Annotated in this window: 57 protein-coding genes (2 of these 57 only partly in view); 40 read left to right on the top strand and 17 right to left on the bottom strand. The window is 71.5% G+C overall.

The features are described from left to right. A protein-coding gene (locus ACTOWY_RS15480; RefSeq protein WP_441310306.1) for a DegV family protein crosses the window boundary here: on the bottom strand, positions 1–498 show its 5' portion. It extends 348 nt beyond the left edge of the window; the window shows 498 of its 846 coding nt (coding positions 1–498); its start codon is at positions 496–498; its stop codon lies beyond the left edge, outside the window. A gap of 262 nt (positions 499–760) precedes the next feature. Here ACTOWY_RS15480 and ACTOWY_RS15475 point away from each other — a divergent pair, with 262 nt between their 5' ends. The 7 genes from ACTOWY_RS15475 (at position 761) to mnmA (ending at position 8,300) form a co-directional block, all read left to right on the top strand. Continuing rightward, a complete protein-coding gene (locus tag ACTOWY_RS15475) occupies positions 761–1,543 on the top strand; it encodes an electron transfer flavoprotein subunit beta/FixA family protein (protein ID WP_247760773.1) in 783 nt (260 codons plus the stop codon). Between the two features lie 21 nt (positions 1,544–1,564). Then, positions 1,565–2,521 (top strand): electron transfer flavoprotein subunit alpha/FixB family protein, encoded by a 957-nt coding sequence (locus ACTOWY_RS15470; protein ID WP_441310305.1) that lies wholly within the window; start codon positions 1,565–1,567, stop codon positions 2,519–2,521. Positions 2,522–2,729: 208 nt separating this feature from the next. Further along, positions 2,730–3,611, top strand: a complete 882-nt coding sequence (locus tag ACTOWY_RS15465; RefSeq protein ID WP_441310304.1) for a GNAT family N-acetyltransferase — start codon at positions 2,730–2,732, stop codon at positions 3,609–3,611. 28 nt (positions 3,612–3,639) lie between these two features. Further along, a complete protein-coding gene (locus ACTOWY_RS15460) occupies positions 3,640–4,545 on the top strand; it encodes a lysophospholipid acyltransferase family protein (protein ID WP_441310303.1) in 906 nt (301 codons plus the stop codon). A gap of 59 nt (positions 4,546–4,604) precedes the next feature. Then, the gene (locus ACTOWY_RS15455; RefSeq protein WP_441310302.1) at positions 4,605–5,978 is read left to right on the top strand and encodes an MFS transporter; all 1,374 of its coding nucleotides are present in this window, start codon (positions 4,605–4,607) and stop codon (positions 5,976–5,978) included. Then, positions 5,975–7,201: a cysteine desulfurase family protein gene (locus tag ACTOWY_RS15450; RefSeq protein ID WP_441310301.1), complete on the top strand. Its 1,227-nt coding sequence runs from the start codon at positions 5,975–5,977 to the stop codon at positions 7,199–7,201. Before ACTOWY_RS15455 ends, ACTOWY_RS15450 begins: the two co-directional genes overlap by 4 nt. A 7-nt stretch (positions 7,202–7,208) precedes the next feature. After that, positions 7,209–8,300, top strand: a complete 1,092-nt coding sequence (mnmA, locus tag ACTOWY_RS15445) for a tRNA 2-thiouridine(34) synthase MnmA (protein ID WP_441310474.1) — start codon at positions 7,209–7,211, stop codon at positions 8,298–8,300. On the opposite strand, the gene ACTOWY_RS15440 is transcribed toward mnmA, so the two are convergent. Further along, positions 8,284–8,553, bottom strand: coding sequence for a SemiSWEET family sugar transporter (locus tag ACTOWY_RS15440; RefSeq protein WP_441310300.1), 270 nt, complete (start codon positions 8,551–8,553; stop codon positions 8,284–8,286). The two genes, mnmA and ACTOWY_RS15440, sit on opposite strands and share 17 nt — an antisense overlap. 81 nt (positions 8,554–8,634) lie before the next feature. Between ACTOWY_RS15440 and ACTOWY_RS15435 the strand changes: the two genes are divergently transcribed. After that, on the top strand, positions 8,635–9,807 hold the full coding sequence (locus ACTOWY_RS15435; protein WP_441310299.1) for an ROK family protein: 1,173 nt from the start codon (positions 8,635–8,637) through the stop codon (positions 9,805–9,807). 170 nt (positions 9,808–9,977) lie between these two features. On the opposite strand, the gene ACTOWY_RS15430 is transcribed toward ACTOWY_RS15435, so the two are convergent. Continuing rightward, entirely contained in the window at positions 9,978–10,880 is a 903-nt protein-coding gene (locus ACTOWY_RS15430; protein WP_441310298.1) for a pyridoxal-phosphate dependent enzyme, read from the bottom strand. Positions 10,881–10,953: 73 nt separating this feature from the next. On the opposite strand from ACTOWY_RS15430, the gene ACTOWY_RS15425 reads away from it, so the two are divergent. The 4 genes from ACTOWY_RS15425 (at position 10,954) to ACTOWY_RS15410 (ending at position 13,188) form a co-directional block, all read left to right on the top strand. Then, positions 10,954–11,886 carry a LysR family transcriptional regulator gene (locus tag ACTOWY_RS15425; protein ID WP_441310297.1) on the top strand — a complete coding sequence of 311 codons (933 nt, stop codon included), beginning with the start codon at positions 10,954–10,956 and terminating at the stop codon, positions 11,884–11,886. Further along, complete coding sequence (locus ACTOWY_RS15420; RefSeq protein ID WP_441310296.1) at positions 11,883–12,368, top strand: hypothetical protein; 486 nt, start codon at positions 11,883–11,885, stop codon at positions 12,366–12,368. The genes ACTOWY_RS15425 and ACTOWY_RS15420 overlap by 4 nt, the downstream gene beginning before the upstream one ends. A gap of 62 nt (positions 12,369–12,430) precedes the next feature. Next, complete coding sequence (locus ACTOWY_RS15415) at positions 12,431–12,808, top strand: VOC family protein (RefSeq protein ID WP_441310295.1); 378 nt, start codon at positions 12,431–12,433, stop codon at positions 12,806–12,808. A gap of 2 nt (positions 12,809–12,810) precedes the next feature. Continuing rightward, positions 12,811–13,188, top strand: a complete 378-nt coding sequence (locus tag ACTOWY_RS15410) for a VOC family protein (RefSeq protein WP_441310294.1) — start codon at positions 12,811–12,813, stop codon at positions 13,186–13,188. Between the two features lie 49 nt (positions 13,189–13,237). Here the strand turns inward: ACTOWY_RS15410 and ACTOWY_RS15405 are convergent, their stop codons facing one another. After that, positions 13,238–14,206 (bottom strand): Fic family protein, encoded by a 969-nt coding sequence (locus tag ACTOWY_RS15405; protein WP_441310293.1) that lies wholly within the window; start codon positions 14,204–14,206, stop codon positions 13,238–13,240. A 185-nt stretch (positions 14,207–14,391) separates the two neighbouring features. Between ACTOWY_RS15405 and ACTOWY_RS15400 the strand changes: the two genes are divergently transcribed. Beyond that, complete coding sequence (locus ACTOWY_RS15400) at positions 14,392–14,808, top strand: nuclear transport factor 2 family protein (RefSeq protein WP_441310292.1); 417 nt, start codon at positions 14,392–14,394, stop codon at positions 14,806–14,808. A 203-nt stretch (positions 14,809–15,011) separates the two neighbouring features. Then, entirely contained in the window at positions 15,012–16,037 is a 1,026-nt protein-coding gene (locus tag ACTOWY_RS15395) for a methionine synthase (protein WP_441310291.1), read from the top strand. Position 16,038: 1 nt separating this feature from the next. Here the strand turns inward: ACTOWY_RS15395 and ACTOWY_RS15390 are convergent, their stop codons facing one another. Next, entirely contained in the window at positions 16,039–17,238 is a 1,200-nt protein-coding gene (locus ACTOWY_RS15390) for an alpha/beta hydrolase fold domain-containing protein (RefSeq protein WP_441310290.1), read from the bottom strand. Between the two features lie 162 nt (positions 17,239–17,400). On the opposite strand from ACTOWY_RS15390, the gene ACTOWY_RS15385 reads away from it, so the two are divergent. Then, positions 17,401–19,293: a glycoside hydrolase family 9 protein gene (locus ACTOWY_RS15385; protein ID WP_441310289.1), complete on the top strand. Its 1,893-nt coding sequence runs from the start codon at positions 17,401–17,403 to the stop codon at positions 19,291–19,293. 145 nt (positions 19,294–19,438) lie between these two features. Here the strand turns inward: ACTOWY_RS15385 and ACTOWY_RS15380 are convergent, their stop codons facing one another. After that, a complete protein-coding gene (locus tag ACTOWY_RS15380; protein WP_441310473.1) occupies positions 19,439–20,374 on the bottom strand; it encodes a YeiH family protein in 936 nt (311 codons plus the stop codon). A gap of 96 nt (positions 20,375–20,470) precedes the next feature. On the opposite strand from ACTOWY_RS15380, the gene ACTOWY_RS15375 reads away from it, so the two are divergent. From ACTOWY_RS15375 to vapC, 7 genes are read left to right on the top strand one after another with little or no spacing between them, the layout of a single operon-like run. Beyond that, on the top strand, positions 20,471–21,382 hold the full coding sequence (locus ACTOWY_RS15375; protein ID WP_441310288.1) for a LysR family transcriptional regulator: 912 nt from the start codon (positions 20,471–20,473) through the stop codon (positions 21,380–21,382). Positions 21,383–21,436: 54 nt separating this feature from the next. Next, a complete protein-coding gene (locus tag ACTOWY_RS15370) occupies positions 21,437–22,108 on the top strand; it encodes a hypothetical protein (RefSeq protein ID WP_185009291.1) in 672 nt (223 codons plus the stop codon). A gap of 41 nt (positions 22,109–22,149) precedes the next feature. Beyond that, a complete protein-coding gene (gene ligA / locus ACTOWY_RS15365; RefSeq protein ID WP_441310287.1) occupies positions 22,150–24,315 on the top strand; it encodes an NAD-dependent DNA ligase LigA in 2,166 nt (721 codons plus the stop codon). Continuing rightward, positions 24,290–24,784 carry a GNAT family N-acetyltransferase gene (locus tag ACTOWY_RS15360; protein WP_441310286.1) on the top strand — a complete coding sequence of 165 codons (495 nt, stop codon included), beginning with the start codon at positions 24,290–24,292 and terminating at the stop codon, positions 24,782–24,784. Before ligA ends, ACTOWY_RS15360 begins: the two co-directional genes overlap by 26 nt. A gap of 9 nt (positions 24,785–24,793) precedes the next feature. After that, on the top strand, positions 24,794–25,525 hold the full coding sequence (locus ACTOWY_RS15355; RefSeq protein WP_441310285.1) for a 3-keto-5-aminohexanoate cleavage protein: 732 nt from the start codon (positions 24,794–24,796) through the stop codon (positions 25,523–25,525). 24 nt (positions 25,526–25,549) lie between these two features. After that, entirely contained in the window at positions 25,550–25,774 is a 225-nt protein-coding gene (locus tag ACTOWY_RS15350) for a type II toxin-antitoxin system VapB family antitoxin (RefSeq protein ID WP_441310284.1), read from the top strand. Beyond that, positions 25,759–26,169 (top strand): type II toxin-antitoxin system VapC family toxin, encoded by a 411-nt coding sequence (gene vapC, locus ACTOWY_RS15345; protein ID WP_441310283.1) that lies wholly within the window; start codon positions 25,759–25,761, stop codon positions 26,167–26,169. The genes ACTOWY_RS15350 and vapC overlap by 16 nt, the downstream gene beginning before the upstream one ends. A 3-nt stretch (positions 26,170–26,172) precedes the next feature. Here the strand turns inward: vapC and ACTOWY_RS15340 are convergent, their stop codons facing one another. Then, a complete protein-coding gene (locus ACTOWY_RS15340; RefSeq protein WP_441310282.1) occupies positions 26,173–27,057 on the bottom strand; it encodes an Lrp/AsnC family transcriptional regulator in 885 nt (294 codons plus the stop codon). Between the two features lie 54 nt (positions 27,058–27,111). Here ACTOWY_RS15340 and ACTOWY_RS15335 point away from each other — a divergent pair, with 54 nt between their 5' ends. Next, positions 27,112–27,891, top strand: coding sequence for an NADPH:quinone reductase (locus ACTOWY_RS15335; RefSeq protein ID WP_441310281.1), 780 nt, complete (start codon positions 27,112–27,114; stop codon positions 27,889–27,891). Here ACTOWY_RS15335 and ACTOWY_RS15330 read toward each other — a convergent pair. From ACTOWY_RS15330 to ACTOWY_RS15315, 4 genes are all read right to left on the bottom strand, one after another. Next, positions 27,888–28,520: a response regulator gene (locus ACTOWY_RS15330; protein ID WP_441310280.1), complete on the bottom strand. Its 633-nt coding sequence runs from the start codon at positions 28,518–28,520 to the stop codon at positions 27,888–27,890. The genes ACTOWY_RS15335 and ACTOWY_RS15330 overlap by 4 nt on opposite strands. Then, the gene (locus ACTOWY_RS15325) at positions 28,517–29,566 is read right to left on the bottom strand and encodes a sensor histidine kinase (protein ID WP_441310279.1); all 1,050 of its coding nucleotides are present in this window, start codon (positions 29,564–29,566) and stop codon (positions 28,517–28,519) included. Before ACTOWY_RS15325 ends, ACTOWY_RS15330 begins: the two co-directional genes overlap by 4 nt. An 11-nt stretch (positions 29,567–29,577) precedes the next feature. Next, positions 29,578–30,981: an alpha/beta fold hydrolase gene (locus tag ACTOWY_RS15320; RefSeq protein ID WP_441310278.1), complete on the bottom strand. Its 1,404-nt coding sequence runs from the start codon at positions 30,979–30,981 to the stop codon at positions 29,578–29,580. Positions 30,982–31,126: 145 nt separating this feature from the next. Continuing rightward, the gene (locus ACTOWY_RS15315; RefSeq protein WP_441310277.1) at positions 31,127–31,780 is read right to left on the bottom strand and encodes an ACT domain-containing protein; all 654 of its coding nucleotides are present in this window, start codon (positions 31,778–31,780) and stop codon (positions 31,127–31,129) included. A 187-nt stretch (positions 31,781–31,967) separates the two neighbouring features. Between ACTOWY_RS15315 and gatC the strand changes: the two genes are divergently transcribed. The 4 genes from gatC to gatB are packed head-to-tail and all read left to right on the top strand — an operon-like array spanning position 31,968 to position 35,557. Further along, positions 31,968–32,264, top strand: coding sequence for an Asp-tRNA(Asn)/Glu-tRNA(Gln) amidotransferase subunit GatC (gene gatC, locus ACTOWY_RS15310; protein ID WP_185009277.1), 297 nt, complete (start codon positions 31,968–31,970; stop codon positions 32,262–32,264). A 2-nt stretch (positions 32,265–32,266) separates the two neighbouring features. Then, positions 32,267–33,790 carry an Asp-tRNA(Asn)/Glu-tRNA(Gln) amidotransferase subunit GatA gene (gene gatA, locus ACTOWY_RS15305; RefSeq protein ID WP_441310276.1) on the top strand — a complete coding sequence of 508 codons (1,524 nt, stop codon included), beginning with the start codon at positions 32,267–32,269 and terminating at the stop codon, positions 33,788–33,790. Beyond that, positions 33,787–34,056, top strand: a complete 270-nt coding sequence (locus ACTOWY_RS15300) for a hypothetical protein (RefSeq protein ID WP_185009272.1) — start codon at positions 33,787–33,789, stop codon at positions 34,054–34,056. The genes gatA and ACTOWY_RS15300 overlap by 4 nt, the downstream gene beginning before the upstream one ends. Continuing rightward, entirely contained in the window at positions 34,046–35,557 is a 1,512-nt protein-coding gene (gene gatB / locus ACTOWY_RS15295; RefSeq protein ID WP_441310275.1) for an Asp-tRNA(Asn)/Glu-tRNA(Gln) amidotransferase subunit GatB, read from the top strand. Before ACTOWY_RS15300 ends, gatB begins: the two co-directional genes overlap by 11 nt. Before the next feature lie 80 nt (positions 35,558–35,637). On the opposite strand, the gene ACTOWY_RS15290 is transcribed toward gatB, so the two are convergent. Next, positions 35,638–36,753, bottom strand: a complete 1,116-nt coding sequence (locus tag ACTOWY_RS15290; RefSeq protein ID WP_441310274.1) for a PQQ-dependent sugar dehydrogenase — start codon at positions 36,751–36,753, stop codon at positions 35,638–35,640. Between the two features lie 91 nt (positions 36,754–36,844). On the opposite strand from ACTOWY_RS15290, the gene ACTOWY_RS15285 reads away from it, so the two are divergent. Together ACTOWY_RS15285 and ACTOWY_RS15280 are read left to right on the top strand one after the other, a co-directional pair. After that, positions 36,845–37,768 carry a 2-hydroxyacid dehydrogenase gene (locus ACTOWY_RS15285; protein WP_441310273.1) on the top strand — a complete coding sequence of 308 codons (924 nt, stop codon included), beginning with the start codon at positions 36,845–36,847 and terminating at the stop codon, positions 37,766–37,768. 157 nt (positions 37,769–37,925) lie between these two features. After that, positions 37,926–38,564: a DoxX family protein gene (locus ACTOWY_RS15280; RefSeq protein ID WP_441310272.1), complete on the top strand. Its 639-nt coding sequence runs from the start codon at positions 37,926–37,928 to the stop codon at positions 38,562–38,564. Positions 38,565–38,704: 140 nt separating this feature from the next. Here the strand turns inward: ACTOWY_RS15280 and ilvD are convergent, their stop codons facing one another. Both ilvD and ACTOWY_RS15270 read right to left on the bottom strand, forming a co-directional pair. Next, positions 38,705–40,549, bottom strand: coding sequence for a dihydroxy-acid dehydratase (gene ilvD, locus ACTOWY_RS15275; RefSeq protein WP_441310271.1), 1,845 nt, complete (start codon positions 40,547–40,549; stop codon positions 38,705–38,707). Between the two features lie 22 nt (positions 40,550–40,571). Then, positions 40,572–40,961 (bottom strand): PH domain-containing protein, encoded by a 390-nt coding sequence (locus ACTOWY_RS15270; protein WP_441310270.1) that lies wholly within the window; start codon positions 40,959–40,961, stop codon positions 40,572–40,574. A 279-nt stretch (positions 40,962–41,240) separates the two neighbouring features. Here ACTOWY_RS15270 and ACTOWY_RS15265 point away from each other — a divergent pair, with 279 nt between their 5' ends. From ACTOWY_RS15265 to ACTOWY_RS15250, 4 genes are all read left to right on the top strand, one after another. Then, a complete protein-coding gene (locus ACTOWY_RS15265) occupies positions 41,241–43,067 on the top strand; it encodes an acetolactate synthase large subunit (protein WP_441310269.1) in 1,827 nt (608 codons plus the stop codon). Between the two features lie 4 nt (positions 43,068–43,071). After that, positions 43,072–43,578 carry an acetolactate synthase small subunit gene (gene ilvN / locus ACTOWY_RS15260; RefSeq protein WP_247760709.1) on the top strand — a complete coding sequence of 169 codons (507 nt, stop codon included), beginning with the start codon at positions 43,072–43,074 and terminating at the stop codon, positions 43,576–43,578. 29 nt (positions 43,579–43,607) lie between these two features. Beyond that, entirely contained in the window at positions 43,608–44,621 is a 1,014-nt protein-coding gene (gene ilvC / locus ACTOWY_RS15255) for a ketol-acid reductoisomerase (RefSeq protein ID WP_247760703.1), read from the top strand. A 244-nt stretch (positions 44,622–44,865) separates the two neighbouring features. After that, on the top strand, positions 44,866–45,219 hold the full coding sequence (locus ACTOWY_RS15250; protein WP_247760702.1) for a hypothetical protein: 354 nt from the start codon (positions 44,866–44,868) through the stop codon (positions 45,217–45,219). 729 nt (positions 45,220–45,948) lie between these two features. Here ACTOWY_RS15250 and ACTOWY_RS15245 read toward each other — a convergent pair. After that, positions 45,949–46,392, bottom strand: coding sequence for a hypothetical protein (locus ACTOWY_RS15245; protein WP_247760701.1), 444 nt, complete (start codon positions 46,390–46,392; stop codon positions 45,949–45,951). Positions 46,393–46,688: 296 nt separating this feature from the next. On the opposite strand from ACTOWY_RS15245, the gene ACTOWY_RS15240 reads away from it, so the two are divergent. From ACTOWY_RS15240 to ACTOWY_RS15215, 6 genes are all read left to right on the top strand, one after another. After that, positions 46,689–47,537 (top strand): helix-turn-helix domain-containing protein, encoded by an 849-nt coding sequence (locus tag ACTOWY_RS15240; RefSeq protein WP_185009245.1) that lies wholly within the window; start codon positions 46,689–46,691, stop codon positions 47,535–47,537. A 68-nt stretch (positions 47,538–47,605) separates the two neighbouring features. Next, a complete protein-coding gene (locus ACTOWY_RS15235; protein ID WP_247760700.1) occupies positions 47,606–47,815 on the top strand; it encodes a DUF397 domain-containing protein in 210 nt (69 codons plus the stop codon). Then, positions 47,812–48,090, top strand: a complete 279-nt coding sequence (locus tag ACTOWY_RS15230; RefSeq protein ID WP_441310268.1) for a DUF397 domain-containing protein — start codon at positions 47,812–47,814, stop codon at positions 48,088–48,090. The genes ACTOWY_RS15235 and ACTOWY_RS15230 overlap by 4 nt, the downstream gene beginning before the upstream one ends. 159 nt (positions 48,091–48,249) lie before the next feature. Next, a complete protein-coding gene (gene serA, locus ACTOWY_RS15225) occupies positions 48,250–49,848 on the top strand; it encodes a phosphoglycerate dehydrogenase (protein ID WP_441310267.1) in 1,599 nt (532 codons plus the stop codon). A 227-nt stretch (positions 49,849–50,075) separates the two neighbouring features. Then, entirely contained in the window at positions 50,076–50,681 is a 606-nt protein-coding gene (locus tag ACTOWY_RS15220; RefSeq protein ID WP_441310266.1) for a DUF6461 domain-containing protein, read from the top strand. Between the two features lie 326 nt (positions 50,682–51,007). After that, positions 51,008–52,048 carry a 3-isopropylmalate dehydrogenase gene (locus ACTOWY_RS15215; protein ID WP_185009237.1) on the top strand — a complete coding sequence of 347 codons (1,041 nt, stop codon included), beginning with the start codon at positions 51,008–51,010 and terminating at the stop codon, positions 52,046–52,048. 194 nt (positions 52,049–52,242) lie between these two features. Here ACTOWY_RS15215 and ACTOWY_RS15210 read toward each other — a convergent pair whose 3' ends face one another. Further along, the gene (locus tag ACTOWY_RS15210) at positions 52,243–53,064 is read right to left on the bottom strand and encodes a phosphoenolpyruvate hydrolase family protein (RefSeq protein ID WP_441310265.1); all 822 of its coding nucleotides are present in this window, start codon (positions 53,062–53,064) and stop codon (positions 52,243–52,245) included. Continuing rightward, entirely contained in the window at positions 53,061–54,338 is a 1,278-nt protein-coding gene (locus tag ACTOWY_RS15205) for a Tm-1-like ATP-binding domain-containing protein (protein WP_441310264.1), read from the bottom strand. Before ACTOWY_RS15205 ends, ACTOWY_RS15210 begins: the two co-directional genes overlap by 4 nt. A 162-nt stretch (positions 54,339–54,500) precedes the next feature. Between ACTOWY_RS15205 and yczR the strand changes: the two genes are divergently transcribed. After that, positions 54,501–54,715, top strand: partial view of a MocR-like transcription factor YczR gene (gene yczR, locus ACTOWY_RS15200; RefSeq protein WP_441310263.1) — the 5' end (the start) only. Its footprint extends 1,270 nt past the window's final position; the window shows 215 of its 1,485 coding nt (coding positions 1–215); its start codon is at positions 54,501–54,503; its stop codon lies off the right edge, out of view.

The following is a 54,715-nucleotide window of genomic DNA, read 5'->3' as shown; positions in this document are numbered from 1 at the left end:
CAGCCAGTCCAGGGTGTCGACGTAGATGAACTCGCTGGCGTGGTGGCAGCGGAACTGGGCGATGCCCTGGACCTGGGCCACGTTCGCGCCCGCGCCCGCCGCCTCGGCCGCGGCCAGCGCGCCGTAGCCCAGGCTCATCCCGCAGGACTGCGAGTCGATGATGTGCACCGGGATCCGGGACTGCGCGGCGGCCTCCTTGGCGGCTTCCAGGGTCTGCGAAAGCTCGCCGGAAAGATGTACGGACACCACAGCCTGCGCGCCCCGGGCGGCGGCCTCCTGGTAGGTCCAGAAGAAGGCGGCCGAGGGCGGCGGCGAGGTGCGCACCGGGATCTGGTTGCGCATGGCCTCGGCTACCTCATCCGGCGGCAGGTACGCCTCGTCGCTGGCCTTCTCGCCCACCTGCAGCTGCAGCTGGACCACGGAGATGCCCATCCGCTCGGCCAGCCCGGTCGGCAGGCAGGCCGTCGAGTCAGTGACCACTGCTACTCGCCGGTACATGGCAGGCCACGCTAGACGCCGTATTAAAGGTTTGCATCCAGGGAAGCGGTTTCAGTGCGGTATCTCGCCCCAGCGGGCACCCCGATGGTGAGCACTGTCACGAATCGGGCCTGCTGAGGCCGCCTTGCAGGCAGATTACTCGCGGGTAACATGCAGGTGGTCGAGGCCACCGTGCATTGGGGGCTTTCGACGTGGGAAGGTTCGCGAAGATCCTCCCGCACAGGTGGATGCCGTCCTTGGTCTCGGAGGTCGAAGAGGACCCATGAACATCGTCGTCCTGGTCAAGCAGGTGCCTGACACCTATTCCGAGCGCAAGCTCACCGAAGCCGACCACACGTTGGACCGTGACTCGGCCGACGCCGTGCTCGACGAGATCAACGAGCGCGCGGTCGAAGAAGCCCTCCGCATCCAGGAGGCACACGGCGGCGAGGTGACCGTGGTCGCCATGGGCCCCGAGCGCACCACCGAGGCCATCCGCAAAGCCCTGTCCATGGGCGCGGACAAGGCCATCCACCTCACCGACCCCGCACTGCACGGCTCCTGCCAGGTGACCACCGCCAAGGCGCTGGCCAAGCTGGTCAGCAGCATTGACGGCGTGGACCTGGTGATCGCGGGCAACGAGTCCAGCGACGGCCGCGGCGGCGCCGTGCCGGCCATGGTCGCCGAGGTGCTCGGCCTGCCGGTGATCACCCAGGCCAGCAAGGTCGAGCTGGATGACACCACGGTCAAGGTGCAGCGGGTCACCGACGAGGGCCTGACCTTCGTCGAGGCCACCCTGCCCGCCGTGGTCAGCGTGACCGAGAAGATCAACGAGCCGCGGTACCCGTCCTTCAAGGGCATCATGGCCGCCAAGAAGAAGCCGGTCAGCTCGCTGTCCCTGGCCGATGCCGGGATCGACGCGGGCGAGGTCGGCCTGGCCGCGGCCAGCACCAAGGTCGTCGAGGCCGCGCCGAAGCCCCCGCGCTCCGGCGGCCAGAAGATCGAGGACGACGGCACCGGCGGCACCAAGATCGTCGAGTACCTGTCCGCGCAGAAGCTCGTCTGAGCAGCAGAGGGAGGAAGACCCATGTCCGAGGTACTGGTCCTCGTCGACCACGTGGACGGCGAGATCAAGAAGTCGACCTTCGAGCTGCTGACGGCCGCGCGCTCACTCGGTGAGCCCAGCGCTGTCGTGGTCGGTTCGCCCGGCACCGCCGCCAAGCTGAAGGAGGCCCTCGCGGGCCACGGCGCGGCCAAGGTGTACGTGGCCGAGTCCGAGGAGGCGGCCACCGTGCTGATCTCCCCGAAGGTCGCGGTGCTCGCCGAGCTGGCCGGGCGGGTCAGCCCGGCCGCGGTGCTGGTCTCGGCCACCATCGACGGCAAGGAGATCGCCGGCAGGCTGGCCATCCGGATCGGTTCGGGTGTGCTCACCGACGCGGTCGACGTGGCCGCCGACGGCACCGCCACCCAGTCCGTCTTCGGTGGCGCCTACACGGTGAAGTCCCAGGTCACCTCGGGGGTGCCGATCATCTCGGTGCGTCCGGGCGCGATCGAGGCCACCCCGGCCGACGGCGCCGCGGCGGAGGAGGCCGTCACGGTCCCCGCCGCCGGTGACCGGGTCGCCCGCGTCACCGGCTCGGAGCCGGTGGTCGGCGGTGACCGCCCCGAGCTGTCCGAGGCATCCGTGGTCGTCTCCGGCGGCCGTGGCGTGGGCAGCGCGGAGAGCTTCGCCGTGGTCGAGCAGCTCGCGGACAGCCTGGGCGCCGCGGTCGGCGCTTCCCGGGCCGCCGTGGACTCCGGCTACTACCCGCACCAGTTCCAGGTCGGCCAGACCGGCAAGACGGTCGCCCCGCAGCTCTACATCGCACTGGGCATCTCCGGCGCGATCCAGCACCGCGCGGGCATGCAGACCTCGAAGACGATCGTCGCGGTCAACAAGGACACCGAGGCGCCCATCTTCGAGATCGCCGACTTCGGCATCGTCGGGGACCTGTTCAAGGTCGCCCCGCAGCTCACCGAGGAGATCGGCAAGCGCAAGGGCTGAGCACTTAGCCCGACAGGATGAAGTTGACCTCCGAGGGGGTTCCGGGGCCGGAAACGGCGTCCGGAACCCCCTCGGTCGCGTCTCGCCAGCTCACGCGGGTTTCACACTCAGGGTCTCCCCGGAGGCGGCACAGGGTCTTCACCGATTTTCCACCGACGCGTCATCGAATGGACTTTCCTCGGGCCGAATGGGCGGGTACACCGAGTGCATGACGCAGTCCAGACTGCTGGTCAGCACCGCCGCCAAGGGCGCGGACCTGTCCGATGACGCTCCGCGCTACTCCCTGCTGGTGGCCAGGGACAGCGAGGAGGTGCGCGCCGCACAGCGGTTGCGCTACCGGGTTTTCGCCGAGGAGATGGGTGCCAGCATCTCCTGTCGCACCGCTGGCGTCGACGAGGACTACTTCGACGAGTTCTGCGACCACCTGGTGGTCAGGGACGACCGGAGCCAGGAGATCGTCGGCACCTACCGGATGCTGCCGCCGGAGCGGGCCGCCGCGGCCGGGCGCCTCTACTCCGACACCGAGTTCGAGCTGAGCGCGCTCAACCCGCTGCGGGACAGCCTGGTGGAGGCGGGGCGCTCCTGTGTGCACCCGGACCACCGCACCGGGTCCGTGGTCGGGCTGGTGTGGGCGGGCATCGCCCGGTACATGCTGCTGTCCGGGCACTCCTGGCTGGCCGGTTGCGCCTCGGTGCCGCTGACCGACGGCGGGTCCTACGCGGCCAGCGTCTGGGACATCGTGCGCACCCGGCACTACGCGCCGGAGGAGTACCGGGTCACCCCGCGCAACCCGTGGGACCCCGACGGCGTGGAGCGCATCCCGCAGGCCACCCTGCCCGCGCTGCTCAAGGGCTACCTGCGGATCGGCGCCTGGGTGTGCGGACGACCGGCGCACGACCCGGAGTTCGGTGTCGCGGACATGTACGTGCTGCTGTCCATGCAGCGGGTCGACCCGCGCTACCTGAACTTCCTGCTCGGTCCGGAGTTCGCCCAGCTGCGCAACGGCCAGGGCGCGCTGCCGCCGGAACCGCGGCCCGGGGCCACGCCTTCGGGTAGTGCTCAGCCGCCAGTCAGGCGCGGTTCGCCATAGGTTCAGCCGGACTGGGCACTCTGAAGCCATGAGCGCAGGTCCAGCGGAGGCGATGCACTCCTGGATGCCGCACTCCCCGTGCGGGGCGTGGTGTCTGTCCACCGGGGACGCCTTGCCGAAGGTGTCCCCCGCCCGGCGCACGCTGCGCCTGGTGACCCTGGCCGCGGTGGTCCTGACCGGACCGCTGTGCGCCCTGACCCTGTCCGTGCTCGGCCCCCGCGGCCGGGCGGCGGTGATCCGCGGCTGGTTCCGCATGGTGCTGGGCGCGCTCGGCGTGCGGCTGCGGGTCTACCGGCCGGGCGCGCTGAGCGTGGCCGAGGAGCGGCGACGGCCGAGGGACCGCGGTGTGCTGGTGGTGGGCAACCACAGCTCCTGGCTGGACATCGTGGCGCTCAACGCGTTGCAGCCGGTGCGCATGCTGGCCAAGGCCCAGGTCAGGGACTGGCCGCTGATCGGCACGCTGGCCGCCCGTGCAGGCACCTTCTTCGTGGACCGGCCCAGGCTCTCCACCCTGCCGCGTACGGTGGCCGAAGTGGCGCAGGCGTTGCGCACCGGGTCGGCGATCGGCGTCTTCCCCGAGGGCACCACCTGGTGCGGGCAGGCCACCGGGCGCTGGCGGCACGCGGCGTTCCAGGCCGCGATCGACGCAGGCATGCCTGCCCGGCCGGTCGCGCTGCGGTTCGTCATCGGCGACCGGATGACCACCGCGGCCGGGTTCCTCGGCGAGGAGACCCTGCTGACCGCGCTGCTGCGCACGGCGGCGCTGCGCGGACTGGTCGTGGAGGCTTCCGTGCTGCCGCTGATCGCGCCGGAGGGCCACGACCGGCGCTCCATGGCCGCGGCGGCCGAGGCCGCGGTGACCGGCGCGCTGGGGCAGGATCCGGCCCGGCGGCAGGTCGAGCACGGCAGGCCCGAGGTGCCCGTGGCGGCGTGAGCAGCGCCTCGGCGAAAAGGGCTGGACCTCCACCGCACTGGAGCATGCACAGTGCTCGGGTGACCTCGACGACGAGTACCCGGCCCCCGTCCCCGCTCTGGGCGCCCGACCGCCGGGCCACCACCACCGGCCTGCTGCTGCTGATCACCCTGGCCGCCTTCGAGGCGATGGGCCTGGGCACCGCGCTGCCCACGATCATCGCCGACCTCGACGGCGCCTCGCTGTACTCCTGGCCGTTCACCGCGTTCCTGGCCGCCAGCATCATCGGCAACGTCTTCGCCGGGCGGGTCTCCGACCGGGTCGGGCCGGTGCCGGGGATCGTCGCCGGGCCCGCCCTGTTCTTCATCGGACTCGTGGTGGCCGGCACCGCGGACACGATGACCCAGCTGCTCATCGGCCGGGCCTTCCAGGGCCTGGGCGCGGGCTCGCAGATCGTCGCGCTCTACGTCATGGTCGCCATCGTCTACCCGGAGCGGGACCGGCCGGCCGTCTTCGGCGCGCTGTCCGCGGCCTGGGTGGTGCCCGCGCTGGTCGGCCCGACCATCGCCGGGGTGCTGGTGCAGTACCTGCACTGGCGCTGGGTCTTCCTCGGCCTGGCCCCGTTCGTGCTGATCGGCGCGCTGCTGCTGGGCCCGACCCTGCGTGCGCTGCGGGCCAGGGAACGCGCCGACATCCCGGCCACGCCGCGCAAGTGGCTGCCGCTGGCCGCCTTCGCCGCCGGAGTCGGCCTGCCCGCGCTGACCTGGGCCAGCCAGCACCCGGAGTGGTCCTCGCTGCTCATCGCCGCGATCGGGCTGGCGCTGCTGGCGCCCGCACTGCGCCAGCTGCTGCCCAAGGGCACCCTGCTGGCCCGGCGCGGGCTGCCGGTGACCGTGCTGCTGCGCGGCATGCTCTCCGGCTCCTTCTTCGCCGTGGAGTCCTACCTGCCACTGACCCTGACCTCGGTGCACCACTACTCGCCCGCCACCGCGGGCATCCCGCTCACCGTGGGCGCGCTGGGCTGGTCCGCGGCCTCGATGTGGCAGGGCCGCTACCCGGACATGCCCCGGCACCTGCTCATCCAGCGCGGGTTCATCCTGATCGCGATCAGCCTGGCCGCCATGGTCTTCGTCGCACCCGCCTGGGGACCGTCCTGGCTGGCCATCCCGCTGTGGCTGCTCGCGGGCTCCGGCATGGGCCTGGCCATGGCCAGCACCTCGGTCAAGGTGCTCGGCATGTCCGAACCGGGCGACCGCGGCTTCAACTCGGGCGCGTTGCAGATCTCCGACCTGCTGCTCCAGGCCACCTGCGTGGGCATCGGCGGCGTCCTGCTCAACCTCCTGGGCTCCACCACCAACCCGACCACCGCTGTGATCGTGCTCAACCTGCTGATGGCCGGGGTCGCCGCAATGGGGGCTTTCCTGTCGACCCGGTCTACCCTTGACGGGCGATGAGCACATATCTCGACCACGCGGCGACCACCCCGATGTTCCCGGGAGCGGTCGCCGCGATGAGTGAGGCGTTGTCCGGACTGGGCAACGCCTCCTCGCTGCACGCCGCGGGCCGTCGCGCGCGCAGGCTGCTGGAGGAGGCGCGCGAGGACATCGCGGCTGCCTTCGGCGCCCGGCCGTCCGAACTGCTGTTCACCGGCGGCGGCACCGAGAGCGACAACCTCGCGGTCAAGGGCATCTACTGGGCCCGCCGCCAGGCCGATCCGCGCCGCCGCCGGGTGCTCGTCTCCGCGGTCGAACACCATGCCGTGCTGGACGCCGCCGACTGGCTGGCCAGGCACGAGGGCGCCGAGATCACCTGGCTGGAAGCCGATCACGTCGGCCGGATCCGCCCGGAGACCCTCGAAGCCGCGATCGGGACCGACCCGGACAGCGTGGCGCTGGTCAGCGTGATGCTGGCCAACAACGAGGTCGGCACGGTCAACCCGATCCGCACCCTGGCCGGGATCGCGCACCGGCACGGCATCCCGCTGCACAGCGACGCGGTGCAGGCCGCCGGGGTGCTGCCGGTGGACTTCGCCGCGCTCGGCGCGGACGCGCTCACCCTCACCGGGCACAAGTTCGGCGGCCCCTACGGCATCGGCCTGCTGCTGCTGAGCCGGGACACCGCCTGCACCCCGCTGCTGCACGGCGGCGGCCAGGAGCGCGAGGTCCGCTCCGGCACCCTGGACGTGCCCGCCGTGCTCGGCCTGGCCGCCGCGGCCAGGCAGGTCGCCGCCGAACGCGAGCAGCGTGCCGCCGGACTGCTCGGACTGCGCGCCGGACTGGCCACCGCGGTGCTGGCCGCGGTGCCCGACGCGGTGCTCAACGGGGACAGCTTCGAGTCCACTGTGGACGGTATGCCGGGGCGGCTGCCCGGCAACGCGCACTTCACCTTCCCCGGCTGCGAGGGCGACAGCCTGCTGATGCTGCTGGACGCCAAGGGCATCGAATGCTCCACCGGCTCCGCCTGCACCGCGGGCGTTGCCCAGCCCAGCCACGTGCTGCTGGCCATGGGCGCGGATCCGGCCGGGGCCCGCGGCTCGCTGCGGTTCTCCCTCGGCCACACCTCGACCGCCGCCGACATCGCCGCGCTGGGCGCCGCGATCGGACCGGCGGTGGCGCGGGCCCGCAGCGCCGGACTGGCGGGCCTGCGGCGTTCGGTCCGACCCCCGGCAGGAGTCTGAGATGACAATGCGAGTGCTGGCCGCGATGAGCGGCGGGGTCGACTCGGCGGTGGCCGCCGCGCGCGCGGTCGAGGCTGGTCACGACGTGACCGGTGTGCACCTGGCGCTGTCGGCCAAGCCCGGCACGCTGCGCACCGGCTCCCGCGGCTGCTGCACCATCGAGGACTCCCACGACGCCCGCCGCGCCGCGGATGTGCTCGGCATCCCGTTCTACATCTGGGACTTCGCCGAACGCTTCACCGAGGACGTGATCGAGGACTTCGTCGCCGAGTACGCGGCAGGCCGCACGCCCAACCCCTGCCTGCGCTGCAACGAGAAGATCAAGTTCGCCGCGTTGCTGGACAAGGCGATCGCGCTCGGCTTCGACGCGGTGGCCACCGGCCACTACGCCCGGCTGGCCCAGCTCGACGGCCGCCCCGAACTGCGCCGCAGCGCCGATGTGGACAAGGACCAGTCCTACGTGCTGGCCTCGCTCACCCCCGAGCAGCTCAGCCACGCCATGTTCCCGCTCGGCGGCTCCACCAAGACCGCGGTGCGCGCCGAGGCCGAGCAGCGCGGCCTGTCCGTGGCCAACAAGCCGGACAGCCACGACATCTGCTTCATTCCCGACGGCGACACCCGCAAGTTCCTGCGGAACAAGCTCGGCGCCCAGCCGGGCGAGCTGGTCGACGACGAGACCGGCGAGGTGCTCGGCGGGCACGAGGGCGTGCACGGCTTCACCATCGGCCAGCGGCACGGGCTCGGCCTGGACCGCCCTGCGCCGGACGGCCGCCCGCGCTACGTGCTGTCCCTGGAACCGGTCTCCGGCACCGTCCGGGTCGGCAGCCGGGAACGCCTCCAGGTCACCGAACTCGTCGGCGACCGGCTGATCTGGCCCTCCGGCGTGCCCCTGGACGGTCCGGTGGAATGCGTGGTGCAGGTGCGCGCGCACGGCGGCATCGCGGGCGCGGTGGCCCAGCTGCGCGGCGAACAGCTCGTGGTCAGCCTGCGTGAGCCACTCGGCGGCGTCGCCCCCGGCCAGGGCCTGGTGCTCTACCGCAGGGACGCGGCCGCCGGTGACCTGGTGCTTGGCGCGGCCACCATCACTCGGACGCGCTGACCAGCGATTTTCCCAGTTCGGTGCGCAGCTTGACCGCGACCAGCACCGAGATCAGCACCAGCGTGGTGGCGTTGGTGGTGATGATCACCGGGTCGGTCCTGGCGATGCCGTAGAGCACCCAGGCGAGCACGCCGAGGCCGAGCGCGACCAGGTACACCCAGGAGAAATCACGCGCGCTCCGGCGTTGCAGGCAGCGCAGCACCTGCGGCAGCCAGCAGGCCGTGGTCAGCAGACCCGCTAACGAACCAATCACTGTGATCACCTAGGTACCCCCTGTCACCAGTGCGGATTTTATTCTCAAGCAGAACAAAGTGAGCGTGGCAGGCTTAGGGGTGTGAGCACAACCCCGTTCACCGAGCCCGCGCCGCAGCGGCTGCTGTCGCTGGTGCACCGGCACGGCCCGCTGACCAGAGCGGAGATCGGCAGGCGGCTGGAGCTGGCGCGCAGCGCGACCGGGGTGGCGATCACCGAGTTGGAGCAGCTCGGCCTGATCCAGTGCGGCCCGCCGGTGGAGTCACCGCGCCGCCTGGGCCGCCCCTCGCCGCAGGTGTCGGTCCAGCCACGACCGCGAGTGCTGGCCGCCCAGGTCCGCTCCCGCGCGCTGACCATCGCCGCGGTGGGTCTGGGCCGGGCGATCACCGACCGCACCGAGGTCGCGCTGCCCCCGGAGGAGCGCACGCCCGAGGCGGTGGCGGACAAGCTGGCCGAACTGGCCCGCCCGCTGCTGCGCCGGTACCCGGGGCTGACCGGCCTGGCCATCGCACTGCCCGCGGTGCTGGACGCGCCCAACGGTCAGATCCACGCCGCCTTCCACCTGGGCTGGACCGACGTCCCGTTCAAGAAGTTGCTCGCCGAACGCCTGCCCGGCCTGGCGTTGTACCCGTGCAACGACGGCCACCTGGCCGCGCTGGCCGAGAGCAGGCACGGCGCGGCCCAGCAGGCCAGGGTGGCGGTGGTGCTGGGCAGCGACGACGTCGGCATCGGCGGCGGGCTGGTCCAGCACGGCGTCACCTTCGACGGCAGCGCCGGGCATGCCCTGGAAGCCGGTCACCTGCAACTGGACACGACCGAACCCACCCGCTGCCCGTGTGGCGCGACCTCCTGCTTCGAGACCCAGGCCGACGCCCGCGCCCTGCTCAAGCACGCCGGCGTCCCGTTCACCGACACCACCGACCCCAGCGCCGCGGTGGCCGCGGTGCTGGCCGATCCCGCGCAGACCGCGGCCATCCAGGCCACCGCGGACCGGATCGGCGCGGGTCTGGCGGTGCTGGTGACCCTGCTGAACCCGGACCTGGTCATCCTCACCGGTCAGCTCGCCGCCATGCACGACGCCCCCGGCGCCCGCGAGCGCATCCTGGCCGGCATGGAGACCAGTCACGTGGCCCGCATCCACCCGGTCCCGCTAACCACCGCCGCCCTCCCCGCCCCAGTCCTACTCGGCGCCGCCGAACTCGCCCTCGCCCCCCTCCTCTCCGCCCCCAGAACCGCCACCACCGCGACCGGCTAACCCCACCGGCGTGTTGGCCGTTGTCGTACGCCACGTTGGCCAAACTCGTACGCCGAGTTGGCCCAACTCGCCGCCCCCCGCCCACTTGGGCAAACCGGGCGTACGAGTGTGGCCAAGCGGGCGTACCAGTTGGGCCAACTCGGCGTACGACAACGGCCAACACGCCGGGGTCAGGCCTCCGGGGTCCAGTCGGTGTTGGCGCCGCACAGGACGACGCACGGGTGTTCGGCGGCGACCTTGTCCTTGAGCCACAACGCGAACGGGACCGCGGCCGCGGGTTCCAGGGCGAGCCGGAACTCGTCCCAGAGGCGGTCCCGCGCGGCCAGTAGTTCCGCATCGGACACCAGGTGCGATTCCACCCCGGACTCGCGCAGGATCGCGTAGGTCAGGTCCCCGGCCTGGGCCGCGCCCAGCGCGGACATCGCCACCGAGTCCACCTCGGTGTGCACCGGCCGCCCGGCGGCCAGGGCCGCGTGCAGGCAGTGGCAGCCCTCGGGCTCCACCGCGATGATCCGCCGCCCGGCGCCCAGCGCCAGTCCCGCGGCCAGCCCGCCGCCGCCGACCGCGACGAAGAGCGCGTCCACCTCGGGCGCGTCCGCGACGATCTCCAGCCCGACCGTGCCCTGTCCGGCGATCACCGCCGGATCGTCGTAGGCCGAGACGTAGCGCCCGCCCGGCTCGCCGCCCTCCAGCCGGGCCGCGCGGTTGGCGTCCGGGTAGGTCTCGTGCCGGACCACCTCGGCCCCGGTCTCCTTGATCCGCCGGACCTTGCTCTCCGCGGCGAACACCGGCACGTGCACCCGGGTCGGCAGGTCCAGCAACCGGGCTGCGGTGCCCACCGCGTACCCGTGGTTGCCGCCGCTGACCGTGGCCACCCGTTCCGGCCGCGGGCCGCTGAGCAGTGCGTTCGTCGCGCCACGCAGTTTGAACGAGCCGGTGAGCTGGAGCTGCTCCAGCTTGAGCCACAGCGGTCTGCCGTCCACCGTCACGCGCAGCATCGGCGTGCGCCGGACGTACGGGGCGATCCGCTCGGCCGCGCTGGCCACGTCCGCCGGGGTCGGGAGTCGAGTCATGGCCTCAGCCTGCCCCCGCCCGGACTTCAGCAAAAGCGATGTCTGCTCGGGGGTTTGTAGCGATACTTAAGGCATGGACGCCGATCGGTTGCGGGTGCTGGTCGAGGTCGCGCACGCTGGTTCGATCAGCGCGGCCGCGCTCCGGCTGTCCGTGACGCCCTCCGCGCTGTCCCAGCAACTGTCCAAACTGGAGCGTGCGGTCGGCGTCCGGCTGCTGGACCGCGGACCCGGCGGCGTGCGGCCGACCGAGGCGGGGGAAGTGCTGGTGCGGCACGGCGAACGGGTGCTGGGCGAGTTGCGCGACGCCGAGGACGCGGTGCGCGAACTGCTCGGCAACACCCCGGAACGCATCGCGCTGGGCACCTTCGCCACCGCGGGCGCGCTGCTGGTGCCCGCCGTGCTGGCCGAGTTCCGGCAACGCCACCCCACGGTCCGGCTGGCCCTGCTCGACATCGAACCGCCCGAGGGCTACGGCCTGGTCGCCTCCCGCGAACTGGATCTGCTGATCACCCACCGGTACACCGGCGTCACCCTGCCCCCGCTGGGCGGCACCCGGCGGCACCGCCTGCTCACCGACCCGCTGCGCCTGGTCCTGCCCGCGGGCCACCGCCTGGCCGGGGCCGAACGCATCACCCTGGCCGACCTGGCGGGCGAGGAGTGGATCAGCGGCAGCTCCGGCGTGCCCAACCGGGTCTGCCTGCAAGCACTCGCCGCGCGGACCCGGCTGGAGCTGCACGTGGCCTTCGAGACCCGCGACTACGGGGTGACCCTCGGGTTGCTGGGCGCGGGCGTCGGTGTCTCACTGGTCCCGGCCAGCGTGCTCGGCGCGGTGGCGGACCGGCGGCTGGTGGTGCGCTCGCTGACCGGGCTCGCGCCGGTGCGGGAGGTCTACGTGGTGCACCGGCACCGCCCGCTGCCGCTGACCGCGGAGGTGGTGCGACTGCTCACCGCGGCGGGCGCGAAGATGTCCCGGCAGGCGCATGGCGAGGAGGACGGAACCCCGTGACCAACCGTGAGGAGCGCTCCTACCGGCGCGCCCAGCTGCTCGACGACCCCCGATTCGACCGCTTCCGCACCCTGACGGCCCGCCGCCGCCTGGTCGGCGCGCTGATCGCGTTGCTGGTCGCCGAGGCCGCCCTGTTCACCCTGGTGCCGGCAGGCCCGGTGCCGCTGCTCATCGCCGCCGCGCTGGTGACCGTGGCCTGCGTGCTGTGCATCGGCCTGCTCAAGGCCGCCACCAGGGGTGTGGAGGAGCTGCCGGAACGCAACCTGGACGAGTACCAGCTCGCGCTGCGCGGCGAGGTCTACGCCCGCGCCTACCGGATCGGCCAGGCCCTGCTGTGCGCCGAACTGGTGGTGGTCGGCGCCTGGCTCGGCTTCGCCCTGCCCAGCCCCGGCAAGGGCGTGGTGATCGTGGCCCTGCTGATCCCGTTCCAGCTCGCCGTCATCCTGCCCACCATGGTCGCCGCCTGGCACCGCAAGGTGTAGCTGTCGATTTGCCCGGCCTCCGTTCGTCGGTGTCCCACAGGACCCGAAAACCGGAGGCAACCATGAGCGTGACCCTGGGCAGCATCCTGCTCGCCAGCACCAACCCCGACCGCCTGAGCAGCTGGTACCAGAAGGCATTCGGCGTAGCGCCCAGCCAGGACGGCTTCCTGGTCTTCGGCGAGGTCGCCGTGCTCATCGACCAGCGAGACGACATCGCCGCAACCCCGGTCGAACCCGGCCGCGTCATCCTCAACTTCACCGTCGAGAACGCCCGCGAGGTCGCCGCCCACCTGGACTCCCTTGGCGTCACCTGGCTCGTCGAGCTGGAGGAGCGCAGCGAGGGCATGCTGTTCGCGACCCTGCTCGACCCGGACGGCAACTACCTCCAGATCATCCAGCTCGGCGCCGCCTACCTGGCCCGCATCGGCGAGGGGAACTGACCATGCTCGGCAACGCCAAGGCCTTCACCGGCTTCTCCGTCAACGACATCCCCGCCGCCCGCACCTTCTACGAACAGACCCTGGGCCTCAAGGTCTCGGAGTTCAACGGCATGCTGACCCTGCACCTGGGCACGGGCGCGGAGGTTCTGGTCTATCCCAAGCCGAATCACGTGCCCGCCGAGTACACGGTGCTGAATTTCCCGGTGGAGGACATCGCGGAGGTGGTGACTGCCCTGACCGCGCTGGGGGTGCGGTTCGAGCAGTACTCGGGGATGACGGATGAGCGGGGGATCACCTGGGGGTCGAAGGACGGGCGGGGGCCGGATATCGCCTGGTTCACCGATCCGGCGGGGAACATCCTGTCGGTGTTGCACCTCTGACGGGCTGCCGGATGCGCCCCGCTCCGGCGGGCGCATCCGGCCCTGCCGGTCAGCGCGTGCGCAGCCTTTTCTCCGGCACCGCACCGGTTTTTCCGGTGTCATAAGGGTTGCGCAGCTGAACCTTCGAGGTGACCACCTGACTCCGGATCGAGCGCAGCTCCTCACTGGCCACGTAGATCCGGGACTTGGTCTCCCCGTGCGGCACCAGCAGTCCGCCCGCGACCAGCAGCCGGAGATCGCGCGCGGCCGTGCCCGGCTCCAGCTCCGCGTCCCGGCCATAGGCCGAGCGGCGGACGGTGAGCCCGACCGAGGCGTCGAACAGCGCCAGCGCGGTCCGTTCCGGCAGTTTCCGCTGGGCCAGCACGGTTTCCAGCTCACGCCACACCCTGGCCGCGTCCTCCACCCGGCGCAGCACGGTCTGGGCCTGCATGTGGTGCGCGGTCAGGTTGAACCGGATCCAGGCGCCCGTGCTTCGGTCCGGCCGCCAGGAGCCGCCACCGGCCTCGGCGAGCGCCTCGTAGTAGGCGGCGGTGTTGCGCCCCAGCCACTCCTCGATGCTGCTGAACTCGGGGGTGAGGATCTTCTCCCTGGCCAGGATCAGGGTTTGCAGCGCGCGGGCCATCCGCCCGTTCCCGTCCCGGAACGGATGGATCATGACCAGGTTCAGGTGGCCCAGCGCGGCCCGGACGAACACTGGGCAGTCGTTGTTCCCGGCCAGGGATTCGGTCAGCGCCCGCATGAGTTCGGGGACCAGTTCCGGCTCGGGTCCCTCGTAGACGACCTCGTCGTGCTCCTCGTCGTGCACGAAGATCGAACTCTGCCGGTACCGGCCAGGGCTCTTGGACAGGTCGTGGCCGAGCATCATGAAGTGCAGGCTGCGCAGCAACGACTGGTCCAGGCTGAACTCGGTGTCCTCGGCCAGTTGCTGGACGTAGGTCAGCGCGTTGCGGTAGCCGACGATCTCCAGCGAGGTGAGCCGGTCGGCGTCGAGCGGTTCCTCGTCCTCGATCAGGGCCACCGCGTCGTCGAGGGAGACCTCATAGCCCTCGATGCTGTCGTCCAGGTGGACGATTCATTCGTCAAGTTGAACGGATGAACAGTCAATCTCGTCAATCGGTCGAGTGGCCTGGCGGCGAAACCCTGACGCTCCGTGTCAGTGAAGCGGGTTAGGGTCCGGGTGAAGATCCACCCGAGAGGATGCTCGTGCCCACTGAAACCCGTGCTGTCATTGAGGAATTCCTGACCCGAGTCGTCGCAGGCGACCCGGACCGCATCGCCGAGTTGTTCGCAGGCGAGGTCGACTGGCAGCTCAACTGGCCGGCCGAAGGCCACCCCGCCGTGCCCTGGATCCGCCCGCGCCGCACCAGATCCGACGTCGCGGACCACTTCCGCGAGATCGCCGAGGCGCACACTCCCGGCACCCCGCCGAGCCGGGCGCCGGAGATCCTGGTCGACGGCGCGGACGCGGTGCTGTTCGCCGAGATCTCGCAGATCGCGAAGGCGACCGGACGGGCCTACACCGCGTTGTGCGCCTTGCGTTTCACCGTGCGGGACGGGGTGATCACGCGCTACCACGTCTACGAGGACAGCCTGTCCGTCGCGGTGGCGCTGGGCGAGTGAGGGCCGACCGGCCCCGTGGGAAGGCTCGGGGCCGGTCGGCTTTGTTCCCCGGTCAGCCAGTGCAGGCGGTTCGTGGTGTTCAGGGTTGTGAACCGCGGTGGTCCGAACGTAAGTGGCCTGGACCACTCCGTCAATAGGTCTAGACCATATGCGTGCACGGGGTGTGCGCGGCGGGGCTTGCGCGCGGGTGGCAGGCTTGGGCTGTGAAGGTGAACCCCGGCACGGCCACCGGTATTGGCTCGCTCCCCGGAACCGACCCCCTGGAGGCGGCGCGGATCGTGCTCGGGGAACTGCCCGAGCTGACCCACCTGCCCGAGCTGCCCGCCCGCGGCGTCGGTGCGGACATCATCGGCCGCACCGCCGGACTGCTGGTCGACCTGGCCGTGGAGCTGGTGCCCTCGGCCTACCGGGTTACCGCCCGCCCCGGCCGCGACCATCGTCGCGCCGTCGACCTGCTGCGCACCGACCTGGACGCCTTCGACGAGGCGTGGGAGGGCGTGTCGCCGCGGTCCTCGGTCAAGGTGCAGGCCGCCGGGCCGTGGACGCTGACCTCGCAGGTCGAGCTGGTTCGCGGGCACCGGGTGCTTACCGATCGCGGTGCGCTGCGCGAGTTCGCCGCCTCCCTGGCCGAGGGCCTGACCAGGCACATCACCGAGGTCGGCGCGCGCACCGGCGCGGACATCGTGCTCCAGCTCGACGAGCCCGGCCTGCCCGCGGTGCTGGATGGCAGGCTGCCCACCGCCTCCGGCTACGGCAACGTCGCCGCGGTGCCCGCCCCGGACGCGCAGGCGCTGCTGGCCGAGGTCATCGAGCAGGTCAAGGGCGCCACCGGCGCCTCGGTGGTGGTGCACTGCTGCGCGCCGCGACCGCCGGTCACCCTCTTCCGGATGGCGGGCGCGGACGCGATCGCGCTGGACGCCACCCTGATCGGCAAGGCCCCCACCACGCTCTGGGACGAACTCGGCGAGACCTGGGACGCGGGCACCACGCTGTTCCTCGGCCTGGTGCCCTCCCTCGAACCGGCCACCCCGCCGACCCTGCGCGCACTGGCCGAACCCGCCCTGCGCCTGGTCGACCGGCTCGGCTTCAGCCGCGACCTGCTCGCCGAGCGCGCCGTGGCCACCCCGTGCTGCGGGATGGCGGGCGCCTCGCTGGGCTGGGTGCGCCGCGCGTTGTCGCTGACCAGGGATATGGGCAAGGCGTTCACCGAGCCCCCGCAGGGCTGGTGAGCTAGCCGCGTTCGGCCAGGAAACCGGTCACGGCCGAGCGGGCGAGCTGGGTCTGGTACGAGCCCCAGCTCACGTCGAAGGCGTGGGCGGTATAGGGCAGGAACTGCGCCCGGTGTGGCACGCCCGCCTTGCCCAGCGCCTCTTGCAGCAGCCGGGACTGCGACTGCGGCACCAGGAAGTCCCGCTCGCCCTGCAGGATCAGCGTGGGCGGCAGGCCTGCCCGCACGTAGCTGCTCGGCGAGAACGTCCGGTAGCGCTCGGTCTGCTCGGCCGCGGAAGCACCCAGCGCCGTGTGCAGGATGGAGCGCCCGGCGTCGGTGCCGTCCGGGCCGGTGGCGAAGGCGATCAGGTCGTACGGACCGTAGAAGTCCACCGCGGACCGGATTTTGCCCTCGGGCAGGTCGCAGCTGGGTTTGAAGGCGTCGGTGCCGCTGGTGTAGGCGGTCATCAGCGCCAGGTGGCCGCCCGCGGACTGGCCGAACACCGAGATCCGGTCCGGGTCGATCCGGTACTTCGCCGCGTTCGCGGTGATCCAGGCCAGCGCGCACTTGCTGTCCGACACCGTTGCCTGCCAAGCGGTTCCCGGCGGCACGTCACCGGTCATCCGGTACTCGATGTCGAAGACGGTGAAGCCCTGCCGGGTCAGCAGCCGGTTCCACTCCGGGGTCATGCCCCGGTTGCCGCCGGACCAGCCGCCGCCGTGGATCAGCAGCACCGCCTTGCCCGACTTCGGGTCCTCGCTCGGCCAGACGTCCAGGTCCAGCCCGTGCCCGCCGGGGGAGGCGTAGCGCACCGAGCGCGCGGGATCTGGCTTGCCGAAGTTCGCCGAGGCGGCGTTGGCCAGGTACTCGCCCAGGCTGACCTGCGCGCCCGCCTGGCTCGCGGCGTCCCCGGCGGCGGCCATCGGCACCAGGCCGGTGGCCGCGGACAGCGCCACGGCCAGTCCGGCCGCGGTGGCGGCCAGCCAGCGCCGGCGGCGCAGTGCGAAGCCGAGCACGACCAGGGCCAGCAGGCTGAGCAGCAGCACGTGCAGCGGGTAGGCGCGCAGCAACGTGGTCGGCAGGAAGGTCGGCTGGCGGTCGAAGAACATCAGCCAGCCCGCCGCCAGTGCGAGCAGCAGGAACAGGATCGCCACCGTGGGCAGGAACCAGCCGCGCCGTCGCGGGCTGGCCTGGGCGGGCTGGGGGTTCTCATCCGGCATCTTTCCCTTCTAGCACGGGGCCGGGCGGCGGTGCCGACTGAGCCGCTGGATGCCTAGTACGGCTACGCATTGACCTTGGGCGATATGTCCGGGAATACTTTCCGCCCAAATAGAGAACTTTATTAACTATTTGGGCCGCCAGCCCAGGAATGCCGAGGGTTCATGCGTGTTCCCCGCCCTGCCCTGCTCCGAACCGTGGCGGTCACCACCGCGGTGGCCCTCGGTGCGGTGATGGTGAGCGCGGCGTCCGCCAACGCGGCCGCCAGTGGCCAGATCCGGCTCGACGGCGTGGGTTACGCCCACGACGAGACCAAGATCGGTTACCTGATGGCCCCCGCGAGCAGCGAGGGCGCCCGGTTCACGGTGGTCGACACCGCGGGCCGCACCGTGCTCGCGGGCAAGGCCGGGGCCAGCCTCGGCAGCTGGAACGCCGGCTACGCCGCGGTGCACCCGCTGGACTTCTCCGCGCTCAAACGGCCGGGCAGTTACCGGGTCACCGTCACCGGCGCGGTGCAGGCCAGCTCGGCCACGTTCAAGATCGGCACCGCCCGGGAGCTGTTCGGCCCGGTCGCGGACAAGACCTTCGACTTCTACGCCGCCCAGCGCGACGGCGGCGATGTGGTGCCAGGCAAGCTGAACCGCCAGCCAGCGCACCTCAGCGACGCCAAGGCCACCGTCTACGACACCCCGAAGTTCCGGCCCGACGACCAGCTGGCCGAACCACTCAAGCCGACCGGGCAGACCGTCGACCTCGAAGGCGGGTGGGTGGACGCGGGCGACTTCGTCAAGTTCACCTCCAACACCGCCTACACCATCGGCGAACTGCTGCTGGTGCAGCGCGAGGGCAACCGCGACCGCACCCTGGCCAGTGAGATCGACTTCGGGCTCAAGTGGCTGGACAAGGCCTGGGACGAGAAGTCCAAGACCTTCTACGTGCAGGTCGGCATCGGCGTGGGCAGCCCGGACCTGGGCATCCTCGGCGACCACGATGTCTGGCGGCTGCCGGAGACCGACGACAAGCTCCAGGTGAAGCCGGGCGATGAGAAGTACTTCATCAAGCACCGCCCGGTGTTCCGGGCCGCCGCGCCCGGCGAGAAGATCAGCCCCAACCTGGCAGGCCGGGCCGCGGCGGCCTTCGCGCTGGCCGCCCAGGTGGAGGCCCGCCGCGACTGGCGCAAGGCCAGGTACTACCTGGAGCAGGCCGCCTCGGTCTTCGCCCAGGCCAAGACCACCGACGTCGGCCAGCTCACCACCGCGTTCCCGCACTCCTACTACCCGGAGAACTCCTGGACCGACGACCTGGAGTACGGGGCCACCCAGCTCGCGCTGGCCGGGTACGCCCTCGGCGACCGCAGGGCAGGCGACTGGGCCACCGCGGCCACCGAATGGGCCAAGGCGTACCTGGGTTCCGGTGACCAGGACACGCTGAACCTGTACAACACCAGCGCACTCGGCCACACCGACCTGGTGAAGGTGTTGCGCACCAAGTGGGTCCGCAACGCGCAGGTGACCGAGGCGCAGCTGATCGGCGACCTCCGGCGGCAGCTGGACAAGGGCGTCACCCGCGCGGCGACCAGCCCGTTCCGCACCGCGGTGGACATCACCGCCTTCGACGTGGCCACCCGTAGCTTCGGCTACGCGGCCACCGTCGAGCTGTACCGCTCGGTGACCAGGGACCGCGGCTACGACGCCTTCGGCTCCCAGCAGCGCAACTTCGCCCTGGGCGCCAACTCCTGGGGCCTGTCCCTGGTGATCGGCGTCGGCCCCAGGTTCCCGTACTGCCCGCACCACCAGGCGGCCAACCTCTCCGGCAGCACCACCGGCGGCGAGAAGATCCTGGTCGGCGGCGTGGTCAACGGCCCCAACGCGGCGGCGAAGTTCGCCAGCCTCGGCGACCTGCCCGGCGGCGGTGTGGAGTGCACGCACCCGATGGCGGCCTTCGACGGGCAGGGCTCCCGGTTCGTCGACGACGTCCGGGCCTGGCCGAGCAGCGAGCCCGCGATCGACTACACCGCAACCGGAACACTGGCGCTGGGCCTGACCGCCCTGCGCTGAGCAAACGCACAACTTGGGCCAACTGGTACGCCCGCTTGGGCAAAACCGGCGTACCAGTTGGCCCAACTCGCCGGAAGATCGGCACGCCAGGCGAATTCGCCAACAGTCGTGCTGGTGGCGGCCTCCTGACCCCGACCGGGGGCCGTCACCAGCCCACCAAAGCCAAGCCAGCCAACGAGATCCCGGCCACCAGCGCGGTGGATCCCGCGCCCAGCACCAATGCCCTGGGCCCGGTGGCCAGCAACTCCTTGAGCCGCACCGTGCTGCCGAGGGCGAACAACGCCCCGGCCATCAGCACCGTCGCCGCCAGTTTCGCCGCGTCGAGCACCGGCACCGGCAGGAAGCCACTGCTGCGCACCAGGATCATCGCCACGAAGCCGAGCACGAACACCGGTGGCAGCCAGCGTCCCTGCCTGCGGCCCACGATGGCCACCAGTGGCGCCAGCAGCACCACCCGGCTCAGCTTCACCACCACGGCCACCGACACCGCCGCCGCACCCGCGGGCGCCGCGCCGACCAGCACCTGCGCCACCTCGTGCACACTCGCCCCGGCCCAGCCGCCGGTGGCCCGCGCGGACAGCCCGAGCAGTTCGGCGAGCAGGGGCAGCGTGAGCATCCAGACACTGCCGAACAGGGTCACCAGCGCCACCGCGGTGGCCACATCCCGGTCCCGCCGCGGCACCATGCCCTCCATCGCGGCCACCGCGGCCGCGCCGCAGATGGAGAAACCGGTGGCCACCAACGTGCTCAGCCCCGCGGGCAGGCCGAGCCAGCGTCCGAGCAGCCGGGTGCCGAGGAAGGTGCCCGCGACGGTGGCCAGCACAACCACCAGCATGCCGCCGCCCAGGTCCAGCACATCGGTCACCGCGAGTTGCAGGCCGAGCAGCACCACCCCGGCCCGCACCAGCCGCTTGGCCGCCCAGGCCAGTCCGGGGCCGCAGCTTTCCGGCAAGAAACCCAGGTTCCCCGCCGCGATGCCCAGCACCACCGCCACGGTCAGCGCGCTCACCGCGGGCGCCACCGCCGCCACCGCCAGCGCGATCGCCACCGCGATGGCGACCACGGCCAGGCCCGGCACCATTGCCAGGCCACGCACAGAGGTCTTCACCACCTCAGCGTCGCCCGCCGTGTGACACTCCGGTAGGCCGTCTTCGGCAGGTCGTCATACCCTCCGGTTATGAGCAAGCCGCCGGACCCCGAGTCACTCGCCCTGCTCGTCCGGCTCGCCGAGCTGGGCAGCCTGGGCCAGGCCGCCACTCAGCTGGGCATCAGCCAGCCCGCGGCCAGCAAACGCCTGGCCACCCTGGAGAAGCGGCTCGGCCTGGCGCTGGTGGACCGCAGCACCAGGGGCTCCACCCTCACCGAATCCGGTCAGATGGTCACCGAATGGGCCAAACGGGTACTCGCCGAGCTGGACGTGCTGCTGCACGGCGCGGCCGCGTTGCGCGCCCGCAGGGTGGCGCAGCTGAGCGTGGCGGCCAGCATGACCGTGGCCGAGCACCTGGTGCCAGGCTGGATCACCGAACTGCGCCGCGGCAATCCCGAGCTGTACGTGGGCCTGCAGGTGACCAACTCCGCCGCGGTGGCCGAACTGGCCCGCCGCGGCGAGGTCGACCTCGGCTTCGTCGAATCCCCGGCGGTGCCGCGCGGTCTGCGCACCCGGCGGGTGGCGGTGGACCGGCTGGCCGTGGTGGTCGCGCCAGGACATCCGTGGGCGAAACGGCGCAGGCCGGTTGGACCGGAGGAACTCGTGGGTACTCCGCTGGTGGTCCGCGAACGGGGTTCCGGCACCAGGGAAACCCTCGAACGGGCGATGGAACGCACTGGAGTGGGTAAGGTCCGGGCACTCGTCGAACTGGGCTCCACCACGGCCGTGCGCGGCGCGGTGGCCGCGGGATCGGGTCCGGCGGTGCTCAGCGTGCTCGCGGTCGAGGCGGACCTGGCCGCCCGGCGCCTGGTCGAGGTGCCGGTCAGCGGTATCGACCTGCGGCGGGAACTGCGGGCGGTGTGGCCGGCCGGCCGGACCCTGGCGGCGCCGGCGGCAGCATTGCTGGCAGTCGCGACCCGAGCTTCTCGCCCGGCCCGGTGACATCAACGCTACGGTGGGTTCAGATACCGCGATCAGAGGTAAGGAATGGCGGCCATGAAACGGTTCCTGCGCAAACTGCGCGGCGGCTTCGAGCCCGACCCGGTCGAGCCCGCCGACCCGCGGGAGGCCGCCGTGCTGTTCTGGCAGCGCTGGAACGACGAGCTGCTGCCGCAGGTGAGCGCCGCACTCGGAGACAAGGACCCGGGCCGGGTGGAGAACCTGGTGGTCGAGGCGGTCACCGCGATCCACCCCAACCTCCAGTTCGCCGTCGAACGCGGCCAGCAGGCCATCTACGCGCTGGTCCTGAGCGCCCAGGGCGACCCCGACCTGCGGCCCTACACCGACGCCTGGCTGGCCGCCGCACCCGATCCCGGGCCGATGTGGGAGTTCTACGACGCGGTCCCGCCGGTGCCCGACCCCAACGAGGTCACCGTCAACCTCGGCGCGCACCGGCTGCCGCTGTCCCAGGTCCGGCTGGCCGCGCTGATCGACGAGGAGGCCGGCCTGGTCGACGTCGCGGTGTTCCACCCCGGCATCGCCGCGCTGGACGACGCGGGCAAGGCCGCGATGACCTTCCTGCCGCTGGACGCCACCCTCGGCGAGCGGCTGGCCGGGGACCGGCTGGGCCGGGTGGAGACCGCCGACGCCGAACCCGAGGACGCCATCACACTGGTCGAACTGCGCGAACTCGTGCGGGAGCTGGACCGCCGACACTCCGGCCGCTGACCGGCCGGAACTGTCAGGGGGGATGACTAGGCTTCCCTACTGTGACCAGGAACGACAGCAGTGAGCTAGCCGTCGCGCCGGAGGGCGTGCAGGACCTGTCCGCGGCGGTGCGCGAGCGCCACGCGGAGCTGGCCCAGGAGATCACCGACCACCAGTACCGGTACTACGTGACCTCCCCGATCATCTCCGACGCCGAGTTCGACCTGCTCTTCCGCGAGCTGCAACGGCTGGAGGCCGAGCACCCGGTCCTGATCACCCCCGACTCGCCCACCCAGCGGGTCAGCGGCAGCTTCGCCACCGAGTTCGTCCCGGTGGACCACCTGGAGCGGATGCTCAGCCTGGACAACGCGTTCAACGCCGAGGAACTCCAGGCCTGGGTGGAGCGGGTGCAGAAGGAGGTCGGCGCGGACGCGCACTTCCTGTGCGAGCTGAAGATCGACGGCCTCGCGGTCAACCTGCTCTACCGGGACGGGCGGCTGGAACGCGGTCTCACCCGCGGCGACGGCCGCACCGGCGAGGACGTCACGCTCAACCTGCGCACCCTGGCCGACGTGCCCGAACGCCTGCTCGGCACGGACGGGTACCCGGTGCCGGAGCTGGTGGAGATCCGCGGCGAGGTCTTCTTCACCCTGGCGGAGTTCGCCGAGCTGAACGCCGTCCAGGTGGAGGCGGGCAAACCGCCCTTCGCCAACCCGCGCAACGCGGCGGCCGGTTCGTTGCGGCAGAAGGACCCCAAGGTCACCGCGAGCCGCCCGCTGCGGATGATCTGCCACGGCCTTGGCAAGCGCGCGGGCTTCGAGCCGGAGCGGCAGTCCGACTCCTACAACGCGCTGCAAGCCTGGGGTTTGCGGGTGTCCGCGCACACCAAGGTTCTGTCCACAGTGGACGAGGTCACCGCGCACATCGCCTACTGGGGCGAGCACCGGCACGACGCCGAGCACGAGATCGACGGCGTGGTGGTCAAGGTCGACGAGGTCACCCACCAGCGCCGCCTCGGCGCCACCTCACGTGCCCCGCGCTGGGCGATCGCCTACAAGTACCCGCCGGAGGAGGTCACCACCCAGCTGCTCGACATCCGGGTGAACGTGGGCCGCACCGGCCGGGTCACCCCGTTCGCGGTGACCGAGCCGGTCAAGGTGGCCGGTTCGGTGGTCGCGCGGGCCACCCTGCACAACGCCAACGAGGTCCGGCGCAAGGGCGTGCTGATCGGCGACCGGATCGTGCTGCGCAAGGCGGGCGATGTCATCCCCGAGGTGCTCGGCCCGGTGGTGGAGGCGCGAGACGGCAGCGAACGCGAGTTCCTGATGCCGACGGAGTGCCCGGAGTGCGGGGCCACGCTGCGGCCGATGAAGGAGGCGGATGTGGACATCCGCTGCCCGAACGCCGAGTTCTGCCCCGGCCAGCTGCGCGAGCGGCTGTCCTACCTGGCAGGCCGGTCCGCGCTGGACATCGAGGTGCTCGGCTTCGAGGCCGCCGCCGCCCTGGTCGGCTCTACTGTATACACTAACGAGCGCGATTTGTTCGACCTGGACGCGGCCAAGCTGGTCCAGGTCCCGCTGTTCCGCACCATGGCCGGTGAGCTGTCCGCGAACGGGCAGAAGCTGCTGGAGAACCTGGAAGCGGTCAAGACCCGGCCGCTGTGGCGGATCCTGGTCGCGCTCTCCATCCGGCACGTGGGCCCCAAGGCCGCCAGGGACCTGGCTCGTGAGCTGGGCTCGATCGAGGCGATCGCGGCGGCCGACGAGCAGCGGCTGGCCGCGGTCGACGGGGTCGGCCCGACCATCGTGGCGGCCGTGCGCGAGTGGTTCGAGGTGGACTGGCACCGTGCGGTGGTGCAAGCCTGGGCCGCGGCGGGCGTCCAGCTGGCCGAGCAGCGTGACGAGTCGGTGCCGCGCACGCTGGACGGACTGTCCATTGTGGTCACCGGCAGCCTGCCGGGCTTCTCCAGGGACGAGGCCAAGGAGGCCATCCTGTCCAGGGGTGGCAAGGCGGTCGGCTCGGTGTCGAAAAAGACCAGCTTTGTCGTGGTCGGCGAGGCGCCAGGATCCAAGTACGACAAGGCGGTGCAGCTCAAGGTGCCGGTCCTCGACGAGGACGGCTTCCGGGTGCTGCTGGAGTCCGGTCCGGCGGCGGCCACCGAGGTCGCCGCGATCGGTGAGGACGGGAGTGCGCGGGATGGGGATGGGGATTCGGGTCCGCAAGGCTGAACCTGGCGAGATCGAGGCGGTCGGCGCGGTCACCGTGGCGGCCTACGCCGCCGCCGAGGTCATCCCGGAGGGCAGCGGCTACGAGGAGAAACTGCGCGACGCGCAGGCCCGCTCGGACGGCGCGGAACTGCTGGTCGCGGTGAACGGCGAGGGCGCCGTGCTCGGCACGGTCACCGTGGTGCACCCGGGCACGATCTTCGCCGAGATCTCCCAACCGGGTGAGCTGGAGTTCCGGATGCTGGCCGTCGACCCGGCCCAGCGCGGCCGCGGCATCGGCGAGGTGCTGCTGCGCGCGGTGCTGGAACGCGGCCGTGACCTGGGCGTGCGCCGGGTGGTGATGTGCAGCGCGAAGAACATGACCGCCGCGCACCGGCTCTACGAGCGGCACGGGTTCACCCGGTTGCCGTCGCGCGACTTCTCCCCGGTTCCGGGAGTCTGGCTGCAAGGCTTCGTCCGGGAACTCAGCTAGGAGCGAGCAATGCTTCCGCTGCTGCAGTGCTGTCCCAACGGCAACCGACCGGCGGAGGCACATCCCGCCGTGCCCATCACCCCCTGGCAACTGGCCAGCACGGTGGCCGAGGTCGCCGAACTGGGCGTCACCTCGGTGCACCTGCACCCGAGGGACGCGGTCGGCCTGGAGACCCTGGCCGGCCCCGAACTGGCCACCGTGGTCGCCACCGTGCGCGCCGCGGCCCCCGGCGTGGAGATCGGCGTCAGCACCGGGGCCTGGATCACCCCCGACCCGGTGCGCCGCGCCCAGCTCGTCGCCGGCTGGTCCGGCCTGGCGGCGGGCCGTCCCGACGTGGCCTCGGTGAACGTGCACGAACCCGGCTGGCTGGAGGTCTGCGTGGTGCTGCACCGGGCGGGCATCGGCATCGAACTGGGTGTGTTCACCATCCCGGCCGCCGCCCGCCTGCGGGCCGCCGGTGGCCCCCCACCCGGCACCGTCCGGGTGCTGGCCGAGGTCCAGGAAACCCACCCGGACCGCGCCCGGCCCGCCGCCACCGCGCTGCTGGAGGCCCTGGACTTCCTGCCGGACGACCTGCCGATCCTGCTGCACGGCGAGGAGGCAGGCGCCTGGCCGGTGCTCGCCGAGGCGGCCCGGCTGGGGCTGCCGCGCCGGATCGGCCTGGAGGACACCCTGGTGCTGCCCGACGGCGAGCCGGCCGCGGACAACTCGGAGCTGATCCGCGCCGCACAGGAGTTCTAAGCGATCTTGGTGTATGGTTGGTGTATGGCCCGCACGAACATCGACATCGACGATGAGTTGGTGGCTGAGGTGATGCGTCGCTACCGCCTGTCCACCAAGCGTGAGGCGGTTCATCTCGCGCTGCAGCGGCTGGTCGGCCCGAAGGTGACCACCGACGACGTGCTGTCCCTGCGTGGCATTGGCTGGGATGGCGACCTGGACGAGCTTCGTGGCGGAGACAGCCCGGAGGACATGTGGCGCTCTGCCTGATCGACACCTCGGTGTGGATTGACTGGTTCCGCGACCGGGAAACGGCTGCGGCCGCCACCCTCGAAAAACTCGCCCAGAACCCCGAGATCCTGGCCTGTACCCAGCCGGTGCTGATGGAGGTCCGGGCCGGTGCTTCCCCCGCTGCGTTGACGCGGGTCGAGCAGGTGCTCGGTTCGTTCGCCCAGATCGACGTCGATCCGGCGATCGACTTCCATCAGGCCGCTGACCTCTATCGAGCCGTTCGGCGGGCTGGTGACACGGTGCGTTCGATGGTCGACTGTCTCATCGCCTCGGTGGCTCTTCGCGCCGATGTGACCATGGTGCACAAGGACATCGACTTCGAACGACTGGCCGCTGTGGCCCCACAACTCCGGACGATGCCGCTGTTCGACTGACGGCTACCGCGGCAGCACCGGTCCGGCCCGCTTCACCGTGCGGATCACCGGCGCGGTCTCCGCGGTGTGCACCTCGTCCAACCCGCCGATCCGGTCGGTCAGATACCGGTACAGCGCACCGGAATCCCGGCAGGCCACCATCGCGGTCAGGTTGGTCCGGCCGGTGGTGACCGCGCTGAAGACCACCTCCGGGTGCGCGGCGATCGCCGCGGCGACCCGGCGCAACGCCGAGGGCCGGACGGTCAGCCACAGCCGCGCCTCGGCCCGCAAACCCAGCGCCGCCGGGGGCAGGTCCACCTCGAACACCAGCACTCCGGCGGCGCGCAGGCCCTCGATCCGGCGTTTCACCGTGGACTCCGACCAGCCGGTGGCGGTGGCCAGTTCGGTGTGCCGGGTCCGGCCGTCCCTGGCCAGTGCGGCCAGCAGCGCGTGATCACCCTCGTCGAGGGCCACCTCGGGGCCGGACTCGCCGAGCAGGGCGTGCGCGCTGACGTCCAGGACCCGGCTGGTGCGCGGCAGCTTGTCCATCAGCAGCGCATCGCGGGCGGTGTCGGAGCGGGCCTGGACGTTGCAGGAGATCTCGGTGCCGCCGGCGAGCAGGTGCACCCAGAAGGTGTCCGGGCGGCGGGCCAGCGCGGCGGCGATGGGGTCGGCGGCGTCGGGGGTGCAGCGGATGCGCAGGGTCCAGGAGGTGCGGCCGATCAGCGGGCCGTTGACCGAGCCGACCACGCGCAGCAGTCCGGCTGAGCGCAGCTTCTGGTACCGGCGGGCCACGGTGTTCTCCGAGACGTCCAGGGCCGCGGCGATCCGGCTGAACGGGGCCCGCCCGTCCACCCGGAGCCGGCTGACGATTTCCCGCTCCAGCTCGTCCAGCATGACGGATTCCACCGGATCACGGTAAGCCACGGGCGGAAATCCGCACCCCGAGCCAACGCTGGGGGCATGACAACACGGATTCTGGTGACCGGGGCGACCGGCAACGTCGGCCGCGAGCTGCTCGCCCAGCTGTCGGAGGTGGAAGTCGTTACGCCACAACGGGATCGGGTCGATCTGGCGCGGCCGGAGAGCCTGCGGGACTGCCTGCGCGGGGTGGACGCGGTGTTCCTGCTCTGGCCGTTGCACAGCGGCGCGGCGCTGCCCGGTGTGCTGGCCGAGATCGCCCGGCACGCGCGCCGGGTGGTGTTCCTCGGTTCGGGTGGGGTGCGCGACCTGAGCATGGACGGGCAGGAGGAGCTGATCCGGCGCTGCGGTCTGGAGTGGACGGTGCTGCGGCCGAGCACCTTCGCGGTCAACACCCGTTGGTGGGCCGGGCAGATCCGGGCGGGGGACCTGGTGCGCGGCAGTCACGGCGGGCTGGGCATGGCGCTGCTGCACGAGGCGGACATCGCGGCGGTCGCGGTGCGCGCGCTCACCGGGGACGGCCACCACGGCCGGGTGTACCGGCTCACCGGGCCCGCGGTGCTCAGTCAGGCCGAGCAGGTGCGGATCCTCGGCGAGGTGCTCGGCCGCCCGCTGCGCTGGGTGGAACTCGACCGGCCAGCCGCCCGCGTCCAGCTGATCGCCGACGGCCTGCCACTGTCCTTTGTGGACGTGCTGCTGGACGCCTACGCGAGGATGGCCGCCCAGCCCGATCCGGAGATCACCGAGGATGTGGCGGCGGTGACCGGCCGGCCCGCCCGCGCTTTCCGGCAGTGGGTGGCCGACCACCGGGCCGAGTTCTAACCCAGGTCGTGCTCGTGCGCGTAGATCACCGCGTGCACCCGGGTGCGCAGCCCGAGTTTGGCCAGCACCCTGGCCACGTGGGTTTTCACCGTGCCCTCGCCCACGCCGAGTTCGGCGGCGATCCCGGCGTTGCTCAGCCCACGGGCCAAGGCGCGCAACACGGTTCGCTCCCGGCCGGTCAGCGCGCCCAGCTCCGGTCCCGGCGGCGCGGGCGAGAGCTGGGCGAACCGCCGGATGAGGCTGCCGGTGACCTTGGGGTCGATCAGCCCCTGCCCCTGGTGGATCGCCCGGATCGCGCTGGTCAGCAGCTCGGGATCGTTGTCCTTCAACAGGAATCCGGCCGCCCCTGCGCGCAGCGCCCGGTAGAGGTAGTCGTCCAGGTCGAAGGTGGTGAGCACCAGGATCCGGGCCGGCGTGCCCGCCAGCTCCTCGATCGCGGACAGGCCGTCCTGGTGCGGCATCCGGATGTCCATCAGCACCACGTCCGGGCGGCGCCAGCGGGTCAGGTGCACGGCCTCGGCGCCGTTGGCCGCCTCGCCGACGATCTCGATATCGGGTTCGGCGGAGAGCAGCAGGCGCAGTGCCTCGCGCACGGGTTGCTGGTCATCGGCCAGCAGCACCCGGATCATCGCGGGACCCAGGGCAGCACGGCGTGTACCCGCCAGCCACTGTTGGCCGGCCCCGCAGCACAGGAGCCGCCGAGTAGTTCGGCCCGCTCCCGGAGGCCGCGCAGGCCGTGACCGTCGCTGGTCGACGCCGGCCCGCCCGACCCGTTGTCGCTGACCGTGATCTCCAGCTCCGTCCCGTTCCGCCGCACCGCCACCTCGATCTGCGACGCGCCCGCGTGCCGCACCGCGTTGGTCAGCGACTCCTGCACGATCCGATAGGCGTGCTGCCCCAGCAACTCGGGCACCGGCGTGTCCGCCCCGCGCACGGTGATCCGCGGCCCGCCGTGGCCCAGCCGCGCCGCCAGTTCCGGCAGCCGGTCCAGCCCCGGCTCCTCCCGCAGCGCCGCCAGCAGTTCGCGGGTCTCGGTCAGCGCCGTCGCGGACAGCTCGGTGATCCGCTCCAGGGCACCCGCCGCGGCGGTCGGCACCCGGCTGCCCGCCATGGCCTGCAACCGGATCGCGGTCAGGTGGTGGCCCACCGCGTCGTGCACGTCCCTGGCGATCCGCAGCCGCTCGTCCGCGACCATCCGGCCCAGTTCGGCCCGCCGCAGCGAGGCCGCTGACTCCACCCGTTCCCGGTGCAGCCGCAACGCCGTGCCTGCCGCGATCGGGGACAGGCCCAGCAGCAGCGCCTCGGTGATGAACGGGGTCGCCGGCGGGGCGGGCGCGGCGAGTCCGTAGAGCACGGTCCAGGTCAGCGACAGGGTCACCACCAGCGCGAACCGGTCCCGCCGGTGGTAGACGGCGGAGCAGAACGCGGCCGCGGTGACGGTGCGGCCGGACCAGCCGGGCAGGCCGGTGCCCAGGAAGGCGATCACCGCGCAGACCAGGGCCACGCCGACCGGGTACCGGCGGCGCAGCACCAGCGGCAGGCTCAGCGCCAGGCTGGCCAGCACCGGCGGCCAGCCCAGCGTGCCGCGTTCCAGCAGCACGCCGCCGGCCAGGGCGAGGAAGGCGGCCCCGGCCAGGAGGGCGTCCTGGCGCAGGGGCCGCGACAAGGCGATCACCCGGTCAGTGTTCAGGGATTGGCCGGGCAGGTCGTGCCGTTTGGCGGAAGTGCGCCGGTGGTGAAGTAGCGGTGCACGTGGTCGCGCAGGCAGCGGTTGCCGCCGTAGAGGTAGTTCGCGTGCGCGCCGTCCACCGCGATGTGCCGGGAACCGGGCAGCTGCGCGGCCACCCGGCGACCGTAGTCCACTGTGGTCACCGCGTCGTGGATGCCGTCGGCCAGCAGCGAGGGCGGCCGGAGCGCGGGCCGGATCGGTTGCGGGGCAAAGCCTTTCACCGCAGGGAAGCCGGTGCACTTGAGCACGTTCACCCAGGCATGCCGCCAGCCCAGCAACGGCGCCACGGTGGCGCGGACCTCCGCCACGATCCGGCTCACTTCCGCGTACCCGGTGGGGTAAGGGAAATCCGAGCAGCTGATCAGCCGGTTGACATCGGTCTCCACCGGGATCGACGGCACGCCGACCAGCTTGCTGGCATCGCCCGCCGCGGCCTCGGCGATGCCCTCGGCCAGCCGCGGCCACTCCCGCTCGAAGTCTGCGAAGGTGCTGGAGATGATCCGCGAGGCCGTGCCCGGGCCGCCGTGCACCGCCCCCGGCGCCGGGATCGGCTGCCGCTCGGCACGGGCCACCAGCTCGGTCCACACCCGCACCAGATCCCGCCCGTGCAGCGCGCAGCTCTGGGTGCGATCACACCATTGGGCGAACCGGTGCAGGTTCCGTTCGGTCACCGCGGCCCGGGAGGCCACCCAGTCCCGCTGGGAGCGGTTGGTGTGGTCGTACACGCTGTCCAGGAAGAACCGTCCGGCCCGGTGTGGGAACAGGGACAGGTAGGCCTGGCCGAACACGGTGCCGTAGGAGTTGCCCAGGTAGCGCAACCGGGATTCGCCGAGCGCGGCCCGCAGCGCGTCCAGGTCGTGCGCGACCTGCCGGCTGTCCAGCTTCCCGCCCAGCGGTCCGGCCGCGGCCGTGCAGCTCTCGCCGAAAACCCGGCTGCGCACGGTGTGCTCGTCGAAGGCGGCCTTGGTCGGAAAGGTCCACTCCAGCGGCATCGGGGCCGGGCTCGGGCAGGTGATCCCGGCGCTGCGGCCCATCCCGCGCGGGTCGAACAGGACCACGTCGTACCACTGGGTGAGGTCGGTGAACTGCTCGCGCAGGTGCGGCAGCAGGTCGAGGATCGCGCCCGGCCCGCCGGGGTTGATCACGATGGAGCCGAGGCGGCGGGACTGGTCGCGGGCGGGGAAGCGGGCCAGGCCGAGGTCGAAGCGCGGACTCGCGGGGGCGGCGTGATCGGTGGGGACGGACAGAGCGGCGCACTGGAGGCCCGGGCCGCAGTCCCGCCAGGACAGCGTGGGTGGCCGGGCCCGGCTCGGCGGCGAGCAGGGCGGCGTCGGCCGTGGCGCCCGGGGCGGGCAGGGCACTGGCGGGTGGCGCGATCAGCGCGGCCAGCGTCGCGCCGACCGCCGCGGCGAGCACCCGAAAGGTCAAGTTCACCCGCCAAGGCTGTCCGTCCGGACGCTCCCGCCGCGTCTGCAATCCGGCAGACGCGATCCGCCGCGACCCGCGCTAGTCGGGCAGGACCACCGCGACGATCCCGGCCAGGTGCGCCAGCCTGGCCACCTCCGCCGCCCGGAACATCGGCCCGCCGGGCCGTCCCACCAGCAGCACCCGCTCCGGGTTGCCCAGTGGGGTGGCGGCCAGTTCGGTGCCCAGCTCCTGCCAGGTCTCCGGCACCCACGGCTCCTCGCCGTCGAGCACCGTCGCCTTGTGCAGCGGCAGCCAGGGCAGCTCGATGGCCTTGGTCTCCGGGGCGGCGCTGCTGGCCGCCATCCGGTACGGGCCGTCGCCGTTGTCGCCGACCACCACGGCCCAGCCGGCCCGGATGATCCGCGGCACGCCCTCGGTGAACACCGCCAGCCCCTTGCGCGGCTCGGCGGCGATCTCCTCGACCAGCTCCAGCTCACGGTGGGTGTTCAGGATGCCCGCGTACGGCCGGACCGCGTCCACCTCGACGCCCTCGACCGATTCGGCCGCGGTGATCAGCACGTCCGGCAGGCGGCCCGAGGGCAGCTCCACCACCAGGTCGTCGATGGCCACGCCGACCCCGCGTTCGACCACGTCCACGCTCAGAATGTCGGCCCCGATCTCCCCGAGCGCCGACGCGACCGCCCCCAGGGTGCCGGGACGGTCGGGTAGCTGCACGCGGATCAGGAAGGACACGGCCGCCGATTGTCGCAGACCCGGATGACAACGCCGATTCCGCCGTCCACATGTCGAGAGAACCCGCCCAGTTATCCACAGCGTGACCAGCCGACCAACAACCCGTTCGGGACCGCGCATGGGTGCGCCATAGACTCGCCCCGAACAATGCCCCGCATCCGGGCAGCAACTTTCAGGGAGTCCACCAGTGCCCACCATCTCGCGCGACGAGGTAGCGCACCTGGCCAGACTGGCCAGGCTCGCCGTCACCGATGCCGAACTGGACCTGTTCGCCGGCCAGCTGGACGGCATCATCCAGGCGGTGGCCAAGGTCGGCGAGGTAGCCGCCGAGGACGTCCCGCCGACCTCGCACTCGGTGCCGCTGACCAACGTCTTCCGCGCCGACGAGATCGTGCCCTGCCTGTCACACGAGGACGCGCTCGCCGCCGCGCCCGCCAGCGAAGACGGCCGCTTCCGCGTGCCGCGCATCCTCGGGGAGGCGTGATCATGACTGACCTGACCAGGCTCACCGCGGCCGAGCTGGCCGCGAAGATCCACTCGCGGGAGGTCTCCGCGGTGGAGGTCGCCAAGGCGCACCTGGACCGGGTGGCCGCGGTGGACGGCGCGGTGCACGCCTTCCTGCACGTGGACACCGCGGGCGCGCTGGCCGCCGCCGAGGCCGTGGACAAGTCCATCGCCGCCGGTGAGGCCCCCGCCTCGCCGCTGGCCGGGGTGCCGCTGGCGCTCAAGGACGTGCTCACCACCAGGGGCGTGCCCACCACCTGCGGCTCCAAGATGCTCGAGGGCTGGATCCCGCCGTATGACGCCACCGTCACCCGGCGGCTGCGCGAGGCGGGCGTGGTCATCCTCGGCAAGACCAACATGGACGAGTTCGCGATGGGCTCCTCCACCGAGAACTCCGCCTACGGCCCCACCCGCAACCCGTGGGACCTGGACCGCATCCCCGGTGGCTCCGGCGGCGGCTCCTCCGCCTCGCTGGCCGCCTTCGAGGCCCCCCTGGCCATCGGCACCGACACCGGCGGCTCGATCCGCCAGCCCGGCGCGGTCACCGGCACCGTCGGCGTCAAGCCCACCTACGGCGGCGTCTCCCGCTACGGCCTGGTCGCCTTCTCCTCCTCGCTGGACCAGGCCGGGCCGTGCGCGCGCACCGTGCTGGACGCGGCGCTGCTGCACGAGGTCATCGCCGGGCACGACCCGCTCGACTCCACCTCGCTGAACGTGCCGGTGCCGCCGGTGGTCGCGGCCGCCCGCCAGGGCGCCAGCGGCGACCTGTCCGGCCTGCGCATCGGCGTGGTCAGCGAGTTCAGCGGCGACGGCTACCAGCCGGGCGTGCTGCGCTCCTTCGAGGCCGCGGTGGCCACCCTGGAGAAGCTGGGCGCGGAGGTCATCGAGGTCTCCTGCCCCAACTTCACCTACGCGCTGCCCGCCTACTACCTGATCGCGCCCAGCGAGTGCTCCTCCAACCTGGCCCGCTTCGACGCCATGCGCTACGGCCTGCGGGTCGGCGGCGACGATCCGTCGCTGGACGCCGAGCAGGTCATGTCGCTGACCCGCGAGGCCGGGTTCGGCCCCGAGGTCAAGCGCCGGGTCATCCTGGGCACCTACGCACTTTCCGCCGGCTACTACGACGCCTACTACGGCTCGGCGCAGAAGGTCCGCACGCTCATCTCGCGGGACTTCAGCACCGCCTTCGAGCAGGTCGACGTGCTGATCTCGCCGACGACGCCGACCACGGCCTTCCGCATCGGCGAGCGCACCGCAGACCCGATGCAGATGTACCTGGCCGACCTCTGCACCATCCCGGCCAACCTGGCGGGCAACGCGGCGATGAGCGTGCCCAGCGGTCTGTCGGATGAGGACGGGCTGCCGGTCGGGCTGCAGATCATGGCGCCCGCGCTGGCCGATGAGCGGATGTACCGGGTGGCCGCGGCGTATGAGGTCGCGCGCAACGACGCCGAGGGCGGTGCGCAGATCCACCGGGTGCCGGACCTCGCGGCGGGCGTGCGGTGAGCGAACGCAGTGAGCGGGAGGACACCCGCCAGGCGGTCGGCCAGGTGCTGCGGGGACTGGAACTGTTCCCGCTGCCCGACGGCTGGACGCCGATCGAGGCGCTCGCGGTGGTGAAGTGCCTGGACGCCAGCGGCACGCCCACCTGGTGTACCCGGCGCACCGCCGGGATCAACGACGAGGAACTGCTCGGGACCATGGTGCTCCAGTCCGAGCTGCTCAAGCGGGACATCCTGTCCGACTGGGAGGACGACGGCGATGACGACTGACGTCACGGCAGACCTGCTGCCCTACTCCGACGTGGTCGAGCGCTTCGACCCGGTGCTGGGGCTGGAAGTGCACGTCGAGCTGCACACCAACACGAAGATGTTCTGCGGATGTCCGACACAGTTCGGCGCCGACCCCAACACCCAGGTCTGCCCGACCTGCCTCGGCCTGCCCGGCGCGCTGCCGGTGGTCAACGGCAAGGCGGTCGAGTCGGCCATCCGGATCGGTCTCGCGCTCAACTGCGAGATCGCGGAGTGGTGCCGGTTCGCGCGCAAGAACTACTTCTACCCGGACATGCCGAAGAACTTCCAGACCTCGCAGTACGACGAGCCCATCGCCTTCAACGGCTACCTGGACGTGGTGCTCGACGACGGCGAGATCTTCCGGGTGCAGATCGAGCGCGCGCACATGGAGGAGGACACCGGCAAGTCGCTGCACGTGGGCGGCGCGACCGGGCGCATCCACGGCGCGGAGTTCTCCCTGCTGGACTACAACCGGGCAGGCGTGCCGCTGATCGAGATCGTCACCAAGACGATCCACGACACCGGTGAGCGCGCGCCCGAGGTGGCCCGCGCCTACGTCAGCGCACTGCGCGACCTGCTCAAGGCCCTCGACGTCTCCGACGTGCGGATGGACCAGGGCTCGCTGCGCTGCGACGCGAACGTCTCGCTGATGCCCAAGGGCAGCACCGAGCTGGGCACCCGCTCGGAGACCAAGAACGTCAACTCGCTGCGCAGCGTCGAGCGGGCCGTGCACTTCGAGATGCGCAGGCACGCCGCGGTGCTGACCAGCGGCGGCGAGGTCATCCAGGAGACCAGGCACTTCGACGAGTCCACCGGCAGCACCAGGGCCGGCAGGCGCAAGGAGACCAGCGAGGACTACCGGTACTTCCCGGAGCCCGACCTGGTGCCGATCGCGCCGACCCGGGAGTGGGTGGAGGAGCTGCGGGAGACCCTGCCCGAACTGCCCTGGCAGCGCCGCAAGCGCATCCAGCAGGACTGGCAGCTTTCCGACCTGGAACTGCGCGACCTGGTCAACGCGGGCGCGCTGGACCTGGTCGCGGCCACCGTCGAAGCGGGCGCTTCGCCGGATGAGGCCCGGTCCTGGTGGGTGGCCTACCTGTCCCAGCAGGCCAACACCCAGGGCATCGAACTGACCGCGCTGGCCATCACCCCGGCCCAGCTGGCCAGGGTGATCGTGCTGGTGGCCGAGGGCAAGCTGACCAACAAGCTGGCCCGCCAGGTCGTCGACGGCGTGCTCGCCGGTGAAGGCGACCCGGACGCCGTGGTGCAAGCCCGCGGCCTGGTCGTGGTCTCCGACGACTCGGCCCTGCTCGCCGCGATCGACGAGGCCCTGGCCGCCCAGCCGGACGTGGCCGAGAAGATCCGCTCCGGCAAGGTCGCCGCGGCGGGCGCCGTGGTCGGCGCGGTCATGAAGGCCACCAAGGGCCAGGCCGACGCCAAGCGCGTCCGCGAGCTGGTCCTGGAACGCTGCGGCCAGTAGCAAGCTCGTACGACTTGGCCCAACCGGTACGCCCGGTTGGGCCAAGTCGTACGTCAAGTTGGGCCAAGCAGGCAGGCGGCCTAGTCGTTCCCGCCGCCCCCGCCACCCTGCGGCGGCAGCACGAACACCCGGTCGTCACTGGAGACCGGCTTGCCGCCGGCCTTGTTCAGCGTGCCCACCCAGGAGTTGCCGTCCGGCGCCAGGTCGACCCCGCCGAGCTGCCCGTAGACGCCCTTCAACGTGGTCTCCGGCCGCCCGGTGAACGCCCCGGTGTTGCTCAGCGCCAGGTTGAACATGCCCGCGCCCGCGGTCAGCGCCACCGACAACCGGTCGGTGTAGGCCGCGCAGCCCGCCACCCCGGGGCGGTCCGGCCAGGTCCAGGCCGGGGTGCCCAGCGGCTTGCCCAGGGCGAGCTTGTAGACCACATCCTGCTTGTCGGCGCGGTCGGTGACCCAGGTGCTGCGGTGGTCGCTGGTGCTGCAGATGCCGCCGGGGCTGGTCAGGCCGTTGGCGATGACCGCGCTGGAGGCGGTCGGATTGCCCTCGGCGGGCTTGCCGGAGGTGGTGATCCGCAGGACCTTGCCCGCCAGCGAGGCCGGGTCGTTGGCGGCGTTGCCGTTGCCCGCGTTGCCGGTGGCCACCAGCAGCGCGCCGGTGCGGTCCTTGGCCAGCGCGCCGCCGTTGTTGCGCGCGCCGCGCGGGATGCCGGTGAGCACCGGCTTGGGGCCGTCGCCCTTGGCGATGCGCACCACCCGGTTGTCCGCGCCGGTGGTGACATAGGCGAAGACCAGGCCGTCCTCGGCGTAGCTGGGCGAGAGAGCCAGGCCGGTCAGGCCGCCGCCACCGGCGCCGTCCACCGGGATGCGGGCGAACTCGACCGGGGCCTGGCCGGGCTGGACCTTGAAGATCCGGCCGCTGACCCGCTCGGCGGCCAGCGCCGACTGCCCGTCCGGCAGCACCGCGACCGCGGCCACCTGGTCCAGGCAGGTCGCCACCACGGCGGGGTCGAAGTCCTTGCAGCCATCCGGCGGCGGCACCGGGGTGTTCGGCCGCTGCTGCTGACCGCCGCCACCCCCGCCGCCCCCACCAGGCGGCGGACCGCCCTGCGGCTGCAGCCGGGGCTGCTCGGTCCAGTCGGCCTGGCGGACCTCGGGGAAACTCGCGCAGCCGGAGACCAGCAGGGCGAGCGCCACCATCCCGACAAGGGACGTCCGTCGCGTCGAACCCGGGGCTGGCATGGTCACCAGGGTAGGTGGGCGCAGGTGAACCCGGGGTTAGAGTCGGCGGGTGACCCTGACAGTGCTCTTGCCCGACTACCCGGGGGCCGCCGAGCTGGTCTCCGCGATCGACGGGGTGCGGGTGGTCAGCTACGACCCGCGAGACCAGCTCAGCATGCCTGCCGAGGCGGTCGAGGCCGAGGTCTTCGTGCCCCCGTTCCTGGCCTCCCGCGAACTGGTGCCGCTGGCCAGGACCTTCCCGAGACTCAAGCTGGTGCAGCTGCTCAGCGCGGGCGCCGAGGCGTGGATCGGCGCCCTGCCCGAGCACGTGCGGCTGTCCAACTGCCGGGGCGCGCACGGCGGCAGCACCGCGGAATGGGTGGTCGGCGCGCTGCTGTCGATCTACCGGGATTTCCGCGAGTTCGACGCCGCCCAGCGCGCGGGGGAGTGGGCCTACCACCCGACCGACACCCTCCAGGACAAGCGGATCCTGGTCGTCGGCGCCGGTGACCTGGGCTACCAGCTCGAACGCAGGCTGACCCCGTTCGACACCGAGGTCACCCTGGTCGGCCGCACGGCGCGCGAGGGCGTGCGCGGCGAGGACGAGCTGCCCGACCTGCTCGGCCGCTACGACGTGGTGATCGTGGTGGTGCCGATGACCGAGGACACCCGGCACCTGGTGGACGCCAAGTTCCTGGCCTGCATGGCCGATGGCGCGATCTTCGTCAACGCCGCCCGCGGCCCGGTGGTGGACACCGACGCGCTGCTGGCCGAACTCACCAGCGGCCGCCTGCGCGCCGCCCTGGACGTCACCGACCCGGAGCCGCTGCCGGCCGGACACCCGCTGTGGACCGCGCCGAACCTGCTGCTCACCCCGCACGTGGCCGGCAGCGTGGCCGGTCAGCACCAGCGCGCGTTCGCCATCGTGGCCCGGCAGATCGCCCAGTTCGCGGCAGGCGAGGACCCGGACAACCTGATCCGCGGCAGCTACTGACCCAGCCCGGCCGCCACCGGGCCCCACCCTCGCGGCGAGGCCGATCTCACAGGTCCGCGCGCTGACCAGCGCCGTTGCCGCCGCACCCGCCTCCGCGCCGCCCCCGGCCCGCCGCCCGGGTCGCCGAAGTGGCCCGGATCACCTAGCCTGCTTGGGCGTGAGCACTCACGACAGCGGCCCCGGCACCAGCGGGGGCGCGCACCACTTCGACGACGCGGGCTACACGTCCACCGGAACCACGGCGGCGCTGCCCGTTGACCAGGCCGGCGGTGCGGACACCGTGCGGCGCAAGCCCTTCGCGTGGAACAGTGGCGCCGACCTCGGGCTGCTCGTCCTGCGCCTGGTGCTCGGTGGCACGTTCATCGCGCACGGCGCGCAGAAGCTCTTCGGCGCGTTCAACGGACCGGGTATCAGCGGATTCGCCAAGTTCCTGGAGTCCTTCGGGTTCCAGCAGACCCGGATCCTGGCCTACGTCACCGGGATCACCGAGCTGGGCGGCGGCGCGCTGATCGTGCTCGGCTTCCTGACCCCACTCGGCGCGGCCGGACTGCTCGGCGTGATGATCAACGTAGTCACGCTGAAGTGGAACAACGGCTTCTTCCTCGGCTCCACCGGCACCGGCTTCGAGTTCGACCTGGTGCTCGGCGCCCTGGCCGCCGCGCTGCTCTTCCTCGGCCCAGGCCGCGCCGCGCTGGACAACGGCCGCGCCTGGGCGCGCGTCCCACTCCCGTGGGGCGTGCTCTTCCTCCTGATCGCGGCAGGCTCCTCGGTGATCACCCTGGTAGTCCTCCGCTAACCCACAACGGCCAACCCACCGTACGACAACGGCCAACACGCCGTACAAGAACGGCCAACACGCCGAGCGGGTTTCAACCCCTCGCGAGTGTTGGCCGTTGTTGTACGCAGTGTTGGCCGTTGTGGACGGTGTGTTGGCCGTTATTTGGCGGGGTCGCGGACCGCGCCGGTGGCGGCGGAGGTGGCCAGGCGGGCGTAGGCGCGCAGGGCCTTGGACACCGGGCGCTGCCGGTCCACCGGCTGCCACGGGTTCTCGCTGGCCTCCATCTTGGCCAGCCGCTCGGCCAGCACCGCCGGGTCCACCAGCAGCTCCAGCTTGCGCTGGTGCACGTCGATGACGATCTCGTCCCCGTCCCGCACCAGCCCGATCAGCCCGCCTTCGGCCGCTTCCGGCGAGATGTGCCCGACCGAGATGCCCGAGGACCCGCCGGAGAAGCGGCCGTCGGTGATCAGCGCGCACACCTTGCCCAGCCCGGCGCCCTTGAGGAACGCGGTGGGGTGCAACATCTCCTGCATCCCCGGCCCGCCCGAGGGCCCCTCGTAGCGGACCACCACCACCTCGCCCGGTTGCACCTGCTTGCCCAGGATCGCCGAGACCGCCTGCTCCTGGCTCTCCACCACCCGCGCGGGGCCGCGGAAGACCCACAGCTCCTCGTCGATGCCGGCGGTCTTGATCACCGCGCCGTCCTCGGCCAGGTTGCCGCGCAGCACCGCCAGGCCGCCGTCCTTGGTGTAGGCGTGCTCCCGGTCCCGGATGCAGCCGCCCGCCGCGTCGGTGTCCAGCGAGGACCAGCGGTTCTCGGTGGAGAAGGCCTGGGTGGTGCGCACCCCGCCGGGCGCGGCGTGGAACAGCTCCACCGCCTCGGCCGAGGGCGATTCGGCGCGGATGTCCCAGGCGCCCAGCCACTCGTCGATGTTCGCGCTGTGCACCGTGTGCACCGCGCGGTTGAGCAGCCCGCCGCGGTCCAGTTCGCCCAGGATGGCCGGGATGCCACCGGCCCGGTGCACGTCCTCCATGTGGTAGTCGGAGTTCGGGCTGACCTTGGCCAGGCAGGGCACCCGGCGGCTGACCGCGTCGATGTCGGCCATGGTGAAGTCGATCTCCGCCTCGTGCGCGGCGGCCAGGATGTGCAGCACGGTGTTGGTCGAGCCGCCCATGGCCACATCCAGCGCCATCGCGTTCTCGAACGCGGCCCGGTTGGCGATGTTGCGCGGCAGCGCGGAGTCGTCGTCCTGCTGGTAGTACCGCTTGGCCAGCTCCACCACGGTGGTCCCGGCCCGCTCGAACAGCGCCCGCCGGGCGGCGTGCGTGGCCAGGGTGGATCCGTTGCCGGGCAGGGACAGCCCGAGTGCCTCGGTGAGGCAGTTCATCGAGTTCGCGGTGAACATGCCGGAACAGGAGCCGCAGGTCGGACAGGCCGAACGCTCCACAATGGACAGACCTTCGTCGTCGACGTCCGGGCTGGCCGAGGCGGCGATCGCGGTGATCAGGTCGGTGGGCGCCTGGGCGACCCCGTCCACCACCACGGCCTTGCCTGCCTCCATCGGCCCGCCGGAGACGAAGACCACCGGGATGTTCAGCCGCAGCGCGGCCATCAGCATGCCGGGGGTGATCTTGTCGCAGTTGGAGATGCACACCAGCGCGTCCGCCGCGTGGCCGTTGACCATGTACTCCACCGCGTCCGCGATCAGCTCGCGGGAGGGCAGCGAGTAGAGCATGCCGCCGTGCCCCATGGCGATGCCGTCGTCCACCGCGATGGTGTGGAACTCCCTGGCCACCCCGCCGGCCTCGGCGATCTTCTCGGCCACGATGTCCCCGAGGTCGCGCAGGTGCACGTGGCCCGGCACGAACTGGGTGTAGGAGTTGGCGATCGCCACGATCGGCTTGCCGAAGTCGGAGTCGGTCATACCGGTGGCGCGCCACAGCGAACGGGCGCCTGCCGCGTTGCGGCCGTGGGTGGTCACGCGGGAGCGGAGCGGGGGCACTGCTCCTCCTTAACGGGGTTCGTCAGTCTTTGCCGGGTTCGGTCGTGCCGGACTCGCCGCCGAAGCGGCCGCCGCTGGCCTGGGCCAGCGCGTCCAGATCGCGCACCCGCACCGCGGGCAGCGTGACCTCGGACTCGTCGGCCAGCACGGCCTTCACGCCGGAGCGCTTGGTCAGTCGCAGCGAGGCGATGTCCGACCAGGCGATGCTGCGGGCGCCGAACATCGTGCGGATGCGCACCTGTTCGGCGTCGACCACGGTCCTGGTGCGGATCACCCACAGGACCAGTGCGATCGGCACCAGGTAGATCACCTGGAGCCCCGGCGCGCCGAAGGCGAGTGGTGTCGCGCACAGGAACAGCAACGCCACCGGAATCATAGCCGTGGTGGGGATCCGGAAAATCAGTCCGCTCACGGAACCGATCCTCCCACGTGCGCGAACACCCCCTGACGAAGGTTCCATGTCCCTCGGTCGTGTCCAACATGCGGGAGTACCGTCCCGCAGAGTTGACGCCTGTCCCGGCCAAGGACTAGCGTCGACAGGGTGCAGCGCAAGACTTTCCTCCTCGTACTTCCCAGGCGCGTCGACGCCTAGGAAGCACTCGTCGACGCGCAACCCTCGTATGGCCGACCCGGGCCGACGAGGGTTTTTTGTTGCCCTTAGCTTGCTCACACCGAACACGAGGCAGACCCGATGACCCAGGTGAGGCCCACACCGCCGCCCCCGCCGTCCCAGGGGGCAAGACCCCGCCCGACCCCGCCGGCCGGCGCTCCGGTCCGGGTGACCGGCGCGCAGTCGCTCGTGCGTTCGCTCGAGTCGGTGGGCTGCGAGATCGTCTTCGGCATCCCCGGCGGCGCCATCCTGCCCGCCTACGACCCGCTGCTGGACTCCACCAAGCTGCGGCACATCCTGGTCCGGCACGAGCAGGGCGCGGGTCACGCCGCCTCCGGGTACGCCCACGCCACCGGCCGGGTGGGTGTGTGCATGGCCACCTCCGGCCCCGGCGCGACCAACCTGGTCACCCCGATCGCCGACGCCTACATGGATTCCATCCCGATGGTCGCGATCACCGGTCAGGTGGCCCGCTCCTCCATCGGCACGGATGCCTTCCAGGAAGCCGACATCTGCGGCATCACCATGCCGATCACCAAGCACAACATCCTGGTGACCGAGGCCGCGGACATCCCGCGGGCGATCGCCGAGGCCTTCCACATCGCCAGCACCGGCAGGCCAGGCCCGGTCCTGGTCGACCTGCCCAAGGACATCCTGCAGGCCACCACCTCCTTCACCTGGCCGCCGGAGATGCGGCTGCCCGGCTACCGGCCGACCACCAAACCGCACGGCAAGCAGGTGCGCGAGGCGGCCAAGCTGATCGCCGCGGCCAAGCGCCCGGTGCTCTACGTCGGCGGCGGCGTGGTCCGCGGCCAGGCCAGCGCCGAACTGCTCGACCTGGCGGAGCTGACCGGCATCCCGGTGGTCACCACGCTGATGGCCCGCGGCGCCTTCCCGGACTCGCACCGCTCGCACCTGGGCATGCCGGGCATGCACGGCACGGTGGCCGCGGTGGCCGCGCTGCAGCGCTCGGACCTGCTGATCACCCTGGGCGCGCGCTTCGACGACCGGGTCACCGGCCAGCTGGGCACCTTCGCGCCGGACGCGCAGGTCATCCACGCCGACATCGATCCGGCCGAGATCTCCAAGAACCGCAAGGCCGATGTGCCGATCGTGGGCGATGTGAAGGACATCATCGCCGACCTGGTCCCGGCGGTGCGCGCCGAGTACGACGGTGGCACCAGGGCGGACATCTCCGCCTGGTGGACCATGCTCAACGACATCCGCGGCTCGTTCCCGCTGGGCTATGACTGGCCTGCCGACGGTTCGCTGTCCCCGCAGTACTGCATCGAGCGGATCGGCGCGCTGGTCGGGCCGGACGCGGTCTACACCGCGGGCGTCGGCCAGCACCAGATGTGGGCCGCCCAGTTCGTCAAGTACGAGAAGCCTGCCAGCTGGATCAACTCCGGCGGTCTTGGCACCATGGGCTTCGCCGTGCCCGCGGCCATGGGCGCCAAGGCGGGCCTGCCGGACGCCCAGGTCTGGGCCATCGACGGCGACGGCTGTTTCCAGATGACCAACCAGGAGCTGGCCACCTGCGCGATCGAGGGCATCCCGATCAAGGTCGCGGTGATGAACAACGGCAACCTGGGCATGGTCCGGCAGTGGCAGAACCTCTTCTACTCCGAGCGCTACTCCAACACCGACCTGGGCACGCACAAGCACCGCATCCCGGACTTCGTGCTGCTGGGCGAGGCGCTGGGCTGCGCCGGTCTGCGCGCGGAGACCAAGGACGAGGTCGACTCGGTGATCCAGCAGGCGATGGAGATCAACGACCGCCCGGTCGTGATCGATTTCGTGGTGGGCAAGGACGCGCAGGTGTGGCCGATGGTGGCCGCGGGCACCGGCAACGACGAGATCATGGCCGCGCGCGGCATCCGCCCGCTGTTCGACGAAGACGAGGTGTGAGGCGATGACTCGGCACACGCTCAGCGTGCTGGTGGAGAACAAGCCCGGTGTGCTCGCCAGGGTGGCTGGGCTGTTCTCCCGGCGGGGCTTCAACATCGAGAGCCTCGCGGTCGGCCCGACCGAACATCCCGAGGTGTCCCGGATGACCATCGTGGTCGCCGTGGAGTTGCTGCCGCTGGAGCAGGTCACCAAGCAGCTCAACAAGCTCGTCAACGTCATCAAGATCGTTGAGCTGGACGGGGCCACCTCGGTGCGCCGGGAACTGCTGCTGGTCAAGGTCAGGGCCGACGCCACCGTGCGCAGCCAGGTGCTGGAGACCGTGCAGCTCTTCCGCGCCAAGGTGGTCGACGTCTCGCCGGAGGCGCTGACCGTCGAGGCCACCGGCACCGCCGACAAGCTCGACGCCCTGCTGCGCATGCTGGAGCCCTACGGCATCAGGGAGATGGTCCAGTCCGGCATGGTGGCCATCGGCAGGGGCGCCCGTTCCATCACCGCGACCGCGGTCCGTTGAGATAACGCACGACAGGAGAAGCAAGAGCAATGAGTGTCGAGATCTTCTACGACGACGACGCCGACATCAGCGTGATCCAGGGGCGCAAGGTCGCGGTGATCGGCTACGGCAGCCAGGGCCACGCGCACGCGCTGAGCCTGCGTGACTCGGGCGTGGACGTCCGCATCGGCCTGCCGGAGACCAGCAAGTCCCGGGCCAAGGCCGAGGAGGAGGGCCTGCGCGTCCTCACCCCCGCCGAGGCATCCGCCGAGGCGGACCTGATCATGATCCTGGCGCCGGACACCGCGCAGCGGCACATCTACGCCAAGGACATCGCGCCCAACCTCAACGACGGCGACGCGATCTTCTTCGGGCACGGCTTCAACATCCGCTACGGCCTGATCACCCCGCCGTCCAATGTGGACGTCGCCATGGTCGCGCCGAAGGGCCCCGGCCACCTGGTCCGCCGCCAGTTCGTCGACGGCAAGGGCGTGCCCTGCCTGATCGCGATCGAGCAGGACGCCACCGGCAACGGCCAGGCGCTCGCGCTCTCCTACGCCAAGGCCATCGGCGGCAGCCGGGCAGGCGTCATCAAGACCACCTTCACCGAGGAGACCGAGACCGACCTCTTCGGTGAGCAGGCGGTGCTCTGCGGCGGCGCCAGCGCGCTGGTGCAGGCCGGCTTCGAGGTGCTGACCGAGGCGGGCTACGCCCCCGAGATCGCCTACTTCGAGTGCCTGCACGAGCTGAAGCTGATCGTCGACCTCATGTACGAGGGCGGCATCGCGCGCCAGCGCTACTCCATCTCCGACACCGCCGAGTACGGCGACCTGACCCGCGGCCCGCGCGTGATCACCGCCGCGGTCAAGGAGGAGATGAAGAAGATCCTGACCGAGGTGCAGGACGGCACCTTCGCCCGGGAGTGGGTGGCCGAGGACGACAACGGCCGCGCCAACTACCGCAAGCTCCAGCAAGAGGGCGAAGCTCACCCGATCGAGGAGACGGGAAAGAAGCTCCGGGCACTCATGTCCTGGGTCGACCGCCCCATCACCGAGACCGCCTGACGTCTGCAACCAGCACAGAGCGAACGCCGTCCACCCTGGAGTGGGCGGCGTTCGCGCTGTTCAGGGGGTTACGGAGGGTGATCCGAGATCCCACCCGATCAGTTCATTTCACTCGGTAATTTGCTTATTTAGCATAGGGTTGACAAGTGATCCGCAGTCAGCCGGCAGGGCTTGGGACCCCGGCCCGGCAGCAGGGAGACGGCGGAAGCGCCGCCTCATGACGACGCGGGGAGCGTGCAAAGCCATGACCGGCAACATGACCGGTGGCCTGGACGAGTCTGTCCGAACCCACCTGGCCAAGTTGTTCACCCTCATCCACACCCTCGACGATCCGGACGTGGCCGAGCTGGCCAGGGCAGAGATGCCCCGCCTCATCTCCGCGTTGAAGCTCGTGCTGGACGCGCACGAACCGGACGAGTACGGCCACTGCCGCCAGTGCCAGCCAGGCAAACGCCGCCACCGCCTCCCGTTCGAGCCCTGCCGCGCCTACGACAGCGCCCAGCGGTTCCTGGCCGTGGAACGCGGCCTGCCCCAGATGCTGGTCGCGGCCCAGCACACCGCCTTCGCCGACAGCCGCCCCCGGCACGCCCTGCACTAGCCCCGTCGCCGCCCCGCCGCCCCAGGTCCCCACCCGGCCTCCCACAACGCCCAACGCGGCGTACAACAACGGCAAACACGCGGTCCCAGAACGGCCAACACGCGGTACGAGAACGGCCAACACTCCCAGCGAAGCCCACCCGCTCCGAGTGTTGGCCGAAGTCGTACGCCGTGTTGGCCGTTCTTGTACGCCAAGTTGGCCGGACTGGTACGCCGGATTGGCGCGCGGCGGGTAGCAGGACCTACCCGGGATGCGACGAAGGTCGCTTGCCGCACCGGCACCACATCCACCAGGCTGCGCGGCAGCGGCGCGGTGGAGTGTCGCTGTTCTGGCGTTGTTCCCGACCGCCGGTGCGGTAACCCGGTCATGGTCGATGAAGTGGACGCCGCCGTCCTGCACATCGGTAACGCAAGTTGATGCAACCTGCACAAGACCGCTCCGACGTGTCCAGCGAAGCTGATCCGTTCGGCGGCAGTGACGGCGAGGGGCATCACGCAACGTAGTCAACGGCGGGTGGCCGCGCGCTCGCGGCAGGTCCCGGACAGCATGATCGGCACGGACCCAGGGGTGGTCCGTGCCGACCATGTCCGCCACAAAGTCCTCGCCCCGCAACGCCTTCGCCCGCCACGGACGCTCTGGCCGGCCGCGGAATCGGCGGCCTGCCGCGAAAATCCGGTCCACCGCGGAAAATTCGGCCTGGCGCAGCAGCTCCGGTCCGGCTGGCTGGGGTCAGGCCACCACGCCGGGGGCCACCCGCAGGCGATGCCGGGCCCGCTGCACGGGGATGTCGTCCTGGCCCGGCGGGGGGCTACTGGGCCAGGACGACAGCTCAGGGGAGGGCGAATCCTCGACCAGGCACAGCTGGACGTAGGCGATCCGCCAGGTGGGACAGGGCCACTCGCCGCCAAGGCCCCAGCTGGGGCGGCATAACCGGCAGCGCCGGCGTTTCTTCCGGCCGACGGCGCGGTGCTGGGCGAGCAGGAACTGCCAGCCGTGCACGGTGCGCAGCAGGGCGTTGCGGGCGGCGGGGTCGGGCTGGGTCGCGGCGAGTTCGGCCAGCTCGGCGAGCCGGGTGGCCACCGCGCGGTAGCACTCGCGGCCGCGGGTCGTGCAGCGATCCGGCGGCTCGTGCACATCCAGGATGGGCCTGCCTGACGACCACACGGTCTCCACCGCCCCTAACTTGAGTAGTCTGCGCCACCGAGCGCTTACGGTTGGTGGTCGCCACCGATTTCGGAGAGCGACGACGTGGGTACCTAGCGTGCAAGACGGGCGCCCAGAAATGCAACGTACATACTGCGAAAGACACGATCGGGTGAGAGTGTCGTCCTGCAAACCACAAGCGATTGCAGCTAGCTAGCCTGGGCGGGCACACTGCGCGAGTTCCCTCTCACTGCGTGTCACGGCGGGCGGCCGGCACCGCGCCACGGACGCGCCGCGAACTCGCGAACTTGCCCGGAGGCCAGGAGATGTCCACCAGTCACAGCCCGACCGTGCGCCGAAGGCGGCTGGCCTCCGAGTTACGGCGCCTACGGGAAAGCTCGAACCTCACCTGTGAGGAGGTCGCGGCGCACCTGGAGTGCTCGGCGGCCAAGGTGAGCCGGATCGAGACCGGCCGCACCGGGGTCAACCCGAGGGACGTGCGGGACATGCTGGTGCTCTACGGCGTGGAGGGCGAGCGGCAGAACGCGCTGATCGACCTGGCCCGGATGGCAAAACTCAAGGGCTGGTGGCACAACTACGGCGACGTGCTCACCGGCGGGTTCGCCGGGATGGAGGCCGAGGCGTCCTCGATCCGCACCTTCGAGTCACTCGTGGTGCCGGGGCTGCTGCAGACCGAGCGGTACGCGCTGGCGGTCTTCCGCGCGGTGCGGCCCAAGGCCGCGCCCAACGAGGTCGAGCGCCGGGTCTCCGCCCGGATGGCTCGCCAGGGACTGCTCTCCTCCGACCACGGACCCAAGTACTGGGCCGTGCTGGACGAGGGTGCGCTGCGGCGGCGGGTGGGCGACGCCGACGTGATGCGCGAACAGCTCGACCGGCTGGTGAAGATGAGTTCGCTGCCGAACGTGGAGATCCAGGTGCTCCCGTTCAGCGCGGGCGGGCACGCGGCCTCCGACGGCCCGTTCGTCATGCTCGGCTTCCCCGATCCGCTGGACCCGACCGTGGTCTACGTGGAGAGCCTCACCAGCGCGCTCTACCTGGAGAAGCCGGAGGAGATCCGGTTGTACAGCACGGTTTTCGACCACGTCCGCGCCGCGGCGCTGGGCACCGAGGAATCGGTCGCCCTGATGGCCGCCATGGCGGAGGAGTTGGCATGAGCAGGAGGCAGGCCATCCGGCGCTGCGCTCGACCATCGCACCATCTGTTATCCGGCAAGGAGCAAGTCATGTTGGCCAGCTACAACACCGAATCGCTTTCCTGGCGCGTCAGCAGCTACAGCGGCGGCGGCAACAACTGCGTCGAGGTCGCGCTGCCCGCCGCGGCGGCCGCGGTGCGGGATTCCAAGAACCGGGCAGGCGGCGCGCTGACCTTCAGCCGCGCGCAGTGGCACGGCTTCCTCGCCAGTGCCCCGGCCCTGCACGGGTCCCGGGCGTGACTGGGCAGCACCCCAGCACCAGGGTCCCGGTCTATGACGACAAGGCCGGGATCCGGGACACGCTCGACTTCTCCCAGGCGCGATGGCTCTCCAGTGAGGAGGACCCGGACGGCACCGGCAAGGTGGAGATCGCCTTCGTCGACTCCGCAGGGACCACCTACATCGGGATGCGCAACAGCGCGCAGCCCGAGGGGCCGATCCTGGTTTTCACCACCAGCGAATGGGAAGCGTTCCTGGCCGGGGCCAAGGACGGGGAGTTCACCGAACCCTGGTGAGTCCTGGCCCTGGTGAACATCGGGTGCAGCGGGGGTGACCAAGCTCGCCCCCGCCACCTGAAACATGCCGGTAACACCGCAGCTAGACTGCGGCTTTCCCGCTCGGGGCACAACGCGGTGACCCGGACCAAGGCAATCCGTCCTCTCAGGAGCGCACCGGTGACCAACCCCAACCGCCCCGTCGTTTTGATCGCGGAGAAGCTCGCGCCCTCGGTGCTCGAGGTGCTCGGCGACGACGTCGAGATCCGGCACGTCGACGGCACCGACCGCACCGCGCTGCTGTCCGCGGTGGCCGAGGCCGACGCGCTGCTCGTGCGCTCGGCGACCAAGGTCGACGCCGAGGTGTTCGCCGCGACCAGCAAGCTCAAGGTCGTGGCCAGGGCCGGTGTCGGCCTGGACAACGTCGAGGTGCCCGCCGCCACCGCGCGCGGCGTGATGGTGGTCAACGCGCCCACCTCCAACATCGTCTCCGCCGCCGAGCACGCGGTCGCGCTGCTGCTCGCGGTGGCCCGCAACATCGCCCCGGCCGACGCCAGCCTGCGCACCGGCCAGTGGAAGCGCAGCGCCTACGGCGGCGTGGAACTCAACGGCAAGACCGTCGGCGTGGTCGGCCTCGGCAAGATCGGCCAGCTCTTCGCCCAGCGGATCGCCGCCTTCGGCACCACGCTGATCGCCTACGACCCCTACGTGGCCCCGGCCCGCGCCGCCCAGCTCGGCATCGAGCTGGTCAGCCTGGACGAGCTGCTGGAGCGCGCGGACGCCTTCTCCATCCACCTGCCCAAGACCCCGGAGACCCTCGGTCTGATCGGCAAGGAGCAGCTGGCCAGGACCAAGAAGGGCGTGCTCATCGTCAACGCCGCCCGCGGCGGGCTGATCGACGAGGCCGCGCTGGCCGACGCCATCCGCGAGGGCCAGGTCGGCGGCGCCGGCATCGACGTCTTCGCCACCGAGCCGTGCACCGAGAGCCCGCTCTTCGAGCTGCCCAAGGCCGTGGTGACCCCGCACCTGGGCGCCTCCACCGGCGAGGCCCAGGATCGCGCGGGCACCGACGTGGCCCGGTCCGTGGTGCTCGCGCTGCGCGGGGACTTCGTGCCGGACGCGGTGAACGTGCAGGGCGGCGGCGTGGTCGGCGAGGAGGTCCGGCCGTACCTGCCGCTGACCCAGAAGCTGGGCGCGGTGCTGGCCGCCTTCGGCGCCAACAAGGCCCCGGTCTCGGTCACCGTCGAGGTGCGCGGCGAACTGTCCACTGAGGACGTCCGGGTGCTGCCGCTGGCCGCGCTGCGCGGGGTGTTCGCGCACCTGGTCGACGAGCAGGTCACCTTCGTCAACGCGCCCAAGCTGGCCGCCGACCTCGGCGTGGACGTGCGGGTGGTCACCGAGTCCGAGAGCGCCAACCACCGCAGCCTGGTCACCGTGCGCACGGTCGGCGCGGACGGCACCGCCTACAGCGTCTCCGGCTCGCTCAGCGGCCGCAACCAGGTGGAGAAGTTGGTCGAGGTCAACGGCCGCAGCTTCGACCTGCGCGCCGAGGGCCACGTGTTGCTGCTGGAGTACCCGGACCGCCCCGGCGTGATGGGCACCGTGGGCACCCTGCTCGGCGAGGCCGGGGTCAACGTGGAGGCCGCGCAGATCTCCCAGACCCGCGACGGCGCGGACGCCACCATGCTGCTGCGGGTGGACCGCCCGGTCGACGCAGGCGTGCTGGAGCCCATCGGCGCCACCGTCGGCGCCCGCACCGTGAAGGCCATCGCCTTCTAACCCGCCCACAACGGCCAACACCAGGTACGACAACGGCCAACACACCGCCCACAACGGCCAACACGCCGGTCGGGTTCGCACCCGCGCGCGTGTTGGCCGTTGTGGTACGGGGTGTTGGCCGTTTTGGTACCTGGCGTTGGTCGATATGGGCGGGACCGACGGAAGACCGTGGAGTCCGGCGGGTTCTGGTGGCAGCATTCGGCGTATGTGGATCTCCAGGGGTCGGGATGCTCTCCGGCGCGGGTGACGGCGCCGGGGACTACGCGTGGCTGGCCGAGCTGCCGCTGGGGGCGGCGTTCGCACTGGCCTTCGTGCGCGGGGTCGACGAGGCCGAGGTGCTGCGCCGGTTCGGGGCCGATCCGGACACGGCGCGGCCGATGACGCTGGACGCGATCGACCGGGCGCAGCAGGACGCGCTGCCCGAGTCGTTGCTGCTGGCCGCGGTGACCAAGGTGGGCGACTGGGTGCTGGTGGTGGAGCCGAACGGGTTCCAGTCCACTTTGGACGAGGTGCTCTCGGTGGTCTCCGCCGGTGGCGAGGTGCTCTCGGTCTACCGCAACCTGGACTCGGTCGGGCAGATCAGCCACGCGGTGGACGGCGGCCTGCGCACCGCCTTCGACCAGCTGGTGCCGTACCTGCGCTGGGGCAGCCTGCCGGACGCGCTGCTGCCGGTGATGCTGGCGGTCGGCCTCGATCCGGATGGTGGGACCGCGCCCGATCCAGACGCCGCCGCACTGGCCCTGGCGGAGCGGGTCACCGGCGTCCGGCTGAGCCCGGAAACCCTCTCCGGAACGCTGCCCACGGTGGTGCTCTCCGCCCGCGAGCCGGAGTGAGACCAAACCGCCTACTCACCCAGACGAGTGGACTTTGGGCAAACATCGGCCACGCCCCGCTGGTGGCCGGTTTCGCCCCCGGAAGCCCGGTTAGGCTGCCATCCTCCCGCCCCACGGCGGGACTTCGTCGGTTGAGACGGGCTTTCCACCCTTCGAAACGGCCAAAATCGGGCTCCCTTGACGGGGGAAACCCGATCGGGTGTCCCGCAGTACGGGAGAGATCGGTCGGAAAGCGTGTCCGGACTGCGTTTTCCAGCCCCTCAGCCGGTAACCTGCGCGCAACGGTTTGTCCCTGTAGGTGGGGCAACTAGCCAGGAGGTGTGTGCATGCGGCTCGCGGTGATTCCAGGAGATGGGATCGGCCCCGAGGTGATCGCTGAAGCGCTCAAGGTGCTCGGTGAGGTCCTTCCGACCGCGGAGATCACCCGCTTCGACCTCGGTGCGGCCCGCTGGCACGCCACGGGGGAGCTATTGCCTGAATCCGTGCTCGGCGAACTGCGCCAGCACGACGCGATCCTGCTGGGCGCGGTGGGCGACCCGTCGGTGCCCAGCGGCATCCTCGAACGAGGGCTGTTGCTGCGCCTGCGTTTCGAGCTTGATCACCACGTCAACCTGCGCCCGGCGCGGCTCTACCCCGGCGTGCGCAGCCCGCTGGCGGACTCGCCAGAGGTCGACATGGTCGTGGTGCGCGAGGGCACCGAGGGCCTCTACGCGGGCAACGGCGGCCTGCTGCGCAAGGACACCCCGCACGAGATCGCCACCGAGGTCAGCATCAACACGCTGTTCGGGGTCGAGCGCGTGGTGCGGGATGCCTTCGCCAGGGCCTCCAACCGGCCGCGCAAGCACCTCACCCTGGTGCACAAGACCAACGTGCTCACCTATGCGGGCCAGTTGTGGTCGCGGGTGGTCGAGGAGGTCTCGCTGCAGTACCCGGACGTCTCCGTGGCCTACCAGCACGTGGACGCCACCACGATCCACCTGGTCACCGACCCCGGCCGGTTCGACGTGATCGTCACCGACAACCTCTTCGGCGACATCATCACCGACCTGGCCGCGGCGGTCACCGGCGGCATCGGCCTGGCGGCCAGCGGCAACATGGACGTCACCCGGCGCAACCCGAGCATGTTCGAGCCGGTGCACGGCTCCGCCCCGGACATCGCGGGGCAGGGCGTGGCCGACCCGACCGCGGCGGTGCTCTCCGTCGCGCTCATGCTCGACCACCTCGGCGAGCCCGAGTCCGCCCGCCGGATCGAGGCCGCGGTGGCCTTCGACCTGGCCACCAGGGACCACACGGCGCCCGGCGCGACCTACGCGGTCGGCGACCGGCTGGCCGCGCTGGTGAGTTCCGGGCAGCGCACCGGAGCCTGATCTCCCAAGCCCAACGGGCCCCGATCGTCCTAAGTGGACGGTCGGGGCCCGTTGCGTTGGTGGGGTGAAGCCCCCCGTGATGACGGGCAACACGGGGGGCTTCGGGGTCGTCCGGTGGGCTGGCGGGCCGCACCGGACGACTGGCGGGCCGACTCGGGTCCTGGGGGAAACCGTCGACGGCCGGGTCTGGGAGGTTAGATCGGGATGCTCTTGAACTCCGCCACCCGCGCGGTGAGCGCGATCTCGGTGGGTAGTCGTTCCATCGAGGAGGCGCCGAAGAACCCGGCCACCCCCACGGTCCGGGCCAGCACGTACCCGGCATCGGCGGGTTCGGCGATCGGGCCGCCGTGACAGAGCACCAGGATGTCCGGGTTCACCGCCACCGCCGCGTCCCGCATGGCCTGCACCCGTTGCACCGCCTCGTCCAGGGACACCGCGGTGGCCGCCCCGATCGAGCCCTTGGTGGTCAGGCCCATGTGCGGCACCAGCACATCCGCGCCAGCCGCGGCCATCGCGGCGGCCTGGTCCGGGTCGAAGACGTACGGGGCGGTGAGCAGATCCCGTTGCGCGGCAAGGCGGATCAGCTCGACCTCCAGGTCGAAGCCCATCCCGGTCTCCTCCAGGTTGGCCCGGAACACCCCGTCGATCAGGCCCACCGTGGGGAAGTTCTGCACGCCGGCGAAACCGAGCGCGGCCAGCTGGTCCAGGAAGTGCGGCATGACCCGGAACGGATCCGTGCCGCAGACCCCGGCCAGCACCGGGGTGTGCCGCACCACCGGTAACACCTCGCCCGCCATCTCCAGCACGATCGCGTTCGCGTCGCCGTAGGGCATCAGCCCGGCCAGCGAACCGCGGCCGTTCATCCGGTACCGGCCGGAGTTGTAGATGATCAGCAGGTCCGCGCCACCGGCCTCGGCGCACTTGGCGGAGAGGCCGTTGCCCGCGCCCGCGCCGATGATCGGCCTGCCCTGTTCCACTGTGGACCGTAATCCGGCCAGGATCTCGCCGCGGCTCATCGTGCGGGCCCTCCCGCGAGTGCCGCGTTCCCGGTCCGGGCCCCCGCTGTGATCAACTCGTGCAACCGGTCGGCCATCGCGACGGCGAACTCCGGGTCGTTGATGTGCGCGTCGTGCTCGTGCAGCTCCACCGTGCTGCCCGCGAGCGAGGTGCGCAACACCCCGAACAGGGCGGCGTCGGCCGCCCGGTCGTCGAAGGGCCCGTCCGCGGCGTCGATCGCGGAGACCCCGCGCAGCGGCACGAACAACGCGGCGGGCCCGGTGGCCGCGCGCAGTTTGGCCGCGATCCGCCTGCCCAGTTCCCGGTTCTCCGCCGGGGTGGTGCGCATCAGGGTCACGGTCGCGTTGTGCACGTACAGGTTCCGCTCGGCGAAGCGCTCCGGCACGGTCTCCAGCGGACCGAAGTTGACCATGTCCAGCGCGCCGAGGCTCACCACCTGCGGCAGCCCGGCCCGGCCCGCCGCGGCCAGTCGCTGCGGTCCGGCCGAGAGCACCCCGCCGACCAGGTCGTCGGCCAGTTCGGTGGTGGTCAGGTCCAGCACCCCGGCCAGCAGTCCGCTTCCGGCCAGGGCTTCCATCGACTTGCCGCCGGAGCCGGTGGCGTGGAAGACCAGCACCTCGTAGCCGAGTTCGGTCAGCCGGGCGCGGGCGGCGTCCACCGCGGGGGTGGTGACGCCGAACATGGTCGCGGCCACCACCGGCCGCGCTTGCGTCTCACGCGGGTCGGTGTTCTGCAGCGCGTGCTCGTAGCCCTGGGACATGCCGGCGATCCCGTTGGCCGCGTTGCGCAGGATCAGCTCGGAGACCGAGTTGAGCCCGGCGATGTCCACCACGCTGTACATCATGGCCAGGTCGAGGGCGTCCACGTACGGCGTGGTGTCCCCGGAGGCCATCGTGGAGACCAGCAGCTTCGGCACCCCGACCGGCAGCGCCCGCATCGCGGCGCTGGCCACCGCGGACCCGCCGGAGCCGCCCAGTCCGATGATGCCGTGCAGCATGCCCTGCTGGTGCAGACAGGTGACGATCGCGGCCGCGCCGGTGGCCATCGCGGTCAGCGCCGCGCCCCGGTCCCCGGCCGCGCGCAGCTCGCCCAGCTCCACCCCCGCCGCCGCGGCGACCTCCCGGGCGCTGATGTCCGCCCTGGTCAACGGATCGCCGAGGACTCCGGTGTCCACCAGCAGCACCGCGCAGCCCGCCGCGGTGATCCGCTCGGCGAGCCAGGCGTACTCAACTCCCTTGGTGTCCAGGGTCCCGACCAGCACCACGGTCGCCAAGGCGAGCGGCTCCTTCCAGGGGCAGTGCAGCGTGAAGTAACGTCGAAAGAGGTGTGCGCGACAACGGAAATGATCATTCCGATACGTTGCGGCCCATCAGATCAGAGACTGCTCCGGTCCGATCGGGCCTGAGCAGGCCAATTCCGCGGAGGTGGACTGCGGGTGTCCGCTCGACTGGGCAAATCCGCGATCAGCGTCACCCGTCTGGCTGGACTACTCCAGGGATGGACCGAGGAAACCGGGTCCCTGCACCGGCGGCTGGCCCTCGCGATCCGGCAGCTCGTGGAGAGCGGCGAACTGCCCGAGGGCACCCGGCTGCCCGCCGAACGGGCGATGGCGGTCTCGCTGGCGGTGAGCCGGTCCACCGTGGTGGCCGC

The sequence above is a fragment of the Crossiella sp. CA198 genome, assembly GCF_052078295.1.
Taxonomy (GTDB): domain Bacteria; phylum Actinomycetota; class Actinomycetes; order Mycobacteriales; family Pseudonocardiaceae; genus Crossiella.
This window is presented reverse-complemented; position numbering and strand designations above follow the sequence as displayed.

Excerpts from the sequence above, each read along its gene's own strand:
- ACTOWY_RS15475 (WP_247760773.1), top strand. The coding sequence starts at position 761 with ATGAACATCGTCGTCCTGGTCAAGCAGGTGCCTGACACCTATTCCGAG.
- ACTOWY_RS15470 (WP_441310305.1), top strand. The coding sequence starts at position 1,565 with ATGTCCGAGGTACTGGTCCTCGTCGACCACGTGGACGGCGAGATCAAG.
- ACTOWY_RS15465 (WP_441310304.1), top strand. The coding sequence starts at position 2,730 with ATGACGCAGTCCAGACTGCTGGTCAGCACCGCCGCCAAGGGCGCGGAC.
- ACTOWY_RS15460 (WP_441310303.1), top strand. The coding sequence starts at position 3,640 with ATGAGCGCAGGTCCAGCGGAGGCGATGCACTCCTGGATGCCGCACTCC.
- ACTOWY_RS15450 (WP_441310301.1), top strand. The coding sequence starts at position 5,975 with ATGAGCACATATCTCGACCACGCGGCGACCACCCCGATGTTCCCGGGA.
- mnmA (WP_441310474.1), top strand. The coding sequence starts at position 7,209 with ATGCGAGTGCTGGCCGCGATGAGCGGCGGGGTCGACTCGGCGGTGGCC.
- ACTOWY_RS15430 (WP_441310298.1), bottom strand. The coding sequence starts at position 10,880 with ATGACTCGACTCCCGACCCCGGCGGACGTGGCCAGCGCGGCCGAGCGG.
- ACTOWY_RS15425 (WP_441310297.1), top strand. The coding sequence starts at position 10,954 with ATGGACGCCGATCGGTTGCGGGTGCTGGTCGAGGTCGCGCACGCTGGT.
- ACTOWY_RS15415 (WP_441310295.1), top strand. The coding sequence starts at position 12,431 with ATGAGCGTGACCCTGGGCAGCATCCTGCTCGCCAGCACCAACCCCGAC.
- ACTOWY_RS15410 (WP_441310294.1), top strand. The coding sequence starts at position 12,811 with ATGCTCGGCAACGCCAAGGCCTTCACCGGCTTCTCCGTCAACGACATC.
- ACTOWY_RS15390 (WP_441310290.1), bottom strand. The coding sequence starts at position 17,238 with ATGCCGGATGAGAACCCCCAGCCCGCCCAGGCCAGCCCGCGACGGCGC.
- ACTOWY_RS15385 (WP_441310289.1), top strand. The coding sequence starts at position 17,401 with ATGCGTGTTCCCCGCCCTGCCCTGCTCCGAACCGTGGCGGTCACCACC.
- ACTOWY_RS15380 (WP_441310473.1), bottom strand. The coding sequence starts at position 20,374 with ATGGTGCCGGGCCTGGCCGTGGTCGCCATCGCGGTGGCGATCGCGCTG.
- ACTOWY_RS15375 (WP_441310288.1), top strand. The coding sequence starts at position 20,471 with ATGAGCAAGCCGCCGGACCCCGAGTCACTCGCCCTGCTCGTCCGGCTC.
- ACTOWY_RS15370 (WP_185009291.1), top strand. The coding sequence starts at position 21,437 with ATGAAACGGTTCCTGCGCAAACTGCGCGGCGGCTTCGAGCCCGACCCG.
- ACTOWY_RS15360 (WP_441310286.1), top strand. The coding sequence starts at position 24,290 with ATGGGGATTCGGGTCCGCAAGGCTGAACCTGGCGAGATCGAGGCGGTC.
- ACTOWY_RS15355 (WP_441310285.1), top strand. The coding sequence starts at position 24,794 with ATGCTTCCGCTGCTGCAGTGCTGTCCCAACGGCAACCGACCGGCGGAG.
- ACTOWY_RS15350 (WP_441310284.1), top strand. The coding sequence starts at position 25,550 with ATGGCCCGCACGAACATCGACATCGACGATGAGTTGGTGGCTGAGGTG.
- ACTOWY_RS15335 (WP_441310281.1), top strand. The coding sequence starts at position 27,112 with ATGACAACACGGATTCTGGTGACCGGGGCGACCGGCAACGTCGGCCGC.
- ACTOWY_RS15330 (WP_441310280.1), bottom strand. The coding sequence starts at position 28,520 with ATGATCCGGGTGCTGCTGGCCGATGACCAGCAACCCGTGCGCGAGGCA.
- gatA (WP_441310276.1), top strand. The coding sequence starts at position 32,267 with ATGACTGACCTGACCAGGCTCACCGCGGCCGAGCTGGCCGCGAAGATC.
- gatB (WP_441310275.1), top strand. The coding sequence starts at position 34,046 with ATGACGACTGACGTCACGGCAGACCTGCTGCCCTACTCCGACGTGGTC.
- ACTOWY_RS15290 (WP_441310274.1), bottom strand. The coding sequence starts at position 36,753 with ATGGTGGCGCTCGCCCTGCTGGTCTCCGGCTGCGCGAGTTTCCCCGAG.
- ACTOWY_RS15265 (WP_441310269.1), top strand. The coding sequence starts at position 41,241 with ATGACCCAGGTGAGGCCCACACCGCCGCCCCCGCCGTCCCAGGGGGCA.
- ilvN (WP_247760709.1), top strand. The coding sequence starts at position 43,072 with ATGACTCGGCACACGCTCAGCGTGCTGGTGGAGAACAAGCCCGGTGTG.
- ilvC (WP_247760703.1), top strand. The coding sequence starts at position 43,608 with ATGAGTGTCGAGATCTTCTACGACGACGACGCCGACATCAGCGTGATC.
- ACTOWY_RS15250 (WP_247760702.1), top strand. The coding sequence starts at position 44,866 with ATGACCGGCAACATGACCGGTGGCCTGGACGAGTCTGTCCGAACCCAC.
- ACTOWY_RS15240 (WP_185009245.1), top strand. The coding sequence starts at position 46,689 with ATGTCCACCAGTCACAGCCCGACCGTGCGCCGAAGGCGGCTGGCCTCC.
- ACTOWY_RS15235 (WP_247760700.1), top strand. The coding sequence starts at position 47,606 with ATGTTGGCCAGCTACAACACCGAATCGCTTTCCTGGCGCGTCAGCAGC.
- ACTOWY_RS15220 (WP_441310266.1), top strand. The coding sequence starts at position 50,076 with ATGCTCTCCGGCGCGGGTGACGGCGCCGGGGACTACGCGTGGCTGGCC.
- ACTOWY_RS15215 (WP_185009237.1), top strand. The coding sequence starts at position 51,008 with ATGCGGCTCGCGGTGATTCCAGGAGATGGGATCGGCCCCGAGGTGATC.
- ACTOWY_RS15210 (WP_441310265.1), bottom strand. The coding sequence starts at position 53,064 with ATGAGCCGCGGCGAGATCCTGGCCGGATTACGGTCCACAGTGGAACAG.